Annotated in this window: 75 protein-coding genes and 1 pseudogene (2 of these 76 cut by a window edge); 14 read left to right on the top strand and 62 right to left on the bottom strand. The window is 40.8% G+C overall.

Annotation, left to right across the window (positions count from 1 at the left end):
• The 9 genes from DESACI_RS06600 to DESACI_RS06575 form a co-directional block, all read right to left on the bottom strand.
• On the bottom strand, window positions 1-318 hold the 5' portion of the coding sequence (locus DESACI_RS06600; protein ID WP_014826411.1) for a DnaD domain-containing protein. The gene continues 747 nt to the left of window position 1, outside the view; the window shows 318 of its 1065 coding nt (coding positions 1-318); it begins with the start codon at window positions 316-318; its stop codon lies off the left edge, out of view.
• Window positions 319-544: 226 nt separating this feature from the next.
• Window positions 545-694: a hypothetical protein gene (locus DESACI_RS24960; protein WP_207643915.1), complete on the bottom strand. Its 150-nt coding sequence runs from the start codon at window positions 692-694 to the stop codon at window positions 545-547.
• Window positions 688-1101: a hypothetical protein gene (locus tag DESACI_RS06595; protein WP_014826409.1), complete on the bottom strand. Its 414-nt coding sequence runs from the start codon at window positions 1099-1101 to the stop codon at window positions 688-690. The genes DESACI_RS24960 and DESACI_RS06595 overlap by 7 nt, the downstream gene beginning before the upstream one ends.
• A gap of 61 nt (window positions 1102-1162) precedes the next feature.
• Window positions 1163-1390, bottom strand: a complete 228-nt coding sequence (locus DESACI_RS24150; protein WP_014826408.1) for a hypothetical protein — start codon at window positions 1388-1390, stop codon at window positions 1163-1165.
• A 31-nt stretch (window positions 1391-1421) separates the two neighbouring features.
• Complete coding sequence (locus DESACI_RS06590; RefSeq protein ID WP_014826407.1) at window positions 1422-1751, bottom strand: hypothetical protein; 330 nt, start codon at window positions 1749-1751, stop codon at window positions 1422-1424.
• 327 nt (window positions 1752-2078) lie between these two features.
• Window positions 2079-2732, bottom strand: coding sequence for a 5'-3' exonuclease (locus DESACI_RS06585; protein WP_014826406.1), 654 nt, complete (start codon window positions 2730-2732; stop codon window positions 2079-2081).
• A gap of 22 nt (window positions 2733-2754) precedes the next feature.
• Window positions 2755-3369: an RNA polymerase sigma factor sigma-70 region 4 domain-containing protein gene (locus DESACI_RS06580; protein ID WP_014826405.1), complete on the bottom strand. Its 615-nt coding sequence runs from the start codon at window positions 3367-3369 to the stop codon at window positions 2755-2757.
• Window positions 3370-3714: 345 nt separating this feature from the next.
• Entirely contained in the window at window positions 3715-3867 is a 153-nt protein-coding gene (locus DESACI_RS24450; RefSeq protein WP_014826404.1) for a hypothetical protein, read from the bottom strand.
• A 210-nt stretch (window positions 3868-4077) separates the two neighbouring features.
• Window positions 4078-4266 (bottom strand): helix-turn-helix transcriptional regulator, encoded by a 189-nt coding sequence (locus DESACI_RS06575; RefSeq protein ID WP_014826403.1) that lies wholly within the window; start codon window positions 4264-4266, stop codon window positions 4078-4080.
• 162 nt (window positions 4267-4428) lie between these two features.
• Here DESACI_RS06575 and DESACI_RS06570 point away from each other — a divergent pair, with 162 nt between their 5' ends.
• From DESACI_RS06570 to DESACI_RS06545, 6 genes and pseudogenes are all read left to right on the top strand, one after another.
• Window positions 4429-4803: a helix-turn-helix domain-containing protein gene (locus DESACI_RS06570; protein WP_014826402.1), complete on the top strand. Its 375-nt coding sequence runs from the start codon at window positions 4429-4431 to the stop codon at window positions 4801-4803.
• 39 nt (window positions 4804-4842) lie between these two features.
• Window positions 4843-5379, top strand: a complete 537-nt coding sequence (locus tag DESACI_RS06565) for an ImmA/IrrE family metallo-endopeptidase (protein ID WP_242833137.1) — start codon at window positions 4843-4845, stop codon at window positions 5377-5379.
• A gap of 247 nt (window positions 5380-5626) precedes the next feature.
• Window positions 5627-7171 carry a recombinase family protein gene (locus DESACI_RS06560; RefSeq protein WP_014826400.1) on the top strand — a complete coding sequence of 515 codons (1545 nt, stop codon included), beginning with the start codon at window positions 5627-5629 and terminating at the stop codon, window positions 7169-7171.
• 121 nt (window positions 7172-7292) lie between these two features.
• Window positions 7293-7922 (top strand): annotated as a pseudogene (locus DESACI_RS06555) (Nramp family divalent metal transporter); the annotation flags it as partial.
• Window positions 7923-8004: 82 nt separating this feature from the next.
• Window positions 8005-8937, top strand: coding sequence for a cation diffusion facilitator family transporter (locus DESACI_RS06550; protein WP_014826399.1), 933 nt, complete (start codon window positions 8005-8007; stop codon window positions 8935-8937).
• A 267-nt stretch (window positions 8938-9204) separates the two neighbouring features.
• Complete coding sequence (locus DESACI_RS06545; RefSeq protein WP_014826398.1) at window positions 9205-9945, top strand: potassium channel family protein; 741 nt, start codon at window positions 9205-9207, stop codon at window positions 9943-9945.
• Window positions 9946-10037: 92 nt separating this feature from the next.
• On the opposite strand, the gene DESACI_RS25095 is transcribed toward DESACI_RS06545, so the two are convergent.
• From DESACI_RS25095 to DESACI_RS06535, 3 genes are read right to left on the bottom strand one after another with little or no spacing between them, the layout of a single operon-like run.
• On the bottom strand, window positions 10038-10640 hold the full coding sequence (locus DESACI_RS25095; protein ID WP_014826397.1) for a TIM44-like domain-containing protein: 603 nt from the start codon (window positions 10638-10640) through the stop codon (window positions 10038-10040).
• 60 nt (window positions 10641-10700) lie between these two features.
• Complete coding sequence (locus DESACI_RS25090) at window positions 10701-10994, bottom strand: hypothetical protein (RefSeq protein ID WP_242833136.1); 294 nt, start codon at window positions 10992-10994, stop codon at window positions 10701-10703.
• Window positions 10995-11040: 46 nt separating this feature from the next.
• Window positions 11041-11727, bottom strand: a complete 687-nt coding sequence (locus DESACI_RS06535) for a PspA/IM30 family protein (RefSeq protein ID WP_014826395.1) — start codon at window positions 11725-11727, stop codon at window positions 11041-11043.
• A 317-nt stretch (window positions 11728-12044) separates the two neighbouring features.
• On the opposite strand from DESACI_RS06535, the gene DESACI_RS06530 reads away from it, so the two are divergent.
• From DESACI_RS06530 to DESACI_RS06515, 4 genes are all read left to right on the top strand, one after another.
• Window positions 12045-12701 (top strand): manganese efflux pump, encoded by a 657-nt coding sequence (locus DESACI_RS06530; protein WP_014826394.1) that lies wholly within the window; start codon window positions 12045-12047, stop codon window positions 12699-12701.
• Between the two features lie 368 nt (window positions 12702-13069).
• Window positions 13070-13192 (top strand): hypothetical protein, encoded by a 123-nt coding sequence (locus tag DESACI_RS25395; protein WP_014826392.1) that lies wholly within the window; start codon window positions 13070-13072, stop codon window positions 13190-13192.
• 20 nt (window positions 13193-13212) lie between these two features.
• Entirely contained in the window at window positions 13213-13383 is a 171-nt protein-coding gene (locus DESACI_RS24445) for a hypothetical protein (RefSeq protein ID WP_014826391.1), read from the top strand.
• Window positions 13384-13969: 586 nt separating this feature from the next.
• Entirely contained in the window at window positions 13970-14986 is a 1017-nt protein-coding gene (locus DESACI_RS06515; RefSeq protein ID WP_014826390.1) for a hypothetical protein, read from the top strand.
• Between the two features lie 404 nt (window positions 14987-15390).
• On the opposite strand, the gene DESACI_RS25085 is transcribed toward DESACI_RS06515, so the two are convergent.
• From DESACI_RS25085 to DESACI_RS06465, 10 genes are all read right to left on the bottom strand, one after another.
• A complete protein-coding gene (locus DESACI_RS25085) occupies window positions 15391-15549 on the bottom strand; it encodes a TfoX/Sxy family protein (protein WP_242833135.1) in 159 nt (52 codons plus the stop codon).
• A gap of 627 nt (window positions 15550-16176) precedes the next feature.
• Window positions 16177-16503: a YnfA family protein gene (locus DESACI_RS06505; RefSeq protein ID WP_014826388.1), complete on the bottom strand. Its 327-nt coding sequence runs from the start codon at window positions 16501-16503 to the stop codon at window positions 16177-16179.
• Between the two features lie 2 nt (window positions 16504-16505).
• Window positions 16506-16997: a DinB family protein gene (locus tag DESACI_RS25080; RefSeq protein WP_014826387.1), complete on the bottom strand. Its 492-nt coding sequence runs from the start codon at window positions 16995-16997 to the stop codon at window positions 16506-16508.
• A gap of 181 nt (window positions 16998-17178) precedes the next feature.
• The gene (locus tag DESACI_RS06495) at window positions 17179-17622 is read right to left on the bottom strand and encodes a C-GCAxxG-C-C family protein (RefSeq protein WP_014826385.1); all 444 of its coding nucleotides are present in this window, start codon (window positions 17620-17622) and stop codon (window positions 17179-17181) included.
• A 1088-nt stretch (window positions 17623-18710) separates the two neighbouring features.
• Window positions 18711-18929, bottom strand: a complete 219-nt coding sequence (locus DESACI_RS06490; RefSeq protein WP_041275987.1) for an alpha/beta fold hydrolase — start codon at window positions 18927-18929, stop codon at window positions 18711-18713.
• Between the two features lie 149 nt (window positions 18930-19078).
• The gene (locus DESACI_RS06485; RefSeq protein ID WP_014826383.1) at window positions 19079-19852 is read right to left on the bottom strand and encodes a SurA N-terminal domain-containing protein; all 774 of its coding nucleotides are present in this window, start codon (window positions 19850-19852) and stop codon (window positions 19079-19081) included.
• Between the two features lie 233 nt (window positions 19853-20085).
• Window positions 20086-21447 carry an IS1182 family transposase gene (locus DESACI_RS06480; RefSeq protein ID WP_014826382.1) on the bottom strand — a complete coding sequence of 454 codons (1362 nt, stop codon included), beginning with the start codon at window positions 21445-21447 and terminating at the stop codon, window positions 20086-20088.
• Between the two features lie 132 nt (window positions 21448-21579).
• Entirely contained in the window at window positions 21580-21888 is a 309-nt protein-coding gene (locus tag DESACI_RS06475) for a hypothetical protein (protein WP_014826381.1), read from the bottom strand.
• A gap of 442 nt (window positions 21889-22330) precedes the next feature.
• Window positions 22331-23449, bottom strand: coding sequence for an NAD(P)/FAD-dependent oxidoreductase (locus DESACI_RS06470; RefSeq protein ID WP_427846739.1), 1119 nt, complete (start codon window positions 23447-23449; stop codon window positions 22331-22333).
• A 22-nt stretch (window positions 23450-23471) separates the two neighbouring features.
• Window positions 23472-24053 carry a hypothetical protein gene (locus DESACI_RS06465; protein ID WP_014826379.1) on the bottom strand — a complete coding sequence of 194 codons (582 nt, stop codon included), beginning with the start codon at window positions 24051-24053 and terminating at the stop codon, window positions 23472-23474.
• Between the two features lie 612 nt (window positions 24054-24665).
• On the opposite strand from DESACI_RS06465, the gene DESACI_RS25390 reads away from it, so the two are divergent.
• The 3 genes from DESACI_RS25390 to DESACI_RS06455 all read left to right on the top strand — a co-directional run bounded on the left by DESACI_RS25390 (window position 24666) and on the right by DESACI_RS06455 (window position 26955).
• Window positions 24666-24800: a hypothetical protein gene (locus DESACI_RS25390; RefSeq protein WP_014826378.1), complete on the top strand. Its 135-nt coding sequence runs from the start codon at window positions 24666-24668 to the stop codon at window positions 24798-24800.
• Between the two features lie 226 nt (window positions 24801-25026).
• Window positions 25027-26487 (top strand): FTR1 family iron permease, encoded by a 1461-nt coding sequence (locus DESACI_RS06460; protein ID WP_014826377.1) that lies wholly within the window; start codon window positions 25027-25029, stop codon window positions 26485-26487.
• Between the two features lie 39 nt (window positions 26488-26526).
• Window positions 26527-26955 carry a hypothetical protein gene (locus tag DESACI_RS06455; protein ID WP_014826376.1) on the top strand — a complete coding sequence of 143 codons (429 nt, stop codon included), beginning with the start codon at window positions 26527-26529 and terminating at the stop codon, window positions 26953-26955.
• Between the two features lie 315 nt (window positions 26956-27270).
• On the opposite strand, the gene DESACI_RS23505 is transcribed toward DESACI_RS06455, so the two are convergent.
• The 12 genes from DESACI_RS23505 to DESACI_RS24760 all read right to left on the bottom strand — a co-directional run bounded on the left by DESACI_RS23505 (window position 27271) and on the right by DESACI_RS24760 (window position 35463).
• Complete coding sequence (locus tag DESACI_RS23505; protein ID WP_014826375.1) at window positions 27271-27597, bottom strand: YmaF family protein; 327 nt, start codon at window positions 27595-27597, stop codon at window positions 27271-27273.
• Window positions 27598-27766: 169 nt separating this feature from the next.
• Window positions 27767-29299: a recombinase family protein gene (locus DESACI_RS06445; protein WP_014826374.1), complete on the bottom strand. Its 1533-nt coding sequence runs from the start codon at window positions 29297-29299 to the stop codon at window positions 27767-27769.
• Window positions 29300-29312: 13 nt separating this feature from the next.
• Window positions 29313-30932: a recombinase family protein gene (locus tag DESACI_RS06440; protein WP_014826373.1), complete on the bottom strand. Its 1620-nt coding sequence runs from the start codon at window positions 30930-30932 to the stop codon at window positions 29313-29315.
• 362 nt (window positions 30933-31294) lie between these two features.
• Entirely contained in the window at window positions 31295-31390 is a 96-nt protein-coding gene (locus DESACI_RS25075; RefSeq protein WP_242833173.1) for a CDGSH iron-sulfur domain-containing protein, read from the bottom strand.
• Window positions 31391-31572: 182 nt separating this feature from the next.
• Window positions 31573-31965, bottom strand: a complete 393-nt coding sequence (locus tag DESACI_RS06435; protein ID WP_014826372.1) for a (2Fe-2S)-binding protein — start codon at window positions 31963-31965, stop codon at window positions 31573-31575.
• Between the two features lie 12 nt (window positions 31966-31977).
• Window positions 31978-32415 (bottom strand): DoxX family protein, encoded by a 438-nt coding sequence (locus DESACI_RS06430; RefSeq protein ID WP_014826371.1) that lies wholly within the window; start codon window positions 32413-32415, stop codon window positions 31978-31980.
• 377 nt (window positions 32416-32792) lie between these two features.
• Window positions 32793-33563 carry a 4,5-DOPA-extradiol-dioxygenase gene (gene ygiD, locus DESACI_RS06425; RefSeq protein ID WP_014826369.1) on the bottom strand — a complete coding sequence of 257 codons (771 nt, stop codon included), beginning with the start codon at window positions 33561-33563 and terminating at the stop codon, window positions 32793-32795.
• 15 nt (window positions 33564-33578) lie between these two features.
• Window positions 33579-33797 carry a DUF1858 domain-containing protein gene (locus DESACI_RS06420; protein WP_014826368.1) on the bottom strand — a complete coding sequence of 73 codons (219 nt, stop codon included), beginning with the start codon at window positions 33795-33797 and terminating at the stop codon, window positions 33579-33581.
• A 24-nt stretch (window positions 33798-33821) separates the two neighbouring features.
• A complete protein-coding gene (locus DESACI_RS06415; RefSeq protein ID WP_014826367.1) occupies window positions 33822-34409 on the bottom strand; it encodes an RNA polymerase sigma factor in 588 nt (195 codons plus the stop codon).
• A 360-nt stretch (window positions 34410-34769) separates the two neighbouring features.
• Complete coding sequence (locus DESACI_RS06410) at window positions 34770-35045, bottom strand: hypothetical protein (RefSeq protein WP_014826366.1); 276 nt, start codon at window positions 35043-35045, stop codon at window positions 34770-34772.
• A 36-nt stretch (window positions 35046-35081) separates the two neighbouring features.
• The gene (locus DESACI_RS06405) at window positions 35082-35288 is read right to left on the bottom strand and encodes a hypothetical protein (RefSeq protein WP_242833134.1); all 207 of its coding nucleotides are present in this window, start codon (window positions 35286-35288) and stop codon (window positions 35082-35084) included.
• A gap of 13 nt (window positions 35289-35301) precedes the next feature.
• Window positions 35302-35463, bottom strand: coding sequence for a hypothetical protein (locus DESACI_RS24760; RefSeq protein WP_014826364.1), 162 nt, complete (start codon window positions 35461-35463; stop codon window positions 35302-35304).
• Window positions 35464-35778: 315 nt separating this feature from the next.
• Between DESACI_RS24760 and DESACI_RS06400 the strand changes: the two genes are divergently transcribed.
• The gene (locus tag DESACI_RS06400; protein ID WP_014826363.1) at window positions 35779-36381 is read left to right on the top strand and encodes a hypothetical protein; all 603 of its coding nucleotides are present in this window, start codon (window positions 35779-35781) and stop codon (window positions 36379-36381) included.
• Between the two features lie 285 nt (window positions 36382-36666).
• Here the strand turns inward: DESACI_RS06400 and DESACI_RS06395 are convergent, their stop codons facing one another.
• The 28 genes from DESACI_RS06395 to DESACI_RS06270 form a co-directional block, all read right to left on the bottom strand.
• Window positions 36667-37653 (bottom strand): GGDEF domain-containing response regulator, encoded by a 987-nt coding sequence (locus tag DESACI_RS06395; protein WP_014826362.1) that lies wholly within the window; start codon window positions 37651-37653, stop codon window positions 36667-36669.
• A gap of 445 nt (window positions 37654-38098) precedes the next feature.
• Entirely contained in the window at window positions 38099-38428 is a 330-nt protein-coding gene (locus DESACI_RS06390; protein WP_427846738.1) for a response regulator, read from the bottom strand.
• A 663-nt stretch (window positions 38429-39091) separates the two neighbouring features.
• Window positions 39092-39505 carry a hypothetical protein gene (locus DESACI_RS06385; protein WP_014826360.1) on the bottom strand — a complete coding sequence of 138 codons (414 nt, stop codon included), beginning with the start codon at window positions 39503-39505 and terminating at the stop codon, window positions 39092-39094.
• Between the two features lie 16 nt (window positions 39506-39521).
• The gene (locus DESACI_RS06380; protein WP_014826359.1) at window positions 39522-40295 is read right to left on the bottom strand and encodes a peptidoglycan recognition protein family protein; all 774 of its coding nucleotides are present in this window, start codon (window positions 40293-40295) and stop codon (window positions 39522-39524) included.
• Window positions 40296-40415: 120 nt separating this feature from the next.
• Window positions 40416-40901 carry a hypothetical protein gene (locus DESACI_RS06375; RefSeq protein WP_014826358.1) on the bottom strand — a complete coding sequence of 162 codons (486 nt, stop codon included), beginning with the start codon at window positions 40899-40901 and terminating at the stop codon, window positions 40416-40418.
• Complete coding sequence (locus DESACI_RS06370) at window positions 40879-41199, bottom strand: hypothetical protein (RefSeq protein ID WP_014826357.1); 321 nt, start codon at window positions 41197-41199, stop codon at window positions 40879-40881. Before DESACI_RS06370 ends, DESACI_RS06375 begins: the two co-directional genes overlap by 23 nt.
• 187 nt (window positions 41200-41386) lie before the next feature.
• Window positions 41387-41626, bottom strand: coding sequence for a hypothetical protein (locus DESACI_RS06365; protein WP_014826356.1), 240 nt, complete (start codon window positions 41624-41626; stop codon window positions 41387-41389).
• A 56-nt stretch (window positions 41627-41682) separates the two neighbouring features.
• Window positions 41683-41820: an XkdX family protein gene (locus DESACI_RS23495; RefSeq protein WP_014826355.1), complete on the bottom strand. Its 138-nt coding sequence runs from the start codon at window positions 41818-41820 to the stop codon at window positions 41683-41685.
• Entirely contained in the window at window positions 41821-42159 is a 339-nt protein-coding gene (locus DESACI_RS06360; protein WP_014826354.1) for a hypothetical protein, read from the bottom strand.
• Window positions 42160-42172: 13 nt separating this feature from the next.
• Window positions 42173-43816: an NHL repeat-containing protein gene (locus DESACI_RS06355; protein ID WP_014826353.1), complete on the bottom strand. Its 1644-nt coding sequence runs from the start codon at window positions 43814-43816 to the stop codon at window positions 42173-42175.
• 8 nt (window positions 43817-43824) lie between these two features.
• Complete coding sequence (locus DESACI_RS06350; protein ID WP_014826352.1) at window positions 43825-44160, bottom strand: hypothetical protein; 336 nt, start codon at window positions 44158-44160, stop codon at window positions 43825-43827.
• Window positions 44160-44726 (bottom strand): hypothetical protein, encoded by a 567-nt coding sequence (locus DESACI_RS06345; protein WP_014826351.1) that lies wholly within the window; start codon window positions 44724-44726, stop codon window positions 44160-44162. Before DESACI_RS06345 ends, DESACI_RS06350 begins: the two co-directional genes overlap by 1 nt.
• Complete coding sequence (locus tag DESACI_RS06340) at window positions 44727-45248, bottom strand: putative phage tail protein (protein WP_014826350.1); 522 nt, start codon at window positions 45246-45248, stop codon at window positions 44727-44729.
• Window positions 45241-46314: a baseplate J/gp47 family protein gene (locus DESACI_RS06335; protein ID WP_014826349.1), complete on the bottom strand. Its 1074-nt coding sequence runs from the start codon at window positions 46312-46314 to the stop codon at window positions 45241-45243. Before DESACI_RS06335 ends, DESACI_RS06340 begins: the two co-directional genes overlap by 8 nt.
• A complete protein-coding gene (locus DESACI_RS06330; protein WP_014826348.1) occupies window positions 46307-46738 on the bottom strand; it encodes a DUF2634 domain-containing protein in 432 nt (143 codons plus the stop codon). The genes DESACI_RS06335 and DESACI_RS06330 overlap by 8 nt, the downstream gene beginning before the upstream one ends.
• Window positions 46735-47103, bottom strand: coding sequence for a DUF2577 domain-containing protein (locus DESACI_RS06325; RefSeq protein ID WP_014826347.1), 369 nt, complete (start codon window positions 47101-47103; stop codon window positions 46735-46737). The genes DESACI_RS06330 and DESACI_RS06325 overlap by 4 nt, the downstream gene beginning before the upstream one ends.
• A 9-nt stretch (window positions 47104-47112) precedes the next feature.
• Window positions 47113-48042, bottom strand: a complete 930-nt coding sequence (locus DESACI_RS06320; protein ID WP_207643914.1) for an XkdQ/YqbQ family protein — start codon at window positions 48040-48042, stop codon at window positions 47113-47115.
• Window positions 48043-48101: 59 nt separating this feature from the next.
• The gene (locus tag DESACI_RS06315; protein WP_014826345.1) at window positions 48102-48506 is read right to left on the bottom strand and encodes a phage baseplate protein; all 405 of its coding nucleotides are present in this window, start codon (window positions 48504-48506) and stop codon (window positions 48102-48104) included.
• A gap of 12 nt (window positions 48507-48518) precedes the next feature.
• The gene (locus DESACI_RS06310) at window positions 48519-50702 is read right to left on the bottom strand and encodes a phage tail tape measure protein (RefSeq protein ID WP_041275985.1); all 2184 of its coding nucleotides are present in this window, start codon (window positions 50700-50702) and stop codon (window positions 48519-48521) included.
• A gap of 33 nt (window positions 50703-50735) precedes the next feature.
• On the bottom strand, window positions 50736-50876 hold the full coding sequence (locus DESACI_RS24440) for a hypothetical protein (RefSeq protein ID WP_014826343.1): 141 nt from the start codon (window positions 50874-50876) through the stop codon (window positions 50736-50738).
• Between the two features lie 17 nt (window positions 50877-50893).
• Complete coding sequence (locus tag DESACI_RS06305) at window positions 50894-51295, bottom strand: phage tail assembly chaperone (RefSeq protein ID WP_014826342.1); 402 nt, start codon at window positions 51293-51295, stop codon at window positions 50894-50896.
• 54 nt (window positions 51296-51349) lie between these two features.
• Window positions 51350-51778 carry a phage tail tube protein gene (locus DESACI_RS06300; RefSeq protein ID WP_014826341.1) on the bottom strand — a complete coding sequence of 143 codons (429 nt, stop codon included), beginning with the start codon at window positions 51776-51778 and terminating at the stop codon, window positions 51350-51352.
• Window positions 51779-51789: 11 nt separating this feature from the next.
• On the bottom strand, window positions 51790-52857 hold the full coding sequence (locus DESACI_RS06295) for a phage tail sheath subtilisin-like domain-containing protein (RefSeq protein WP_014826340.1): 1068 nt from the start codon (window positions 52855-52857) through the stop codon (window positions 51790-51792).
• Between the two features lie 3 nt (window positions 52858-52860).
• Window positions 52861-53295, bottom strand: coding sequence for a phage tail terminator family protein (locus DESACI_RS06290; RefSeq protein ID WP_014826339.1), 435 nt, complete (start codon window positions 53293-53295; stop codon window positions 52861-52863).
• Entirely contained in the window at window positions 53295-53708 is a 414-nt protein-coding gene (locus DESACI_RS06285) for an HK97 gp10 family phage protein (protein WP_014826338.1), read from the bottom strand. The genes DESACI_RS06290 and DESACI_RS06285 overlap by 1 nt, the downstream gene beginning before the upstream one ends.
• Window positions 53701-54030, bottom strand: a complete 330-nt coding sequence (locus DESACI_RS06280) for a phage head closure protein (protein WP_014826337.1) — start codon at window positions 54028-54030, stop codon at window positions 53701-53703. Before DESACI_RS06280 ends, DESACI_RS06285 begins: the two co-directional genes overlap by 8 nt.
• A gap of 15 nt (window positions 54031-54045) precedes the next feature.
• On the bottom strand, window positions 54046-54639 hold the full coding sequence (locus DESACI_RS06275) for a head-tail connector protein (protein ID WP_014826336.1): 594 nt from the start codon (window positions 54637-54639) through the stop codon (window positions 54046-54048).
• A gap of 74 nt (window positions 54640-54713) precedes the next feature.
• Window positions 54714-54780 carry the 3' portion of a hypothetical protein gene (locus DESACI_RS06270; protein ID WP_014826335.1) on the bottom strand. The gene runs 410 nt beyond the window's last position, so only the last 67 of its 477 coding nucleotides appear in the window; the start codon falls outside the window, past its right edge; its stop codon occupies window positions 54714-54716.

The following is a 54780-nucleotide window of genomic DNA, read 5'->3' as shown; positions in this document are numbered from 1 at the left end:
GGTTTTGTCATAAGGGTCTTTGTTGTAATTACCTTCGATAATCAGTTTTTTATCAAGAAGACTCTTCACTGTTCTGGCCACTGTCGAAACACTCCAAAAGGTAAAGGCCTTATCTTGCATATCTCTTACACTTTGGTAGGTCCAACGTTTGCCTTCGATATCGTGGTCCGTTATGTGGATCCAATATTCCAGTTGAAGCAGTAGTATGGATTCGTTTAAACCGATCTCGTCCGCTAACGCCGGCGATAATCTGAGGGAAAGTTCATTTAGAGTAAAGATTCTTGTCCGATGCATCTGATTGCTGCTAGAAGTTCCCATGTCCTTCTCCCCCCTCTTATGTAAAAGCTTTATGTATTCGCAGGAATAATTTCAACCAAAGTTAAACGATGAGCTTGTCCTAATTTGACTTCAAAGAACTTACTTTCTCAGTCAAATCGTTGATTTATGATGGCAACTCGCTTAGGTTCAGTATTCCTCTCAGGATAGAGTATCAACTAAGCGACAAGCTCTTTTACCGCGTTATAGGTCGTTATGAAGCTATGACCTAGAGCTGTATTTTACGTACAATTACATGAGAGGCCGAGTTCAATCCACTAACATCCGCCATCACAAGTATTGTCCCTTGTACCTCCTCACGCCTTGCGATCTTTGCCTCCACGCCCGGAATAATCCCTGAACCCGTGGGGATCACCATAACGCCATTTGTTCAAATGCGATCTCTTTCGTCACCCATCTTGAGTTATGAGCCAAACCTTGTGGCACAGCACTCATCAACATTCTGGCAACGCCCTCTGAGGTTTCTCGAAAGATGCACCAGTTACGGGCACTATGGGCACGGCCATTTTCATAAGTAATGACGATAGGGATCACCTTGTTGCCTTTGACAACTTGGGTTGGATACCAGGCCGGGTTATAAAGAAGCGTCTGAAACTCAAATCGGTCCTCTAAAAAAATTATCACGATGTCATTCGTTTGTTTGTTTATCTCTAAAACGGTCTCCGAAATCCGATAGCACCTTGAAAATTGGTCATCAGTCATAAAGGAATCGTAATCACCAACCTGATGGAGGATCCGTTCTATTTCCTTTTGGAAATTCAACATGTTACTCACTCTCCAAGTATGAGTTAAGGCTCTATGAATGGTTGCCGATTGTTCATTTACCTTACATCGCAGGTGTGCTAGCTCTTCGCTGCTCAAATATTAGACATGGTGTTTTACTGGTTCGACCCGTACATTGACCATAATGATAGGCATTGCGAGTACATTCTCGACATTCCGGAGTTAATGTCATGACAATCCTGAGGGCTTCAAGATCCTTTAATTTCGGTGAACCCTTCGAATCTCTGATTTTACTGATGGACTGAATTACGTCTTCCCGTTTTACGTTCACATCGACACAGCCTTTCTTGGATCAATCTAGCTTAATACCAAGTCCTTGGGTCCTTAACGTGCAACCACATTCCATCTTTGAAATCTACTCTCAGATAGTTTCCACTGCCTTCATCCCATGTAGCAGCAACATTCACAGGGCAATGCTCCTCGGGAAATTCCCAGCCTCTGTAAAAGCGGTCCAGAAACGCTGTAAAGAGTTCTTGTTGCTCGGTGGTGAGTTTTTCGAATCCTTCCACCTTTTTGGGTTGAGGCAAACGTTTCCCCTTATGACTCAGCCATTGTTTTTCCGGAATTTCATCACCGGTGAGGCACGTCGGAGAGCCGCAGTCCAGTAGAAAAGAATCACATTCGTTACACATTATGACGCCTCCTTTTCAAACATCTTTTCGTTGGTGTAGTTCGGCGTCTGTTCGATTCAAAGCAACCCGAAATTTATTAAGATATTCCATACCTCATTCAGGTCCCTTTAGCACTTTCGTCTATCTCGTATTGAATTAATGCCGATTCTTGCCTCTCAGGCTATTTTGCTGTCCAGCTTCAAAGCGTGTAAGGTCCTTCGTGACAACAGTGACTGAAAATCAACGGCCGAGGCCTGAGGTTGTTCCAGTGGTACATCGCAATCAATTTTTGCTAATTTCCAACTTAATAAAGCCTGGTCTTTAAACTCCACGAGTTTTCTTGTAGCTTTAATGCCTAAAAAAAATATCCAGATACTGTAAGAGGTCTTTTAAGGACAGCCCTTGTTTTAGAATCGGCCACACTGTTTTTTCTCCAATGCTTGGAACTCCGGGAATATTGTCGGCCCGATCACCCACCAAGGCTTTATAATCAACCCACTGACCGGGATCGATTCCGTAGATTTCTTCGTGACTAAAGTAAGTTAACGTCTGAGGTTGTTTTCTGGGCCTTAGATAATCCACCAGCACGTTCCGACTGATTATCTGAAAGAGATCTCTGTCCCCGAAAACGATCCGTACAAATTCCTTGGATTTTGAGGCCAATGTCCCTATGACATCGTCTGCCTCATAACCGCTGACTTCTAACTGAGTAATACTTAAATTTTCCAGGGCTTTTTTTGCTCGAGGAATTTGTTCAGAGAGTTCCCGTGGTGTTGGCTTTCGAGTAGCCTTATAGGCCGGGTAAAGCTGACAGCGAAAGGTTGGAGCATCATAATCCCAGCAAGCAGCCATCATGGTCGGCTTATACGCATGATGAAATCTAAGCACCCAGTTCACGAGACCGGAAACAGCATGGATAGGCAGACCTTTCGCATCATATAAAGGGTGTCTCCCGTAAAAAGATCGCGCAAGCAGGTTGTTAGCATCAATGAGCAAAAGCATTTTCAATCCTCCTTTCTCGTTGTTAAAACAAGGTCAATTGTGCTTGCTTTTTAGCCATATTTAACTGTAAAGGACTTTTCTTATGGTGATGACTGCGGACGGTCGGTGGAACGTCAAAACCCGAGAGAACCATTTGCGACGAATTAAGATACTTGGCAACCATCTTTGTACGAGCTCTGATTAAATATGTGGATATGTTCCGCGCGCTGCAGCCCATGTACTGAGCCGCCTCGGTCGGACCTAAACCATTGAGCCAGCACATGGTAACTGCCTCATATTCCATAATCGTGAGTCCATCCATAAGTTCCCGAACCATCGCCGATTCATGCCATTCGTCCTTCATCTCGAACGGATCCAAGAACTCTATTTTAGCCTTAACATTAATAAGTTCGGGATCACTAAGAAGGATTTCATCATTAGTATTCTGGTAATGCACGCGTTTTTCTAGATCTGGCTTATATTCTGGATGATGTTTACGGAGAATATATAAATCAATAAGCCATTCTTTTATAAGCTGCGCTCTTTGCAGATCGTACGGCTGCCTTTTCAAGTCGCTTTGGCATTGCCGCAAGTAGTTAATCGCGATTTCCAATTCATCAAGCCCAGATGCATGTTGAGATAAAATTTCGGGTTGCATCTCTCCTTCCCCCTTTCCATATGTAGAGTGTTACTCTTTAAGTAAATAGCTAGAAAAGAATCTTCCATTCTACCCAAGCCTTGATGTAAAATATCTTTAAAGCAGATAAACTAATAGAAAATGTAGCCATGATATGATAGTAATTAGCATGCATTCTTGAAAATAATTTCTTTTTCAAATGATTAATTTAAGTCTGAGAAATTGGGGAAAATGACCTTTTTCTAGAGAAGTGCGATTTTGTAGAATTGATAATAAAGATTAATGAATCTCGATATCGACTTATACATGACAAACCTTTGAATTACAGATAGAAGGAATCTTCCGAGATAAAATAGTGTTATAATTCTAATTACTTGCGGCTATCTTTTCTTTTGAATAATTATTACAACCAGTAAGCATAGCTTTAGCCAAAATACGAGCATACAAAGTTTTAAGGGATGATTGCTGTTCCCGATTAAGTTGGTTCCAATTACTTGTTATTGTGACAACCGCCGCCATAGTAATCACCTCAGGTTAATTTTCTATGGGTTAAAAACCTTATAAACACGTACCAGTTATTCCGGTACATACATTTAATTCCGAAATTACCCATTCTTTCAAACAAGCCCTCAAATAGACTAATTTCTTTATTTAAATTGTTTCTAAGAAAGGCATCACACTTCCCTTGTGATACCTCAGAGAATCCCATTTACTTCACATTATGTGAAATCAATTAGAAAAAAAAACTTCCTCAAGTGATAACCCGTATTCTTTGCAAATCTTAATTGCTAAGGACTTTGAAATGTCTCTTTTACCATTTACAAGCATTGAGTAGTAGCTGCTGCCAATTTCGAGCCTTTTCATTATTGACTCTTTAGATAAATCATTATCCATTCGAATTTGTTCTAAGATATGCATTTAAACACCTCCCCTAAGAATATTAACAATTTCACGATGTGTTAAATTGAGTATATTTCACACTTCGTTAAATGTCAATACATTCTTGTCATTTTGTGAACTTCGGTTTCCATTTCACAAATTGTGATATAATAGTTTAAACAAGTAATTGGAGGGGTTGCAATGTTTGGGCAGAGGCTTGAGCTATTATTAACTGAAAAGGGTATTCAGCAATCAGTTTTAGCTGAGCATCTGAATATGGCTGATTCTACTATTAGTCAATGGAAAACTGGTAAGCGTTCTCCTGATATTGAATCCCTTAAGAATATTGCTAAATTTTTTAATTGCACCATCGACTATCTCGTTGGGTTCTCCGATCAACGAAAGTCAGTAGAGCAGACGAAAAGCGAAGATGAGGACGAATTTGATTTTATTCTTGCTGCAAATAAAGAAGGTGAGTATGGACGAGAACCTTCACTTGAACTTAGATCGATAATTAAAAACGTCCTCAAAGAAGAGCTACAAAAGATGCGAAAAAATGAAACTACCAACCGATAAGGGAAGGTAGTTTCAATATTTATCGAGATATACGACATTATGAGACATATTTCGAGCGAGGAAAACTGCATGGAAAGACTTTGGAACATTATAGAAAAAGAAAATATTAAAGTGCGATATGAAGATCTTTCCCGCGCACCTGAACGAATACACGGTCTTTATCTTTATGATAATAGAATAGGCCCCTTAATTATTCTCGACCAACACCTTCATTCCTTACATCGGTTACATAGATGCGTATTAGCAGAAGAGATAGGTCACTTTTATACTGCTGCTCGAACGAATCTCCTAATAGCACACACTTCTGCTAATCTTAAAACTATGGAGTCACAAGATGAACTGAAAGCAGCACGTTGGGCTACGGACTTTCTGATCCCCGATAATGAATTTGTAAAGGCGCTTGAAGACGGCAACCATAATTGCTTTGATTTAGCCGATTATTTTAGCGTGACCGAATGGTTTATGTATCGAAAACTCGAATTCTTCAAAATACGTTTTGGAGACACAGAGTTAAAATTCAAAGGTAGGGATTTATTCAAGACCGCTATGGTACATAGTAATATAAAAATCAGTTAAAATCTGCTTTTAGATACGAACAAAAATTAAGTCGTCTTTTTTAGTCCTCTTTCCTTATTAATTTTGTCCCAAAGAGATTTGATCAATATCTGAGAGTATATACGGCATAGATATTCCTGGTGCTCTTTAGTGAGTTGATCCCAGTTACTTTTAATGGTGATGTTTGCTTTAGCCATAGTCTCACCCCCATAAATCCTATGCGTGGGGGCTTATTTACAAGGCCTATCCAAAATTAGGAGTGATTGGTTTGATTGTTGCTATATATGTTCGCGTGTCAACTGATCAGCAAGCAGAAAAAGGATATAGCATCGAAACTCAACTTACCGAATGTCGAAAGAAAGCTCATGAAATTCCCAACGTCTTAAGTGTTGAAGAATTTATTGAAGATGGCTATTCTGGTGCTTATTTAGAGCGTCCAGCATTAGATGAGCTCCGAAATGCTTTACGAGAAAAACGTTTCGGAGCTGTTATCGTCTATGATCCAGATCGGCTGGCTCGTAATCTCACCCACCAACTTTTAATTACAGATGAAATAGAAAGTAGTGGTGCCCAGCTTCATTTTGTTAATTTCGAATGGCAAAATACTCCGGAAGGAAAACTATTTTATAGTATCCAAGGAGCTGTCAGCGCTTATGAACGCGAAAAAATTAGAGAGAGAATGCAACGTGGCAAGAGAGGAAAGGCTCTATCAGGCAAAGTAATTAAAAACAATCATCCTTATGGATATAACTGGGATGCCGAAAGGTCCGTTTATACGATTAACGACGATGAGGCAAAAATGATCCGGCAGATATTTTCCTGGGTAGTAGAGGATCATCTAGGCATTAGAGCTATTGCAACACGTCTAGCTCAGTTACAGTATCCAACCAGGACTGATATAAACAGTTGGAATATTGGGACAGTTCATGACATTATCACACGTGAAACATATGCGGGTATACATTGGGTTAATAAAGAATATAAAACAAAGATTGGTCAAAACAAGTTTAAGAGAGGCACTCGAAAACCCTCAGAGTGGATTGCAGTGCCCATTCCTCCAATTATAACCCGTGAGATCTGGGAAGCCGCACAAAGACAATTGCAACTTAATAAACGCATTACCAAGCAACCTTTTGATTATCAATACTTATGCCGAAATCTTATCGTTTGTCCGCTCTGTGGGCAGCATATGCGATCCGTACACAGTGGATCAAGAAGAAAACAATATTACGCTTGTAAGACAGGCAGAGCAATGAGTGGTAAAAGCCATCTTGGCGAAACAAATAAATGCCCAGCCCGTCAAATCCCTGCTAAAGACCTAGATGAAAGCATATGGCAATATATATCGAACATGCTTAAGAATCCTTCCATAATGTCCGAAGAATTAAGCAAAACTAATAAATCAAATGACACGATTGGGCTTCAAGAGGCTGGAATAAGGCTTAAAAATAAGGAAGATAAACTTCTTCAGGAACGCGACAAAGTTACACTTCTTTTCCGGCAAGATCTTATAGATCTGAACATGGCCGAGAAACAGTTGACAGAAATTAAGAACTCTTTAGCCGAAATAAAAGTTCAACGGTTGCAACTTGAAAAAGAATTAGAAAATAATCTTCTACCGTCAGCATCTGAAAACTTTTTAAATAAGCTAAATGAGCTTGCACTCTTAGCGGACACAGAAGATCCTAAATTACGACGTCACGTTATTACAAGTGTTGTTAAAGAAATTCAAGCCCAAAGAATGGATACACGGAATGTTGGGGCCACTTTTGGCGCCGAAATAAGAACACATATTACATTCGGAGTCAATTGAATTAGTTTGCCAGTCATAAGACCTCATGAGAATAATTCATCAAAAAAAATCTCTGTAGAGTTGGATTTGCGGTTAGCTATATTAGATTTAATTATCAGTTCTAGTTATACGTATTTTTGTAGGAGCTATTGTTATGCCCCATGTGATCTATTTGCATTCAGACTTAACAAGGGCGAGACGCACATCGGATGATTTGGAAGAAGCCAAAAAACACTTTCGAATGGAGCGTTTTGATATCGTTTTCGCAATGAACATCGCCTTTCTGGTCAATGCAGCCATGGTGGTGGTAGCAGCAGCCGTTTTTTTTAACCAAGGACCCGTTGACTCGATCGAACAGGCGCATAAATCTTTGGCTCCTTTGCTTGGGAATTTATCCAGTGGAGCGTTTGGGATGGCGTTGCTCGCCTCGGGACTTTCGTCTTCCACTGTTGGCGCAATGGCTGGGGAGTGTATGTTAAAAGGATTCATTGGCCTCGATATACCCATTAATATTCGACGGGCCATTACCATGATTCCAGCAATTGTACTCTTGTGGCTAGGCTTCAACCCCATGAAAATCTTGATTATGAGCCAAGTTACCTTAAGTTTCGCTCTTCCCGCAGCGATTATTCCCCTGCTTCTTATCACGAAACGACGAGATATTATGGGCATAATGGCTAATCGAAGATTAACAAACATGGTCGGTGTTGTTATTGTAAGTCTAATCATTTCACTCAATGCGATTCTTCTTTACTTAACGTTTACCGGCTAATAACAGCAGGAAATAAAGCGGCAACACAAAGCCGGGGTTACTCCCGGTTTTGTTGAACCAAAAATTGATGGGAGGTATAACAATGTCAGACCTAAGTATTTACCAAAGTCAAAAGAAGATCTTCATTTCTATTTTCCTTGTTGGACTTATACTGACAGCGAAATTAACTCTAGCCTATGTTACCAAAAGTCTCGCGCTTCTTAGTGATTCATGGCACCTTATTACTGATTTTGCAGCTTTAATCATTAGTTGGTGGGGACTAAAAATTGCAGCCAAAAAAGCAGACTGCAAAAATACCTACGGCTACTATCGCTATGGTGTGCTCTCGGCGTTAGTCAATAATATATCTCTTATAACCATTTCAGTATTTATATTTTATAAGGCGGTCGATCGTTTTCTTAACCCTGTCGCAGTTGAACCCAAAGGGATGATCTTCGTGGCTATTGTCGGGATGATCGTTAATCTTCTGATCGTACTTAATCTAAGGCAAAATACTCAAAACTTAAATGTAAAAAGTGCCTTCCTTCATTTTGCCGGGGATGCCCTCGCGGATTTAGGAGTATTAATTGGCGGGGTAATCATTTATTTCACGGACTGGTCAAGGATCGATACGTTATTAAGTGCTATCCTCGGAGGCCTCATCTTAAGGAGCGCCGTTAAAATGACAAAAGAATGTATACATATCTTTTTGGAATCCGTTCCCAAACATATCTCCATTGATGAGCTCCGAAAAACGATGTTAAATATTGATGGCATCCGAGGTATCACTGATATTCACGTTTGGGCGATTTCTCAAGAAGTCATTGCCATGACAGCTCATGTTTGGGTTAAGGATTTAAGCAAAGAGCAAATGGCCAATCTATTACACAATATTCAACATACGAGTTATGAACAATTTGGAATAGAACATACAACGATTCAATTTGAAGATTGTCCGTGTAGCAGCTGTTTCCACAGTAAGCATGACCATCAACATCAATGTTCCTTGTGCATTGATTTGTGTCCAACTGGGTAGCTATTTTAAGCCTTACTCAGAAATTTTGTAACAAAAAGTCCAACCATCCTGAAGGTTAAAAGGGTTAGGAAGTAAATAAGACAAGAATTACCGTCATTGCTAACGGATATAGAAATTCGGAAATATTATAGCCCAAACTTAAAACTTTTATATTTCAAAGTTAGTTCGATAATAGATACAAATATCTAAGCAAGTGGTCCTTTTTTGTCTTCCATAAACACACAATTGATTCTATGGAATAATATGGGAGTAAAAGGAGGTGCACGAATGGGTCAGCGGGAAAATTTGAAGGGTCAAAACCCTCCGCATATTTGGTATCCGCCACATCGGCGCCCAGTAATTTCACCTCTTGCCGAGGAGGGGAAGGGAACTATCAATTCTACTAAACCTTTCCTAAAACCTGACCAAGAGTCTGAAAGACCTACGGAACGAGATATTGCGGCCGCTGATATTTGGCCTTTATTGCCAGCCGCAGTTGGGGCTGGAGCAGCGATCCTGTTGCTGCTTATGGGAAACCACAAGCAATGGAAGGATGAGAACGATAATGGGAGTTCTAATGAAGAGAGTTCTGATAAAGGAAGTTCTTCTGAAGGATACCCTGAACGCCAGGATACTCCGGTCGGGTCAGCTGTAGTTGTTCTTTATTCAATAATCGCAACTGCGGGTGTATCATACTACGTGTATCGGGTGTTGACAGCCACAGATGGGCATATTCTTACATCATTTGTTCCGGTTGGTTCGGCCATCGGTCTTTTATTGATTTATTTTGCAGCTGCTTATGACCTTGAATATCACATGGTTCCTGGAAGTTTTACAGGGGATCATTTCGGGAATGATATCGTCTCAGAATTATTTACGTTTGTCTATTTTAGTATAACAACCTTTGCTACCGCAAGCATGGGAGACTTCTCGCCAATCAGTAATGCCTCAAGAATTCTAGTAACTCTCGAAGTTCTTTTCTTTATATATATCTTTACAATGGGGATTGTCTTTTTTGCTGATCCCTAAATAATTAATCGCTAATACAAAGAGCCTGTTTCCTAAACAATCAGAAAACAGACTCTTTAATTATTTTAGCTTTGCCTAAACTGTAAACATTGCTAATCTTCTATTCCGCGAGCAATTTTAGCTATTTCTAATGCGTCTTCCTGATAAATACTTGCCAATAACCACTTCTCATCCCGCCAGACAAACTTCCAAAATTCTGTAAAGTAAAGTCTGTGATTATCGTTTCCGGATATCAGTTTTCCTGAGTTATCTACTGTATAATCAATTAAACTCGCAGAAACCATGGCAATAAAATACTGTGATTCTTCATCTAAATGACTATGGATAAACTCAATATCCCAGGTGTTTAAAATAGGTTCCTTGATTATATTCCGCTCTCCGCGAACTTTCATGGCTTGAAGATCTGCCTGGTATTTATCGTTCAGAGTATTTATTAGATACTCTTCCGCAGGCATGAGATCCTGTCGACTCCAGCCATCTTGCAGCCAAAAGAAAATCTGACGAACCCTTCCGATAAGAAAATCCCGATCCCAACGAGGAAATGTTTCTGCTAAATAGTTCATATTCTCGCGTGTATAGTTTATCGCTTTACCAAAGCGCTGAAGACTTCCCGAATTTGAAATCGGCCGACCATTTAAATCTAAAGGTGTCTCCCTTGAGGAGCCATCGTTATTCATAGATCTGAATCTTGTCATCGATGGGAAACGATCATTACGACCCCACCTTCCTCTATCTTGACTTGCATTGTAGAATCGCTACGCCATATACAGAATAACGAGAAAAAATATTCCCCCCGATCCTCCATAGCCACCGAAGAAGAAAGGAATCGGAAAGAACCCGCCGAGTCCTCCGCCTCCCAAATAGCCGCTCCCAGAAAAAGACCCGCCACTAAAACTTCCTCCCATGCTATCACCTAAGCTTCCGCCCAGACCGCCGCCGCCACGGGCTAAGACCAGTGAAACTTGACTTCCCAAGATAACGAGAGTAGTCGTTAGAATGACCAATATACGTTTGACCAAGAATTCATGCAAATCACCAATCCTAAGCATCTCTTTAGAAAACTTGTTATGATTATCTATTGTAGTTTTAATAGACCTAATTCTTATTTAACTCAATTTTATTTCCTGCTTTAAGTTGAGCCAACTCATCCTCAATCTCAGAATTAACTTTGCTCGTTTCTAATTCCGCAAATTGGTCTTCAATTGTATATGAGTTAACCATTGTTCCGGACACCTTGGCCTCCGCCTCTATGCGTTCAACCCGACCTTTCATCCGGTCAAAATCTCCCAACGGGTCACGGGTAGACAGTCCGGATACAGCTTCATTTGCCCTTTTCATAGTTTCTGCCCGTCTTTGACGCATAACCAAGTTATTACGCTCTATCTTTGCCTTTTCCAGTTTCTCCGTAAGCACATGGAGATTATCCTGAAGATCTTCAACTGATTTAGCCTGTTCGGCAAGTTGAGACTCATAATCTCTCTTGTTGGACTCAGCATGGTTTTTATACGTTAGAGCAGTCCTAGCCAGATCATCCTTACCCTGCTGGACAGCAAGTGCAGCTTGTTCGCTACGCACTTTAATTTCCTTATTCAAGCCTTCAATGCGCTCCTCAAGTTGAATCTTATTCGCTAGAGCACGGTTAACTTGAATTTGAAAATTGTGAACTTCCTCTGTCGCACGTTCGACATAAAGATTTAACATTTTTTCTGGATCTTCGGCCTTAGATATAAGATCCATTGTATTTGCTTGAAATAGATCCTTTAGCTTACTAAACAACCCCATTAGCTTCCAATCTCCTTTCAATCATTAAAAACCAAAAAATCTCTCGTTCAAACTCTAAATTCAACTCTAACTTCATCGTAAGCATTATAGCACTGTTCATTGTGTAAATCTTGAACAATCTATGAAATCTTCATGAAGTTTAAATTACATGGTGGATGACAAAAACATTTAAATTCTACTCTATTCCGGAAATAATACTACATTTACCAATTACGAAACTGGAATTGTTTACCACGATTGCGTAAAGGCTATAGTACTTGCGCAACTCCTCAAAGACATTAATAAGATGAAGCATATTAAATTGAGGAGTGGTTCAAGTGGCATTAAATAACTTGTTACTTATCTGTGCAATCGGAATCGCATCCAATATTGATAACGCCGGAGTAGGTATTGCTTATGGTGTAAGGAAAGTTGGAATTCCATTGACCTCCAATACGATTATCGCGTTAATGGGCTTCGTATTGGCTCTAGGAGGGGGCCTCTTTGGACATTTGATTTCACACTGGCTTACCCCGTTTACATGTCAATTAATTAGTATGCTAGTTCTTATTAGTCTTGGGATTTATGTTTTAGCCCAACAGTTTTTTACGAAAGCTCCCGAAGCTGTATATGTATTTAGTCAGCAACACCAAACTGATCAAACGATCGATCAATTTTCAGATAATCATTTGCTTCGCGTGTTACGCAACCCTGAGGAAGCCGATCTGGATAATTCAAAGTCGATAAGTCTTTCAGAATCAATAATTCTGGGGATAGCTTTATCCCTTAACAATTTAGCAGGCGGGTTTAGCGCTGGTATAACAAAACTTAACATTTTGACGATGGCAACTGTGTCCGGATTGTTCTCCTTCTTATGCACTGGTCTCTGTGCAATACTTGGACTTAAATTTGCTTCTGAAAGATTTGGCGAAAGAGCGACTACAATTTCAGCAATTCTACTTATATTGGTAGGCATCCATCAAATAATGAACTGACGATTATTCTGTTTCATTCCGGAAGAAAGCAGGAGTGGAACTATCCCTCCTGCTTGACATTAAATATTCTTCAAAATCTTTTTGTTTAGTCCAAGGAGCGATTACTTATGTATAAGAGGGTTGAAGATTCAACTATAGAGAGTACTCAATTTATTAGCCTAGTAAATTCATTACTTCCTAGACTAGAAGGGTTAATCCTTATGGGAGTGGGATTATATGTTTTATTAAAACATTGATTCAAAATTTATGTTTCTTATAGTATTAGAAATACAGGTATTAATCTGTATTGCATTTCCGCACCCATATTGTTCCATATATTCCAATCCGAACATATTATGTGCTATCTCTAAATAAAGGAGGAAAAGTCAATGGCATTTGGCGGAGTTGGCGTCGATGGCGCTGCTTGTGGAACAGGTGTTGGATTTGGCGCGGGAATCGGTGTAGTTGTTGTAATTATTCTTCTGCTTATTGCAATGGGTATCGTATTTTAATTAAGGAAGGAGGAAAATTGATGTACGGAATGGCCTATGGTATGGGTTATAGTGGTGCAGCAGGTTACGGATTGGGTGGAGCATGTTGTCCTCGTCCCGTAGCTCCTGTGACTGGTGTTGGGGCTGGGGTCGGCGTAGGAATTATCGCTATTGCTATTTTGATTCTTATCGCTTTAGGCGTGATTTTCTAAGTTCAACGGCTGCCATCCTTCCTATAACCAGATTTATTCGAATGTGATATTCTATTAAGCCGCCCTTGCTGTGGGGCGGCTTTTCAATTATTTGTAGGAATTTTGAAAGGCTCTTAGGCATAGGGGTTAATTGGCGAACCTTTTACCTTCTTTTAACTCTCATCAACAATGGTGGGAGTATTTGTTTGTTATTAAAAAAGCGGCCTCAGTACTTTATAAGCTGAAGCCAATTAATATATTTGCAGCAATAACCATTCTTCTGTGATCTTTGCCATTTTGTTCTCAGCAAATTTTAAGCTAAGAATAATATAATCTTTTCAGCACAGTAAAAATCTCATATTATTTGGCCTTATATTCTCATAATCGACTACGAGTGTCTGAAACGGCTCAATATACAGATGCATTATGAAAGCTTGGGATATGCTGGCCTGATTATTTACCCTTCGGTTTACGTGTTTTGGCTTGCTGATTTTCTCCAGTCATCTGTTATGACTCTAGCCATGAAAAAAACAACATCTTCATTTTTTCATGCACAACATTAATGATATGGATACAGAAACTCATTCTTCTTGAAAAGGAGTAAAGCATGATCAGTGTAGTTAATAGTATATTGAAATTCATTCAAATCATAGCAACTTCCATAGTGCTTATCACCTCATCCATATTTCATGGTAACCTTCCTTCTCTAAGCTCCCTTGAAACGCTCTGGAAAGGAACTCAGTCAGCTCCGATCACAACCCAAAATAACCAACAGAGCAATAACTCAGCCTATAATTCCACCTCACGAAACAGAAATCGTCTTATAATTAGACATCGACAGATAGAGCGTATCGCAAAAAAGATACAGAATTTACCTTCTACTAAAAATGTGACAAGTCAAATTGTCGCATCAAACATCTACATTAGTGCCGGTGATACGGGAGTGTCAACTTCACGTCTAACTATGGCAAATCAAATTATTAAAACTATTTCTTTACCAACACTCAATACTGTTGTTGGTTTATCCCCAGCTAAAAACATTCAAATTGCCTTATTTTCATCACCTAGGACCTATGCTAACTCCCTAAGAAAAGCCGGGGTTGATTCGAGCTCCATACAATCCATCGTTGAAGATACCGGAGGATTAACTGTCGATACCTCAATTTGGATTCCATTATATAATCTACAGGACAAGAGTGACCTAGCGAATGTCCTCAGTCACGAGCTTTTCCATGCATGTGCGGCAAGTCAAGGTTATGGTAATGAGCTGCCAACTTGGATCAACGAAGGGACTGCTTGGCGTATTGGGCTCATGGCTATGCAAAAAGTTAACTCCCAAAAAACATCTTTAGAAATGGCCTATTATGAAACCGATGTAAGAAACGCTGCAAAAAATGGATCTCTTCTGCCTTTGTCTGCTTCGGAAAATGATATTCTCAATGCCCAATACAATGTTGAATATGAAGATTTCATGGCCGTCGAACAACTTGTAAAAAATTATGGTACATCCACTTATAAAGCCTTTATACAAAATCTTAAGACCAAAAATGTGAACACAGACTTTTCAAACACTTTTAAGAGTTCAATTAATAATTTCCAGAATAGCTTTATAAAATCCCTTTGATATGTTCCAGCTATTTGGATGGAGCTCGACCTATTCATTTATCGTTTTATGAAATAAAAATAGGACATAAGTCCCATGTCATTCTCAGGAATCTCCCAGCTTGACTTGTTAAGCTATCAATGTGAAAGATTAACTCAATTACATTCTTAATTCCAACATGTTAAGGAAAAGGGAGGGATGGCGTAGGATAGGCTGACTATTTTAGCCAATAATCAGAGCCTTTCCCCTTTTGCGCTTCTTAGGCTTAGTGGGATTATTTCTAGATACCAATAAAGCTTTCACGGCCCATTCCGCTAACTGTTCTCTGTTTTCCAAATATCAACGGGAACCTCATAATATGGCATTACCATGGGTTTGTCATCAAATGGTTTGAATGGTTTCATTCCTGCCATTTGATAATCTGACTAATCAACTTTAAAATATAGAATGTCATCGACTAGTATTCCAAAAATCAAACCATCATAATAAATGCCAGCACCGCCAAACATCTTTTTGACCGTAACATAACCTAATTTTCCAAGTTGGTCTACTACATATTCTTTGTAACCTTCGCTAACTGCCATGATGTTCCTCCAGTATTGGGGTTTATCAGGCTCTCGTTTCCACGCGAATTTAATGCATCCCACCCAGCACATCCTTCAATTCACCTCGGTACCACTTTACCAAGAAAAGTGACGCCCTTCCCGAATCTGGGGATGGGCGGGCTAACATTAACCTATGAACACCAAAGGGACATGCTGAATAGTATACATCAAGAAGCTTCTAATTCTTATGGGGACTCTAAATGAGGAGGAGGTGAACGGGAATGCCTATTTTTTGGATTTATGGGCTATTAGGATTCTTAGGATTCTTAGGCTTTTTGGTCGCATTATTGAGATTGGTCGCAGCCTCTGCAGCAGCTTAATGGTTTTTGCCTAGGTAAATGCCTAGGCTTTTTACATTGGATCCGATATTCCTTTGTTCTTTGCATAATCATGTAGCTTAAAACCATACATGATCCGAAAAGATTTGTATATTAAATAGTCGTATCCGACTTGTCTCCGCATTAATAGTCACAGTTATAGTCGCCTGTTGAGTTGCAGTTGCCAGACTATCTGCCCATCTTGTGACTATGTATTCCAATTCGTTGCTCCTTCATATCTAATACCTACCTGAATTTGTACGCGCAATTAAGCTGAGTCAAATTATATTTAATGACGTGGTGCCCAAAGCATAATTGATACACCAACTAAACAAATTACTGTTCCTATCCAATCCCACTGATCAGGTAATTTCTTATCAATGCCCCAACCCCATAATACTGCTAAAAATATAAAGATCCCTCCATAGGCAGCATAAACTCTACCGAAATTTGGGAACTTTTGCAATGTAGGTATGATGCCATAAATGACTAAAATTATTCCTCCCAAAAGTCCATACCACAATGGTTTTGCTTCCCTAAGCCAAAGCCATATTAAGTATCCTCCCCCAATTTCGGCAAAACCTGCAAGAACAAATAGCAATATTGCGTTGGCCACAATTATTTCTCCTTCACATCTGATACTGTTGGATAAAACACATAATGATATTTGAAACAACAACTAATCCAATAATAATATTCGTCGCCCAAAGTACTCTTATTATGCTCGACTGGTACTTCTTTGCCAAATATATTAGTAACACAGAGAAAGGCAACTCCGCCGAATTTATAATAATGTAAAGCATTATGGCTGAGGAAATAACCTGGTATCAAATTGCCTTCTACCGCCCCCATGCGATTAATAAGATGGAGCATTTGCTTCCACAATTCTAAAGAATATGGTATTCCTTTTAGATACTTATAACCTATTTCTTTTACTAACTCATCTTCAGTAAGAGAATCTAAAAAATAATTAATCAGTTTCCCAAAATCCCCCAATCGTTTGACGAGTGAATCATTATTAGGAAAATCGTCTGAGTTTAATAAGGTTCGGCCTTGTTCCCTCATCCACCGTGACAGCCAGAGTTCTTCCGCACCTAAAATATGTACCATTGTATCTCTAATTGAGTTAAAGCTACTTGATTAGTCTTGAATAAACTCCTCATTGTTTAGCTGACTTATAATATCCAACAACTTAAAGTTTGCCCATTCGTCATATTTGTAAAGTTCAATTAATTGTCTCTTGCTAATCATGGATTGCCTCCTTAAAACTCGGTAACTACCATTACCAACATTAATCTGGTATCTCTAATAATTCTTCGATTATTTCAGACGAATTCTTAACAAATTTGGGACAAAGTATATCGAAAAGCTGCTTTTCTTTTACTACATTAAGATCCTCCGGAATAGAAAGGTCAAAGCCTAGTAACTCTTTACACTTTACTCCACCATTAATAGATGTAAATCTTCTCGTAAACTCTTGGACTAGATCATAAGTTTTAGCTTTTGCCTCATTATCTTCTACATTGACTTTTCCAAATTTCAACCCAATCAGCATAAAGGCTCCGGTTACAGCACCGCATGTTTCTCCAATATATCCCATACCGGCCCCAAAGCTACTGGCAATCTTTTTTGCCATTTCCGTTGTTAATCCTAAGTCATCAGAGTATGTAGAAAATACAGCTTGAGCGCAATTAAATCCCGATAAAAAGCAATCGACTGCTTTATCTGATCTCATTAAATGACTCCTTTCAACTCTTCTGTTTAAACAATACCTAAATCTACCAGAGTACAGTTCTTCATTTGTGATTAGACTTCCTTCTTTAATTACAAAAAAGACGCCTATTTCAGCGTCAACTAACTAATGATCCAGTTTACTTCGTGCTTATCGAAAAATGCCCTAGAATGTTTCTAGAGCATCATGTGTCAAACGTTAGTCACCATGTTAATTATTGTTACTTTTGGTATTTCTTTTCGGCCCTTGTTCGACGATCTGTAGTTACCCTTTTCCTTTTGCTTTTCCTTTTCGTGGTCCAGCCCCTTTACTTTGTCCTTTTCCCGGACCATTTCCAGTGTCTTGATCATTATTGTTACCCATAATTTGGAGCCCTCCTTATCCTTAGATAAAATGATAACCTCTAAATAGGGTAACCTAAAATAAAAAAAGGATGCACATAGAAAATACCCAAATAAGTTAATATAAAACAATTGGATATCGAAATACCCTTATTAAAAGTAATTCCACCATTATCCAGTATTTCCTGCATAAATAATTCAAAAATTTCAAAACCGGAAACGCAAAGCGCTCCGGTAAATAAATAAATCTCATCTTAGTCAACCTCTATCAATTAACCCAACCATTCTAAATAGACCTTGAAAACTACCGTCTTTTTAAGGCTCCCATGTGCCGCATCCCTCAGCCACCAGGTTCATTATATGTTTCAAGTGATTTTTTTAAGGAAGCTTCAAATGGAATAAGAGTATTATACAGTATTATACAGTTCCAATAACTCCGGGATATCTTCTACTTTCAGTTTTTCTATAACTATAACATTAAAAACCTTCGTTTAAATTTTAATTAGTAATGCCCTTTATTCATACTTTTCCACCAACCATCAACCCACACATCAAGTCAACCAATATCCCTTTCACCCTCAACCCGCCCAACCAACCTTCGAAAGTGGCCTTCTTTGAGAAAGTGGGTGGGGAATTGACTCGCTACTTAACTGCTGGCTAGGCTTTCTTCTTGAACTTAGCAAAGCGCAACGAGCGTGGGGATTTAGTATCGATGTATTAGTCGGAGATTAAGGCGGAAGATTGTTCATATCAATATTCAATGGGGCATGCTACATTAAAGTTATCCAAAAACTCTATTACGCTATCGGTGAATTTTTTACTTTCTAACATAAAAAAATAATGACCACCCTTAAATAGAGATATTTTCGAGCCTGTTATTCCCGTGTGCATCTCTTCTGCAAGAGCTAGAGGAGCAATCTTATCTTTTTCTCCATGCAAAATTAACGTCGGTACTTTTATTTGATTCAATCGGTCACAACAGTCATAACTTTGGTAAGGACATCCATCCTGCGGGATTGAAGGAGTTCGGTGGGTTGACTCTGCTGGCTAGGCTTTATTAGTGGCGGCTATTTCTTCTTGAGGTTAGCGGGGCGCAAGGCGGCGTAATATAACTTTCTCTATTTTCCTTGGGCGGCTTTCTCCTCTAATTGTTGGTAACCCTTTATATCAACAGGGATAAATATTTTGTAATTGCCTTGATTAATCAGCTTATCCGTATAATCTTGCCATGCCTTATAAGCCTCATTCTGCCCGGCTGGAATCGAGTGTAAAACTAAGTTTCTAAGTTTCACTCTTCCTAAAAGAATTTGCGTAAATTTTATCGTTTCGGGAGAATCGATGTAATCCGTGGAAGTACTAAAACCATTGTCATTTATTGTTTTTGTATACGCTTCTTTCGCAGGGTCGCTTTCTGGTAGTGAATCCATAGATTTTTTCTGTTGTTCCAAATACGATCTAGCCTCGTCTGGAGTTACCTGCAATCCTTGGCGCATTACCTCAGTATCAATTAACGCATTTTTTACAAGAAGACCCAATGCTATTTTTTCGTAGAAAGATTCATCCTGTGGCATTTTGATATTGTTAACAAAGGCATTCTGCTTAATTGCTACTCCCCTCGTTAGCTGCAAACCCGTTATTTTTGTGTCCCCCACCTCAGCAACTATATCTGGATACTTTGTATTTTTTATATTCTTAAGGTCGGGAATTGCTATGTTCGTAGTAATTCCGACAGTGGCCTGAACTATTTGGGTATGGTTATTACTCTGTGATTTCATGCTTTGTACCGATTTAAGTATGTTTGTTGGGGCTTGTTGTTCAACTTTTTGACCACAACCGATTAAAATTTGACTAAACAGAAGTGAAAGTACAATAGATAATAAAATTCTCTTCATCAACTAAATCCCTCTTTTCTATCAAAACATTCACTCCTTACGAACCCCAAACCCAAATGCCTTCCAGCTAGAAGACCCACCTCAGCCCTACCCCCAGCTTACATTTATACCAGGCGGCTTCTTGAACTTGGGGAAGGGGCGGTGGTAATTAGTTATTAATTGAGTCAATTTCATAATGTTTAATTGTTAAAGCTCAGACCTTCAGAATTTCGTTAGTAACATTTTTTGAAGATTTATGCTGCAGCTATACGTTTGAACTTGTTCAATCGGTCTACGGCTAATTTGCAGAGGGTATAGGTCAGGATAGAAAACTCGAAATCGACTTTGGCTACGTTTCCTCGATGTCGAATGTTGTTTAACTGAAAGTACTCTTTGAGATAAGCATTAACACGTTCTACGGCTGTTCTCTGTTTATAGAGTTCAAAGTAGCGCCCACTTCCTCTGGCTGGAACGGTGTATTTTCTGGGGTCTGAGGAAACCTTAACCTTGAATACCTTTTGACACTGGTTGTTTTCTTTCAGAGGACACTCTTTGCACTCCTTGGGTTGAGTATATTTCAACGTGTCGTATCGGGAATCATAGCTATCATATCGGTAGGAATGACCTTCTTGACACTTAGGGCAAAAGTATTTGTCCTTGTCTTCAGGTAGTTGTTCATTGCGTGGATTGTAATCAATCAGGGCCCTTGACCCCATGGCTTTTGCTTGTTGGTAAATTGAGCTGTAATCGTAACCAGCATCCAAAAGCGAATAGGAAGGCTTCAGCTGGGGGTGAAGTTCATGAAGAGCCTTGAGTAGAGGAATCGCCATTTTGCCATCATTGACATTTCCCGAGGAAAGTAAGGACTTTAAAATGTATTGGCTTTTACAGTCCACGAGAAGATGACCTTTGAACCCGAACCAAAAGACGTTTTTGCCCTCGGAGTTTTTCTTAATTCCCCAGTGAGGATCTTGCGGGATTTGCTGTTCGATCGTCTTGAAATCAAGAGGAAGTTGAGCTTCAATTTTCTTCTCAAAGAGGGGTCGATTCTCTTCCAGTTCCTGTTGTTCTTTGAGCCATTTCTCCCGTTCCGATTTGGGTTTTCGTCCGCGTTTTTTGGAGGTTTGCTTGACCGGAATCTCTTCGTCTTTCTTTTTCTCAGGTTTACGGTCTCTCGCTTCAATATGAGTAGCATCGATGGCTATAACATCCCCATCGATGAAGCCTTCTTGAAACGCCTGAGAGACTAGTTCATTTTGAATTTTTTCCAAAGCAGAAGAACCCTTGATTTTTTGAATCATTCGAGTATAAGAGGACTCGCTAGGAACTGCATCAGCCATCGTAAAGCCGCAGTCGAAACGGAATTCCAAGCTGTTTTTTAATCGTTTTCGTAAATCTTTGATCGTAGGAATTCGTTCGATCACTCGAATGAATAAAGAATAGATCATGGCTGAATAGTTAAGCGTGGTTGGAGCTCCCAAAAATGCCCTTTTTGAAACCACTCTCAACAAAGGAGTAATATTCAGCGGTTCCAATAGAAGCGGATACGATTCTTTCGGTGACATTTCTAAGATTTCTTCCAAGGAAAATAGACGTTCTTGGCGAATACTAAACATTGGGAGTTCTCCTTTCAACCTCTCGGTGTTTGTTTGGTCACTTACACTTTCGAGATTTTGGGGAGGTACTCCTTTTTTTACGGGTAAAAAGCCCGCTTATATCAAGGGGTATGAATTATGAAACTAACTCAATTAGTTTTTTTTGAGATTATTAAAATAATAATAAATTCCCTGTGAGTTAAGGTCCATATCCAACCCAAAAAATTTTAACAATGACTGTCGACGATCTTTAACCCTGGAATTAGCCAATTCACCCTTGAATAGTTCCAACAAAGATTCCTTAAGTTCTTTAGTAGTACCACCTGAAGCCAAAACTCGTTGACCGATAGATTCATATGCCTCTAGCAATTCAATGTTAAGGGCAAGAATTTCAGATGCCCCTTTTGCTTTCCCAAAGTGGGCGAAATAAATATTCTCAAGGTTTAGTCCTTTTATAATCAACCGTTCCCCTACGCTCCTGGTTAGTGAATTGGTATCAATGTAGGGTTACTCCCATTATTAACACCTTCTCTGTACTCATACTGATTTAATTATATTGAATCTCCTAATAATACATTTTGCCATAGTAGGTTCCGGATTGATAATATATATTTTCCACATTCTCCCTTTATCTCCTTTAAAATCGTCAAATTAATACATTAAGAGCAAAAAGCCAGACCATCCATAAAATATGGAACAATCTGGCTATTCTAAGCTCTAACTGTTTTCAAAATCAATAACAGTCTCAAGGGGAGCTTAGTTTGGTTACTATACAATTTAAACCCCTATTTTAGAAGCCGCCTGTGGAGCGGCCTTCAGAGTGTCTGTTTTCTCAAACTAGTCACGGTCTCGACGTGCCTCGGGTGTGCGATTTGTCGGTTTAGAAAACACATATTGCCTTTACCTATTTCTTTTGGAGGTTATTTCGAGCACCCGTGATTAAATAAGGTCGTAACAAAAACCCTAACATCTTAAGAAGATTAATTCTCGAGCTGTCGATTAATTTGTTTGCTACCTCTGAATTGATTACTTTAACCAAAGTGTCCAGCTTATGGTTATCAAAGCTTTCCAAAACCCGACGAATTGCTAGAGAATTCTTATAGCTCTGTCTTAAAGGTTTTACAAGTTCTTCGTAATGACCAAGTCCACACAAATCCTTAGCCACATAAATTCCAGAGAGTATTGCAGGAAGTTGTCCAAATCCAAATGCAGGCATCATGGCTCCAAAACAATTACCAGCAAAAAAAGTATTACCGATCCGGGGATTATGACAAATCCCCATAATATATCGAGTCACTTCAAACTTATCAGTTACTCTGAATTCCTGTTTATAATCTTTACATACTCTTACAAAAAATTGGGACCAAAGGGAATCTATATCCAAACTTTGATTATGAGTATAATCAGGATATCCTAAAGTAATAGTGGCTTCCTTCTCGGAAAAAGGGAGTAAATAACCGTACCCTTGAGGGGCCAAAGAATAATTGAGCCAAATTCCTACATGGCGATTATCAAATTTCCCTTCGACCGTAACCCCTCTTAGAGTGACTGTTAATTCTTGTTGAAAATCCTGAATTTTCGCGGTGTAAGCCGCATCACCAGTGACTACAACAATATGTGTGTAATCTTGTAGTAAGTTTTCGTATGTATATTCCGAGTTAAATATTATTTCCGACTTAACTTGCCTAGATAATTGACATTCTAAGGAGTCATAATCTCTTCCCCGTACATTTAAAAAGCCTAAATGACCATGCAAGGAAGCTTGGTTATTTTCGGAAAATAGACTAATCTTTTTTATATTGCTTAATGGTTGTAAGTATATGCCATGTTCTTCTGCTAAAAAAGCATAACAATCATTGATGGGTCTATTCAAAGCAGGTAAAAATGCTTCACCGTTAACAAATCGATCTCCGACCTGACTTCTTTTCTCGAAAATGGTCGGATATATTCCGTTTTTTTCTAATGTTATCGCACAAGCCAATCCAGATAGACCAGCTCCCATTATAGCAACTTTCAATGTCATATCCTCCAAATTTCTCTTTCGTTTAATTTTGCAAATTAACCATATAAGTCTTAGTTGGGTCATCCGATGGCTGATACTGAAGCAATTTTATGTCATCTCTATTTTGGGATGTATTGATGGTAATATTTACTGATTGTTTTTTATCATGAAACATAGTTGGGTCCGCAAGACTCACCATGGTCTTAGCTGAAACCAAACCGTAAATAACATTGTTAAAAGCTGCAGAATAATGAGTCTTCGTAAAACGAAGCTTTTTAAATAGGCCAATCTTTTGTCCACCCGTATAAAGAAGCCCCCATGTCAACATGGAAGTGACCAAACCTTTGGACAAATAATGATCCTTACCAGTCTTTTTAAGCATATACATTGTAGGCAATCCGAAAACAGACCCAACCGAAAAATGTAATAGTTCACCTAAAACATAATTTTTTCGTTGATTTGTCCTTAATGGGCTTACAAAAAATTGACCTGCTAAATGGCCATAAAGTTTCTCGGTCCCCCCCGCCTTGTAGATCACTGCATTTGTTATATCCATAAAAAGAGTCCCTACAAGCCCTCCAAGAAGCCCAGTAACGACTGAATCTTTTGTTTTGAAGAACGTCATCTCTTAACCTCCCTATAATATTTCTAATTAGCATTTCCTTCGGTTAATATTTTATTTTGGTACTATATGCCACAATCAAAAGAAATTATATACTTCATACTCCTACATAATAAGACAAACTCTAATTATAATGTTACGTGTGACTTCAAAATTCTTTGCAAGAACAGAGCTACACCTATAACCTAGGAGGCCTAGAGTTAATCTTTAATACTAGTCTTTTCCTCAAAAATCAAACGGCCAAGAGGTTCAAATCCCTTAGCCGTTTTCTTCTTAGATTACCTTACTCATACGCTTTCACCCAGGTATATTTGATGAGGCCGATTTTGCATCAAGTATTTAATGTTGCCATTTCAATTAAAATGCTTTCTATCTCGTTGTCAGTCATAGGTTTATAGAAATAGTAGCCTTGGACTAAGTCACACTTTAAATGGCGATTACACAAAGCAAGGTCATTATTAAGGAAAATCCTTTCATCTAAAAACCAATATGGTACCACAGGAACATTTTCTCTTACTGCCAAAGGCATTGAGTAAAAAAAATTGCTAACGATGACTATCTTTTCCCTCTCTGCTCCGTCAAATAGATGAAGTCGTAGTGAGGGGGGGATTTTAAATGTTTGATGCTGCTAAAAAGGAAAAGGCTCTTGCGGCTCTTATCGAACTTTGTCACCATTGCGGAGATAACCATTTTGATGAATGTCCGTTGGCAAAAGCTATGGTTGCCGTAAAAGCAATTCCCACTGAATAATTGGTCCTTTCAATTAAAATGACTCACCAACCGAAATATCTCGGGGTGAGTCATTTCAATTGAAGGTATTCCCTCAAAATTTGCTTAGTTTCATTACATAATATTTATATGAGCAGAACTTCAATGCAGTTATTTCCAACTAAAACCATTGACATAATTAGAATTAAAGTGTTATCTTTTTAATTGAGAACAGTTATCATATTCAATTATATAAAGGGGGTACATAATGACTCGGGCAATTAAAATTTCACTATTGATTGTAGCGATTCTGGTAACAACGTTTCGTCCTATCACATTATTGGCATCAACTCAAACACCAAACAACATGACTCAAGCCGAAATCTTTATAGATCAAGCAATGTCTGAGGCAGATCAAGGATACTTATCAGAAGCAAAACAAAGCTATCAGAAGTTCCATGACATGTGGGGTCAAATCGAAGATGGAGTAAAACGGGAATCCGGAGGGGCGTATAAAGAGATTGAATCTAATATGGGTCAAGTGGATTACGCTTTTATGCAAAAGAAACAAGAAGGCATAACCCTGGCTTTACAAGGCCTCAAAACTGTAAATCTTAAATTTATCCATGGTGATTTTCCCAAAGGGCAACAGTTTAAACAAGAAAATATCTCACTAAGTGATTTCATAGTTCTCTTACAACAAACGAAGCTTAAAGCTCAAAACCAGCAGCAGCAAACAGCGCTCAAAGCAATTTCAAAAGTAAGAGATTCCTGGCTTAGTGTGGAAGGCGTTGTAGTTGCTCAATCCGCAGCCGTTTATAGCGATTCCGAAAGAGACATGGTCACTGTCAATGCGATGCTTTCGGCAAATCCACCAAATTATCAACGTGCAATTCAATTACTGGATCAGATGATCAATTACCTAAGTCCACTAGCAAGCAAATCGGGATATACCTTTTGGGATGCCGCTATGATTCTAATACGCGAAGGCCTTGAAGCTCTCTTGGTGATTGCTGCTTTACTGGCATTTGTCAAGAAGTCGGGGCAATCCAAGGGGAACATATGGATTTGGCTTGGCGTTTTAGGGGGGCTGCTTCTCAGCATCGTGGTCGCGATCATCGTAAAGTTTGTATTCTCCTCAGGCGCATTTGGTAATAACAATGCCCTGATCAATGGCTGGACTGGTATTTTTGCGGCTGTTATGCTCCTATACATGAGTTATTGGCTGCATAGTCAATCCAAAGCCTCCGATTGGCAAAAATACATTCGCCAAAAAAGCACATCTGCTTTAGATACTGGACGAATGGTTTCCCTGGGGCTTCTCGCTTTTTTAGCGGTCTTTCGAGAAGGAACAGAAACAGTCTTATTCTTTATAGGTATGGTCAATCAGATTAGCATGAGAGAACTTGTGCTTGGTTTAGTCCTTGGATTTGGATTTCTAAGTGCTCTGGCTTATTTAATGATTCGCTTAGGCTTAAAGCTGCCGATCCGCCCCTTTTTCATGGTATCCAGTGTCATCGTTTTTTACCTGTGTATTAAATTCACTGGAATGGGGATCCATGGATTACAACTTGCTGGTACAATACCCTCGACTACGTCTTCAAGTATACCCAGTCTAGACTTTATAGCTCTTTATCCATCATGGCAGAGTGCTATTCCTCAGTTGGCTTTGGTTATCATTGCTCTTTTCGTGATTCTTTGGAAACGGTTAAAGCCCTTAGGAGATTAGTTCATACAATAAATACATGAAATTTTGGAGGAATAATCAATGAAATCAACTCGTCTAATATTGGCATCAACTCTAATTATTGGTTTAACTGTCATTGCCGGGTGCGCAAATAGCTCATCGTCTTCAACGCAAAATCCTATCTCTCAAACATCGTCAAATCAAACAGCAACACCAACGGTAATTCATTCAGGAGTAACAAAGATGCTCAGTATTACAGATACTTTAAAGTCAGCTATTAATTCTGGTGATGAAGTAACTGTCAAGAAAACTGGACCGCAGTTAGAAGATGCTTGGAGCCCATTTGAAGACAATGTAAAACAGAAATATCCTGATCTCTATAAAAAGATCGAAGACTATCTCGATCCAACGATAGCAGGCTCTAAGGCAAGCCCGATGGATAAACAAACCCTCGGAACATTGAATGGAGAATTGACTAAAGCCTTGAAAGAATTATCCACTAAGGAATAGAGACAAAGAATATTAACGTGTAAAACCAATTACACAAAGCACCTTACACTCTCAAAGAATCCCGTTTAGCTTTTCTGAGCGGGGTTCTTTAATCTAAAAATTTGGAGTAACCTATTTCGCGTAACATGTTCCGATCTACATTCCCACCCAGGAGATGGTTAATACATATCCAATGATCTGCACATTTTTACCACTTCCCCCACTTATACGCTAGAACTTGCTTCTGCAATTCCCGCAGAACACCTTTCCGGAAAAAGCTCAAAATTAATTAATGGTCTAACGTTCATAAGTATTACCGGCATTAAGCCGGGCTTTTTATTTATAGGCTTTATTAAATAGATGTGGAAAGTCTGCATTTGAAGTTTGCCCACTATAAGCATGGGCATGAGCAAAATCATGAGTGGTACATCCGCTGTAAGCATGGGTGTGGCCACCACCAGGTAAATAAATTTCCGGGCCAGTCGCTCCCCTATAGTAATGCACGTGGCCGTCATCAAAAGTGGTTACACCGCAGTAGTAATGAACATGGGATGAACTGTAGGGTATACCATTTCCGGTTATGCCATCCATGCAGTGAATATGCCCATTAGTTAACGAAGTGCGAGAATTATAAGAGTGTACATGATAGTCTGAAGTATACAAGAAGCCCCCCCTTTGTTTCATAATATGTTCCAAACAGGACGGGGGTGACGAGTAACTTATATTTCGATTTTTTGATCTTGGTAATGAGTAACTGGTACATATTGGCTTATTATATAAAAACACCTCCAAAAGTTACCCAATATATAGTTTAGTTAGAAAGTCGATCATTTTAGCTCAAAACCTCTCTCAACTCCATCACCGTCCTAAACACAAAATCCACCTCCACCATCGACACTACCCTAACCTTCTCAACCAACTTCCTAAACAAATCCCCATCAAACTTATCCAGTGGCTTGCCGTCCCTAGCATCTAGATAAGATTTGAAATCTTCTACCAATCGGCCCTTCCACGCCCTCTCGGCCTCATCGTTCTTCCTCCTCTGCTTATGCGCTTGCAACCTTTCAATTTCAGCAGTTGAATATTCCTGGTTATTCCGCACCGCATCAATCAACTCTTGCTGAAGTTCATCTATCTTGGAATCAATAGCCTCAAAGTCAAACTGCGGGCCAGTAGTTTCTTCTGTTAAATAGGCCTCTTTATTGGCTATAATTCTATTCATTGCCCGCACAAATGCCTGCTCCAACGCCTTCTCCTTAACAGGCTTCATATCACAATCGCCGCCTGTTTGATGGTTAATACATATCCAGACAATCTGTAGATTCTTACCGCTTCCCCATTTGCTGCGACGGAATTTTGAACCGCAATTCCCGCAGAACAACTTCCCGGAAAAAGCATAATCACTTGTGAACTTACTCTTACCAGTCTTGGAATACCCCCGCATATTTGCCCGCCTCTCAAACTCCGCCTGCACCGCAGCAAACTCTTCCTTACTAATAATGGCCTCATGGCTATCCTCGACATAATACTGGGCAGCATGTCCAGTATTTTTTACTCGCTTTTTCGTTAGAAAATCTACCGTGTAAGTTTTCTGGAGCAGTGCATCGCCCATATATTTCACATTCTTGAGTATTCCAATGACCGTACTGTCATACCACTTTGTACCGCCTGCCCCAGTGATTAACCCATCCTTTTGAAGATTGCTGGCAATTTTATATGGACTTTTGCCATCCAAGAACTCCCGATAAATCCGCCGCACTACCTCGGCTTCTTCTGGAACAATAACTAACTGGCCCTGTTCATCCTTGGTGTACCCAAGGAATTTATTGTGGTTAACTAAAACCTTACCCTCTTGGAACCTGTAACTAATTCCCATCTTCGTAATCTGAGACAAATTGGAACTCTCTTCTTGTGCCAGGCTTCCGAGCAAAGTTATTAGAAATTCTCCCTTGGAATCTAACGTATTAACGACCTCTTTTTCAAAGAAAATAGCGACTCCCTTTTCTTTTAACTGACGTACATACTTCAATGTATCCAGAGTGTTCCGAGCAAATCTGCTAATTGACTTGGTAATGACCATGTCAATCTTACCTGCCATACACTCATCAATCATGCGGTTGAAGCCCTCACGTTTCTTAGTGTTCGTGCCGCTAATTCCTTCATCCGAGAAAATCTCAACAAATTCCCAAGCTGGATTGTTCTGAATATATGAGGTGTAATGCTCAACCTGCGCCTGATAACTGGATAATTGCTCTTCATTATCCGTGGAAACCCGTGCGTAAGCGCAAACTCTTAGTTTTGCTGTAGCCTCTAAACCTTTCAATTCTTGCATCGGTTTTGCTGGAATGACTGTTACTGTTGCCATTAATAAAACCTCCTTAGAAAATATCGTGACCTCGCTTCAAGGCGTAAGTTTCCTCGAAAGCAAGGCCATTTTTTAAGTGAAATATTAATTTAGTTCGTTCCTTGACTACTATTTTTTCAACCATATTCCGGTACAAATCGTCGCTGAATTCTGTGAGGTTTCCTCCCTGTGCCTCAAGCACAGCTTCAAGTTCTAGAGTTCTTGCCATTCGATTATCTCGCTTATTAATTTCAGCTATCCTATCCGATCGTTCAGTTTGAATTTGGGTTAAGGTTTTGACCAATTCCTCGTGTTCACTTTTCACCAGATTGTGGTCAGCATAACCCTTGGCTTCTATTAAAAAGAGCGCTCGTTCCTGTTTGATGAGTTTCTCAATTTCCTCATCCAACTTGGCGATGCGCTCATTATCTAACTCAGTTAACTTTTCTCGTTCCAATTTTGCCTTATAATCTCCTAACAATTTGGCTCGATCAGTACAAAGCCGATTAAACACTCTGACAAACAAACCTTTGATGGTCTCTTCTTTAATCCTCCCTACTCCACAAGAATTTTTCCTCCCTATTATATAGGTGTTGCAAATCCAGCAAACCGACTCAGCTACCGTACCACAATTGTCTATATGCCTTTTAAATGTGTTACCACAATGGCCGCAAACAATAGTTCCAGTTAAAGTATATCGATTTGTGTATTTCTCTCGGTTACCCTGAATATTGCCCTTCGATTTAGCCCTCTCCGTCATTAATTCCTGAACCTTTTCAAAATCCTCTCGGCTAATAATGACCGGATGACTATCCTTCACATAGTACATTGGGGCTTCACCAGAATTTCTCTTCCTATTATATAGGCCCGTTGTAATGGTTTTTTGAAGGTGGGCATCCCCACAATACTTTTCGTTCTTAAGAATGTCTCGAATGCTTGATTCGGCCCATTTAATCTTTCCGGAGATATTTTTAACTCTATCTGCTTCAAGACCTTTCGCTATTCGAGAAACTCCAAGGCCCGAAAGATAGTCCTTGAAAATTCGTCTCACTATGGCAGCTTGTTCATCGTTTATAACAAGATTTCCATCATGGTTTTTATCGTAGCCAAGAAAACGTTTTGTGTTAACTGAGAACTTGCCTTTCTTAAATCGCCGTTGGTTGCTCCAATGCATGTTCTGAGAAATTGAGGCCAATTCCTCCTCGGCTACTGAGCTCAAAATGCTAAGCATAAGTTCGCTTTCAGCGGTTAGAGTATTTATTTGTTCTTTCTCAAATTGGACTGCAATCCCAAGAAGTTTAAGCTTTCGGACGGTTTCCAAGCAATCAGCTGTATTCCTTGCGAAGCGGCTGATTGATTTAGTAACAATCATGTCAAACTTCCTATTCTCAGCATCCTGTACCATCCGCATAAACTCTGGTCGTTTTGCTGCATTCTTACCGGATATACCCTGGTCACTATAAATGCCTGAAAAGATCCATTCAGGATTGCTATTTATATAGGAAGTATAATGCTGGACTTGGGCCGAAAAACTTTCTTGCTGCTCGGTTTGGTTAGTTGATACCCTTACGTAGGCGCAAACTCTGAGTTTATTAAGAGGTTTGTTGAAGACTGGCGCTTTATCAATGGTACGTATCTTTTTTATGCTGCTCAACTCCCTTCACTAGCAAGGTTTGTGGGAACATATTGGTAGTAAAAAATATCCTACAACCATTGGTTGTAGGACATGATAGCTCTTGTACGGGGTGGATTGCAAGTTAATTGTTTTAGTAACAGAGACCTGATTTAAGTCCTCTATGTGTCTGGAGCTACTTAACGGTATAAGAATTAACATAATTTCGTATTTGCGAAACTTCGTCCTCACACAAAAACACGCGGTGTTTCTCAAAGAATCACCGCGTGTTTTTAAAGCGGAAAGTCTGGGATAGAGCAATAAAATTTGATCTCATTCCCAGAAGATATTTCTAGAATAGGAGGGTATAGGTGTTTCTAAGGGGATTAAATTACTACCAAAGCTTAAAGATTTTTATGTGTCCTATCACAATAAGGAGGATTTTTGGTTAGCTTGCAAGCACAGAGATAAGCATTTTCATCTTTCTCTACTCCGTAAATGCCAATAGTGTAAAAGAAGTATCTTGATGTTCTCCGTCGCAGATCGATTGGGTAGAACTTTTCCGCAAGTACACCAATAATAAGTTTCGCTCTTTTTCAGATCTAAAGAGATGGGGATTTTTGAGCGATTCCCTGTTTATCCATCATTCAAGCTTCTTTTTAAATTTTCCTATGATCTTTAATCATTTTAATAGTAATGCTACCAATGCTTTATTGCTTTCAACGCAATTTCCGCAACCGGTTCCGACCTTTGTTACGGTTTGAACCTCTTCAAAGGATTTGGCGCCATTCTTGACTGCATTTACGATATCTTTGGCAGTGACTTTCTTACAGCCGCATACAATTTGGTTTTCAGCGATTTTCTTTTTCAACAATAACTCATTGACTAAAACTTTATTACCCTCAACACAGTTTCCGCAACCGGTTCCGACTTTCGTTACGGCTTGAACCTCTTCAAAGGAACTCGCCCCATTCTTGATCGCCTTCTTAATGTCCAGATCAGAGACTTTCATACAGCCACATACTACTTGGCTTTGTTCTTTAGAAAATACTTTTGAAATGAGTGATTTTAACATTTTCATCCTCCGTTATTTTAGTTTCTTTGAAATGGCATTATCAATTGATAGTAATCCTGCACCCTTAATTAGCAAGAAGAGGGAAATCATGAACAGCGCAAAAACGTATTCAATACCGGAATTAGTGGGGCCATTTAAGAAGAACCCATTAGCCCCGTGGACTTTTGCTATGGCTACCAAATTGACAATGGCAAGCCCAAGTGCAGCCGGACGAGTTAAAAAGCCAAGAATAATTGCGATCCCGCCAAAGAACTCGGTTAATATGGCTAAACCGCCTAATGCAGCGGGAATACCCAATGAAGAAAAGAAACCGATAGTGCCTGTCCACCCGTAACCGCCAAACCAACCCAGGAGTTTTTGAGCTCCATGAGCGAAAAAGATAATTCCCAATGCAAGACGCAAAATTAAGAAACTATTGGACTCAACTGTAGCGAATATTTTATTTTTCATTTTTAAGCTCCTTCTAAAACTAACGTTTTTTAAATAATAGGTGGCGCCAACCTACTTTCATATATTAAGACGGAAAGATTTTTAAAAGGATAGGGGAGTTATAAAAAAAGTATTTGTTAAATTTTTATAGCTAGGCGACGCAGGCTACTTTGAGAATCCAGTTGTTAAGGGAGTAAGAAAACGTAATCTTTTCGGAGATAATTGGAATTTGGTTGTCGAAATGTTTTTTGACCCCTAATTTTGGACTGGAATAACGAAAGTTAGGTTAGTCTTCTCGCTCAGTCATGATACTTGTATCATTAACGGATAAAACAAACCTCCTGCTACAGAAATTAATTCTTTAGCAAGAGGTGATTGATTCATAGTCGTTAATCTATTCATTCCTTAAGCAGATAACTTGTCATAGATAGTGAACCCACGGTACAGGAATCATTGTATATAGAGAGCTGATCATGTTCATCCGCAGCACCCAATATATAAAACAGCGGATCAAGATGCTCTGATGTGGGTACCGATAGTTTGGCGGACACCCCCGCCAGCCGGTAATCGATGACACTTCTATATTTCTTTTCGGATATTGTTTCTTTGATAAAATCATCAAATTCAACGGCCCAGTCATAACCGCCTTTCATATCCCATTTAATATGTGCAAGGTTATGAACTACATTGCCACTAGCGAAAATCAATATCCCTTTGTCTCGTAGGGGTTTTAGCTCGTTACCCAAATTAAAGTGATAGTCGGGATTCTCATTCCTGCTGACGCTCATGTGATAAACAGGGATATCCGCTTCGGGATACATGATTTTCAAGATGGACCATATTCCATGATCAATGCCCCAGCTATTATCAGTTTGCACATTTCCCAAAATCAAATCTTTTGTAAAATGGGCTAATTCCGGCGCCCCTTTTGGCCGGTAATCAACCTCATACAGTTCTCTAGGGAAACCGTACATGTCATGAACTATTTCCGGATGGGGATCATCATTGATGCGAGTTCCATCCGTCACCCAATGGCCGGATATCGCTAAAATTGCTTCGGGTTTTGGAATCTGCTTGGAAATCTCAACCCAATTCCGTGTAAACTGGTTATCCTCAATCGCGTTCATCGGGGAACCGTGCCCAACAAACACAACAGGCATCTTATTCATAGTCAACACCTCGTTTTAAACTTTTCTTACCAAACCATAATCCTGTTCAACCACTTTATTGAGATCCTCGAGCAGCTTTGCTACATCAATACCATGAGCCCTTGCACCTTGCTCAAGATTCTCGAACCGGGCAGCCATGCATCCGAAACAATGCAGGCCATGTTTTAAAAAGACTTCGACGGACTGCGGATACTTTTCTACGATTTCTGTAATTTTCATTTGACCTGTAATCATTGGATTTTCCTCCTAATGGATAATTTATTCTATTCCAACCGTAGTTAATTTAAACGAACCCATATTCTCATAACCATTTCCTTGAGTTAAAGACTTGCGAAGGAGCATCCGGGCTCTGTGCAGCCGCCACTTCGCCAATTCAACTGAAATGTTAAGGATTTCTGCCACCTCTTTAGTAGAGCATCCATTGATTTCCTTTAAAGTGTACACCTCACGTTGTTCATTTGGTAGCTGTGAAATCGCCTTAAACAGCATCTTTCTCATCGCTGTTTTTTGACACTTTTGATCCGGGTCTTGAGTTTCGTCTAGTTTTGTTTCAAGTTCTTCAGCCGGATTTTCTTTACGACCAGATCGCTTGCGTTGGTAGTCAATTGTTGTATTAACGGCTATACGGTATAGCCATGTCGAGATTTTAGACTGGCCTTTGAACAATTGCCTTGACTGGAATGCCTTTATAAATGTTTCCTGGGCCAAGTCCTGGGCGATATGATAATCCCCGGTCATTCCGTATATTAAGTTTATAATTTTAGGTTCATTATCCTTAATAACCGTTTCAAGAGAGGCTTCATTGTCTAGATCATTTAGTCCATATAAGTTTTCACGGATAATCATTGTCGGTCTCTCCTTTAATATTCTTGACAATCATTCTTTGATATCATCTCCTTTTTTAATGATCGTCATTAATGCCACATTTCTTCCTTTAAAAGTTGATATCATGAATTAAGACGAAATCGATTTGAAATAGATAGTGAAAATAATATAAGATAAAAATAATAATAATACCAAAGTTACCATAATCCTACTGTTGGTAGACAATTGAAGCCTTGTTTCGATACTAAAATAACAAATCCTTTTTATAACAACTTTTGACTTTAATATTAGTACTATACAAGTTATCTAAACATACACTGCATAAAGGAACAACCAAATCAGATCAAAATGGCTTGATTTGATGGTTTAAATAATGATATTTTAAGAAGTCATCCTTCTAAGCAGATCCACATCATATTCGAACTGCAGCACTTGAACTTTCCGTCTACTCCGCAATCTTCTAGCCTTTTTCCTTCTAGTCATCAAATAATAATAAGCCGATCCGATCACTATTAACCAGATTGTTAAAACGAAATAGACGGTTGCAAGCAATACATCAGTTGTAAAAGCGTTAGAATTAAGGACTGATATTCTTGACGATCCCATTCCATAGAATAACAAGGATAACAGATAGCAAACGACTGTTTGTTTTGGCATTATTACACCCCCATTTAAATCTTATACAAAAACCACTTACAACTCATACTTAAGCTGAAATTGCCTCATCAGTCCATGAATTTCGCTTTGACACTCATAAATCCTCATCCGATTACCGGCAATTTTCTCTTCAGATATTCTTTTAATCATCTCAACCTTAACCACATTACCATCATGCCTAAAGCGGATGGGACGCGGAGTTCCTGGAATGTCAAACCAGGCTATCATTTCTATCGGACTCATGACTATTTTCATGTCAACCACACTTCGCCCAGTCACCCGTAACACACTCGGTACAGCCTCCGATATGCAAAAGTTTATTCCGGCAAACTGGGCATTGATCATGGGCAATTAGCCATTCTTCACAAGGTTCCATGCAATAGGATTCCCTATTACACTCAGCACAGACATCTCTCATTCCATTCGCCTCTCAGTACATATATTTGGTTTATTATCGTACTTATGTTCTCATTTTATCAGTTCTCTTTTTTTATATCAATATTTCTTACATAAAACTATATCCACCCTCATCGACAAAAAATTGATGAGGGTGGATTTGTTATCTTATAAATCTTATTTAATTGAACAAGAGAGTTATACCTATCAAAAAATATCCTATGCCCCGTATGGAAGTATTTACATCCTTTAATATCGATTAAATGAGAGCAATATAAGTATGATATGGCAAGATATGAATTGTAAAATATCTTATTAAGTAAAGGGGGATTACTAAGTGCCAAATTTTTTAATGTTCTTATTTAATAGGATAAAAGAATTGAAGAAATTACAAGATTCAATTTCAATTGGTTTATTGAGCGGTTTGATAGGAACTATTTTCATGGATAGTTCAAATTTACTTATATTTAAAGCAGGCAAATCCGAGACCTTATATGGATACATAGCAGGCGCTTTGTTTGTTCCTCCCTATCGAACAAAACAAAAGAAGAATTTTATTTTAGGTGAATTGGCTCATTTTGGAATTGGATCAATTTGGGGAATTCCTTTATTTTATATTCTTAAAAAAACCGGAAAAGATCATCATTTAGTTAAGGGCATTTTCATATCAATGCTTTCTCTTGGCACTCTAATAGGTGGAATTAAATTTGGTATCCTAAAAAAATTCAGATTTACAAAGACATATTATTCGGCATTATGGAACCATTTAGTATATGGTTTAGTTTCCTCACAAGTTATGGTTTTGCTGGCGGATCCGTTAGTTTTTAATAACTCGAATTTTAAGACTGATCATTCCAGACAAGTAAAAGATGATTATAATTCTCCATCATTTATGGAGTCTATACCTGATCTCGAAGAATCTCAACATTTAATACATTAATCATGCTGTAAATGGAAACATAAGAGAGCATGACTGACATAAAACCGGACCCCTGGCGGCTATTGTCGCCGGGGGGGTAATCCGTGTCTAAGAATTACCCACACTTTGACCAATCACCTGTAATGCACTCAATGCACGCGCCCACATGAATGAGCTTATTCCAAGACAAGACATTTCTTGGTTTCAATCATCCAGGCTTCTAGGGGTACATATTGGTTACTCTCTGCACAAATATCCTTCTAATTTATTTTGTGACCTCCGATGACGTATTAGATGTTGCTTGTATTAGTGGTCGATTTGTTCCATGCTAACCCGATTGCGGCCCTCGTGTTTCGAACGGTATAGAGCACGGTCAGCCGCCAAAATCATAGCATCCGGTGTATCAGCTTGTCCCGGGAATCTTGTTACAACCCCAAGGCTGACTGTGATATGATTCGCACAAAGAGAATTTATATTTGGAATACTAGCCATCTCAATACTTACCCTTATTTCTTCAGCTATAGTGGCAGCTCCTACGCCTTCAGTACTTGGCAAAATAACGGCAAACTCCTCCCCTCCATAACGTGCCGGAAAATCCCCAGGTCTTTTTACAGTCTTTTTAAGAATAGATGCAACAGTTTTGAGGCAGTCATCACCTTGAAGGTGTCCGTATGTATCATTAAAAGCTTTGAAATAATCAATATCTAGTAAAATCAATGATAGTGAAGTATTTTCCCTCTGGGCTCGCCTACACTCTTGAAACAGTTCTTGATCAAAATGCCGACGGTTAGCAATTCCTGTCAAGCCATCTAAATAGGATAGATTTTGCAACATTTCATTAGCTGCTTTCAATTGGCGAGTAACCTCTAATAATTCCACTTCTCGGGCTTTTCGTCGATAGATCTCATGTTTTAATCTCAATGCTGAACGCACACGGGCTATTAGCTCCACCTTATCGAGGGGTTTCTTAATAAAGTCCATAGCGCCAGCAGAAAAGGCCTTCTGCAAATCATCTTTTTCCGTTGTAGCTGTCACCATTATTATAGGTACATCTACTAGCCATTCTCGATTCTTAATGTTCCGGGAGGCCTCGATCCCATCAACCTCTGGCATTACGACATCCATAAGAATTAAATCGATTTCGATGATACCTAGTTCCGAATAACCATCGACTAGGCTATAAAGTTCCCTGGCCGATTTGACTGTGATTATATCTGAATAACCCGCAGACACGAGTAAGGCTTTAGTTACTTCTAGGCTAAAAGTCGTATCATCCACAATAACTATGGCCATTTGGCGTTGACCCTCCATGTATTTACATTTCTGCGTAGTTTGATGCGTCAATTGCTTCTATCCAGTGACGATTTCCACAGCGCAATAGAGTCATCCGATAGTTAAAACAGCTAAATAACTTTCTTTAGGATTCAACATATTTCCATATATTCCTTCTGATTTTGCGAAAAACTTCGACACATAAGAAAAGCTGGCCCAGCTATAGAAATATTGAGCAATCTGAGATTCATTTTTCTAAACGTGGAATTTGCTATATAGTTCATGGAGAGAATAGAAAGTGAGGCATTAAGTTATTTAATGGGGACTTCAACCGAGTTTTATCGTTTCGGTTAACAAAGATAGTAAACGGGGTAAAAATATGCTCATCCTTACCCTTGGCAGAATGTATCGAGATGCTCAGGTTGCTCTCCAACTGACCCTATCCTTCCTTACATTTATCCTTCTCTTAAGAAGGTGGCCATATAATAAAACCTATAGCACCTTCTATCATTGCCTCTTGTACTTTCCGCTCATGAGAAGAAGAGGAAATAATAATAATTCTGGCTTCTTTATCTACTTTTTTGATTTTTTTAAGCGTTTGTATCCCATCTAATTCTGGCATTGCAATATCCATTATTACAATGTCTGGCTTTAGCTCGTCGTAAAGCTTTATAGCAGTCAGTCCATTATCCGCTTCGCCCACGACTCGAAAGCCACTATTCTCAAGAAGCTTCTTAATAGATTTTCTTATCAACTCTGAGTTATTGACACACAATGCTGTCTTCAAGTATTGCACCTCAAATCGTCTAATGAACACAATATATTTGCTTAAAGTTATTTTAACAATTTATTAAACAAGTAATTAGTACACAAGGTCATTATTTTATATGCCAAAATCACCTTTTCAATTTTTATTATGCATTTTGCATGATAATCGCTTCCGAAACCTGTTGGTTAATTTTGCATAGAAATTAACCAACAGGTTTTCTGATCTAATGGACCCGCAAGTCTCATGTATTAATCCCACACATTTTTCTTAATTACTAGATTTCCTAGTGAATCTTTTCATGTATTTTAAAGATTTTTTCAGTAAGTCTCTGGAGTGTGGAAAGTCAGTGAAGCATTTGATGACTAAATAACAAAGAGCAGAGCATAAGAAGAGTTGTACGGTTTTAAGCCGGGCAACCCTTCTTTGTGGCATCTGCCAAGCAATTTTCCTGACCTAGTTATCTATAAATCGCTTCTCAACAAAGCAAATGGAGAAACAAGTCGCCGTGAGGGTTCAATCCATCTATCTTATCCGCACTTACTCCAATCACCGGTGATACACTCAGTACACCCGTCCACATGAATGAGGTTATTTCCACACACTGGAAATTTTTTATTTTCAATCAACCATGATTTGCACGGATACATACAATAGGATTGTCTATTACACTCAGTACATACATCTTTCATATTACTGCGCATCTCCAGCAGTACCATTATCCGTCGTTTGGACTGCATTTTGTACGGGAACTGTTTCCTGTTTGCTATCTGATTTAGCCACAGTCAACGGACTCTGAATTTGCAATCCATTAAACAGCTGCCCCGCTTTGGTTACAATATCCGCTAGAAATTTCGCTGAAATCGTTGCGGCAATCGTGAAAAACAGCGTCCCTAGCTCAGTGTTTACATTAGAAAAGAGAGCCAACACAAGAAGACCACCAATATAAGGAACCAAGCTCGTTTCAACGAATTGGGGCAGTTTACTGAAACTAAAATTACTGTTTCTAAGAGAAAGCAACACTCCAAAAATGAAATCCGCTAATATTAAACCCAGAACTGTCTCCAGGGTAACGAGAACTTTTGAAGCCAGAATAAAGTTTAACACTAAAATACCCCCTTTTTTATTGTCCCAAATACTTAGCAACCGCAGCAGCGGTCGCATATTTGTCCTTGCCAGATAACAGGACTTCGTTCGGATGCCCGGCGCTTGGCCCACCAACAACAATTAATTGCTTGGCACTCTGGGCCTCAGCCGGAACGGACTGGTTGGCTGCTCTTATAAATAGTGCACAGTTTCCATTTTTAGCAGCAACATCATTCCCACTCCAAAAATCGTCCTTCGTGAATAGTAATACTGCAACGTTTAACACTCTATCTTCCTCCTCCAGCAAGTTATATTGAGCCGTTACATCAGCGACCAAATCAGCCCATGTTTTTCCGTGGCTTGTTAGATATTCGATCGGATCTTGATGGTCCGTCTCATGCCACTTGGCTGAAACTTGAGCATGGGACATCAGAGTAACCCCATCCACGACAGGAAGCTTCCTATTATATAGGAGCTTTGCAAGCAACCAAACGTATTTCTCATAAGCTGCTTTGAACTTAACTGGATCTGTTGTTTGGCACAACTCCACTTGAACATAACCCAAATGGTTTGCAGTGTGGCCAGCTCCATAGCAGAGATAGTTGGTATCGGCAACTTGAAGGATTTTCTGGTCGTCCACGAAGAAATGAACGAACGCGTTTTGCCAAGTAGTCGATTCGAAATTGCGCTCTCCATCGGCGGAGTCGCCGTTATTGGCCGTCGAGTGTGCAACTACTCCGACATAATGCCCGTTGTCATAGGGTTCTTTAGGTAGTCCGGCAATAAAGTTTTGTTTGATTGAATAGCTCATTTGACCTCCTATAGCCAGCTATCAGTATATATTTCTGACAAATTACTTTCTTTAGCATACAAAAAAGCCACCCTAATTCGGGAGACTAAATAATGATATTCCCTTTAGAAGTCTAACGATTTATAAATCCGTGATCTTCTTAATCACGTTCTCTACAGACTCACCGTCTTGTGGAACAGGATCTTCTCCTTGCTTTGCCAATTTCTGAATCAGCCATACTGGTAAGGTTATTTCATGAATTCCGTTGGCGGCACCATCTTTAGAACCACCCGTATGGTGTTCCTGACAGAGTACCAACATATTTCGAACATCATCGACGGTTGTTATGGGCAGGTTTCTAAGAAGCCGCCCATAACCATAGGGGTCCCATTCTTCACAAAACACCTTGAGCTTTTCAAAATCCGTCACGTTTTCTAAGCTCCACTCAGCTCCAAAATGGTGGACCTGGAGATTTTCTGTGGTTCCACATATCCAACATTTATAATGTCCATCGGCTTTCAATCGTTCCTTACTTCGCCGAAATTCTGCCGATTCTTTCCTCTCTGCGTGTGAAGGATCAATGACAATTTCCGTGAGCGTCCGCTTAATCACATGGACTTCTAACATCTCGTCGTTCCCCTTTTTCAAGCTGGTCAATACGCTTGTGAGCTAACTTAGTTCCTTCCTCAACCCGTGCAAGACGTTCGGACAAAGTATGAAAGTTCTTGTTGGTCTCCTTCTGCTCCATTAACAAATCGTCAGTCCTTCTCAAGATATACTTAATGTCTGACTCGATACTTCCCTTATCTTGACCATCCAGCATGGATTCTTTCTTAACCCCTCTCGCATAGCCCAAATAACCAAAGATCACGGCACTGATCGCCTCTGCAGCAACAACTATGGGTATCGTCGACGATAGATCCAATCAAGACCCCTCCTCTTTGAAATTTTTCAACCAACTTTCCTGAGATGTTTGAAGAGCTCAGATGGACCATCATAGGACATCCTTATTTAAGCTTCTCAGTACAATCGATCGAGAGCTATATCCTTCGACTGTACCAAGGATCATCGTTTAATTTAGAATATGCAGACAAACCTTCTTCGGTGATTTCTTAACGGGTCACCAAATAAACAATTAGTCCTGTAACAATCGTCATGAGTCCTGAAATCGCCAGAGCCACAATCCACGTTGGTCGTCCACGGGAAGCCTGTAAAACTTGATCCAGCTTAGCCTCAAGGCGGTCGAACTTTTTTCCCACGTCGATCTCTAGAGAATTGAGCCTAGCTTCCTGAGCTAGGTTTTTGGTTTCGAGGACAGCAACTCGCGTATTTAGATCATCCTGTTCGCCCAATGGTCATCTCCCCCTTCTTTTATTAGAAAAGAGGAGCTTTTATGCCCCTCCCAAATTTAAGCTACATAGTCAATGCCTGTGATTGTCTTATAATCGGCCCCAGTGATCTTACCTTTAACTACAAATACTTTTAGTGAAGTATTGTCATAATATCCTGCTTGGTAATAACTTGTACAAATCGATACCCAATCCATTTACATCAAACCTCCTTGTACTAGGGCTAAGAGCATTTGAGCGTTTTGGGCCTGTAAATCTGCTAGTTGTTGTTCAGGAGTTTTAGGGGTTTGTGCGTAGTCGAATGATACGTCCTTCGTAGTTGGATCTACATAGGTTGCGGAGACATAATATCCATTGGGCGGGGCTGGCTGCGGTATTGAATCAATAAGAATACCGATCGCGTTTAATTCGTCCTGGGTCATTAGATTTCCGTTTGTATCCTTCATCCCGTGGTCCGTGTCTAAAGGCATATAATGAATGAAATTGACCAACGATTTGTTGGGATTTATGATAGTTAAGTTACCTAAAAATATCATTTAAAGTTTCCCCCTAGCCGTTAATTAGATATTGGGTAGCACCATAAAATACAGTACCTCCTGCGTATGGGATAGTTGCACATGCGTAGCTGCCGCTATGATTTGCGTTAATCGCGTATGGGGTCATGTTTGATGCCGTGTAGGTCCATAGAATGGTACCGCTTGAATTGATTTTCATATATCTATGGCCTGTTTGGTATTCAACAATATAAATGTTGGTTGAGTTATCAATGGCTATATTTCCTTTTAAGGTGTAGGTATCATTTATAGGCACAGACCATACTTGGCCCCCACTACTGTTTAGTTTCACAACCTGAGTGCCATTTCTGGCGTACACGTAACCATCCGAACCCATAACCGCTCCGGAACAGTTAGACATTGCTGAAGCAGAAGCAGTTAAATTCCATTGTAACGAATCATTTGAATCTACCACTCTGATTGCCATGCTAGTTCCACTCACGTATCCTGAAATAACCGTCACTTCGGTACTGAAATTTGTGTCTGAAAACCAAGAGTTACTACCAATTGTTGTATCCGTCCAGATTACATTGCCGGAACCGTCATGCTTTCTTGTGGGGTGGGTACTTGTGCCACCGTCGTAGGTGTAAATATACCCAGAATTACAAATGGTGATATTATATGCTTGTTGCACCCCTACCGCGTTATTCCAGACCGTATTACCTGAACCGTCCATCTTATGGAGGTTAGAATTGTTGTGGTTAACGTAGATATAATCGTACTGGTCTACGAAAACGCCAAAATAGGAGAAGTCATTCTTTGACCACACAAGTGATCCCGCTGCGTTGTATTTATACAGTATACTTCCAGCGCATAGATACATATTACCTTGCGAATCGACAGCGATACCATACGAGGAGCCACTACTGTTGGGGTTGGCTGAATACGCTATCTGCTCGACCGTGACGTTCGATACCATGCTTCCTACAGGATATGCTTTCTTTACTATCCCGCCTGAATAATACCCTGCAGGAATTGAAGTGTCGCCGGAAGTAGACGGCGTGAATGTCGGCACTCCCTGGTTCGGCATAGTTCCCGCCGTTCCCGCGATCGTTGTGCCGGTCAAAACATTCCCTGCCGGGACCGACACCGCCGAAACTGTTCCCGATCCGTTGTGATACCCCGCTGGGATTGCCTGTGCGGTGCTTCCTGGTGTGATTGTCACAGCTCCCCGGTTCGGCATGGTTCCCGCTGTTCCTGCGATCGTCGTGCCGGTTAGGACGTTAGCTACCGGTACAACAACTGCCGGGACGGTTCCAGATCCGTTATGATACCCCACCGGGATAGCCTGGGCTGCATTGCTCGGTGTTATAGTAACAGCTCCCTCGTTAGGCATGGTCCCTGCTGTCCCTGCGATTGTCGTGCCGGTTAGGACATTAGCTGCAGGTACAACAACTGCCGAGGCTTTTCCAGTCCCGTCGTGGTATCCTTTCGGGATAGGAACGTCAGAAGGCCCCGGCGTAAGCGTCACGGAGCCTTCATTTGGCATGGTTCCTGTTATTTGTCCAACGTCGGTTGTAACCTCTTTTCCACTAAGAACCTCTGAGGCGTTGGCATTGCCGCCCGTTCCCAAACCAAGGAGTAACCCTTGAACCTGGGCCTTTATACCTTGAACAGCCCCAAATAATCGAATACCCATCTCATCACCTACGCTATCTGTTCAACAATGCCGCTGACCGTCATCGTGACATCAGTTCCTGAGTCTTGATTGGCTCCAAACGTTTGTACCCCGGTGGCTACAAGTTTCAAGTCAATAATGGTTGACGTGTTAGCCGGGAGTGTGATAGAGTTGGCGATCTGATTGTTTGCAGTCAACCCATTTTTATAAAGAGTTACAACTCGTTGAGAGGAACCAGTATTGACTAAGCAAACCTCTAAGATCTGGGTTCGATAACTTGACCCTGCGTTGGTGAAGTAGTTCGTTGCCGTGGCACTTAATGCTGACTGGGCCAGTTCCGTTGGCGTTCTGTCGCCTACTGCCATTAATAAAGACCTCCCATTGATGTAATACGTTTATAGTTGATGGAATCCGACTTAACCCCTGCTACCGAAGAATCTGTATAAGACCCAGCTGCCGTTTGGGCTGTGGCAGCCTTGGCCTGTGCTCCTGATGGAGTTTCAGCCCCAATATCTGAAGGTAATAACACGTCAGCGCCGCCTATCGCATGCCTGGATTTATGAGCACTCAAAGCCGCTAGATTTATGTCTGGAGGATCATACCAGTTTGTCGTTCCAGATATCGCCTTGACCCTCCCCATCAACCAACCAAAGAGTTGAGTCATCGTTCCGGTGCTCGAAGGGGAAGCCAGCGTTGGGTCCCCAGTTCGATTTCCAATCACCGCATCGGTGGCAGCACCATTGCTCAATTCAGAAGCTTGAACAGGAAACTTGGAGTCTGTGTAGCTCTGAGCTGCTGCCTGTGCAGCCGGGATGGCTGAGTCAATCTTGTCAAAGTTGTCATTGAGCATGGTCTGAATGTTGAAGGTCAGCGATCCGTCTGAGGCAGGATCAACTTCATAAAGATCCAAGTTCGGCGTTGTCTTAGCCATCTAAACACCTCCGGCAAATTCGTTGAGTGGGGTTGAGTCTAACTGGTTGATGGTCATTACCTGATGAATTTCGTTAATCAACAGATAGGAAAACAAATAGACCAGCTCCAAATAGGCTGGCTTAATCTGAGAGACTGCTGCTTTTAAATCATTGAGATTGGGTGGTATACCCAGAATACTATTGAACTTGACCTTAATGGTTCCATCAAACGTCACCTCCGTATTTCCATTCGTAAAGGCATCACAGACGGTTTTAATCAAGGTGGAGTTAAGCTTCCCGCCGCCTCGCCACTTGGACTTTATAACACTGGCCCTATAGGACAGAGGTTTTGTGTTATCAGTGGGTATTCCTAGTTCTTTTTCATAATAATCCAAGCCCCATGTTGCCGTATCAACGTTAAATTGAGCTTCTAAATCGGATAGATCAGCGCCCAGGCCATCCAGTTCTTGCCCTTCAGATTGGAATAACTCAGTAAATAACTGAGTGCTCGTTATGAAATAAGGAAGAGAATCGCTAAGCAATCGTCACCACCCCCAGAACCGGCGTTTCAGTCAGTGCCGAGGTATAGCTGAGAGGAACATTAGAAATTCCTCCATTGACCGTTAGGTTGGTATAATCCAAGATCCCTTGGCTCGATAAAATTGCCGACCCAATCTTGGCATAACTAACAGTACTATCAACGAAGGCAATCGCCTGGAGATAAGCTGTTAAATTCGCTTGGACATTGGCGAGCCGTTGTTCATCGGTATAATCCGAATCTTTAACCGCTGTAAAATTAATGGTTATTGTACTAGCGAATGCACCTTCCACTGTGGTAAAAGCTCCGAACGGAGCAGCACCCAGCCCGAGTCCTTGGGCACCTGGGTCCATATAAGCCTGAGCTGCTGCGACTAAATCACTGCTGGGAGGCAGTTTATTCACGTCAATTATGACCAGTTTTACAGTGTTGTTTCCGTTCCAAGTTGGATAGAATTTTACATCACCGACTCCCGTGAAGTCTTTCATGAGGTTGATAAACTGAGCAATATTTCCTCCCGTTGCCGGAGTTTGAATATAATCATAGTACCTTTGTAAAAGGGCTGAGTCGCTTTCTGCGTCAAAGCCGTCCTGCGTCGGATTAGAATTTGTGACGCTCACAAGACCAGCGATGGCAACCGGAAACTGAGTGATCTGGTTGGCTGGAACCATGCCTGTTGACCCAGCGATGAGGGCTTCAACATGAACACTTGCCGATCCGCTGATGGTTTGTTGCTGAGTTGATTTAAACTGAACTCCGCCAGGTGTTTGAACCAAATCACCAGTATTAATCATTCCATTACCTGTTATGGTTACGTCTGCCGTGGCATAAGTTGCTGGGTTTCGGGAAATGCCTGTCCGTTGGTAGATTCTCATGGCCAACTCGTCGCCGCTTAAGGTTGTAATATCAAACTTCTTGGCTACTTGGTCGAGATTGGCCTCTTGCTGAGCAATCTCAATGGCCACCGGAGAGGTTGCATCATAAATAAAAGAACCCTCGGATTTGTCAACATCTGAGGATACATTGGAAAGCATGCGACTTAAAATCACATTACTGGTTTCGCTATACACTCATGGTCACCTCACCATAGATCGTCTCTGCCGTAAAATCTACGCTGGTTTTACTACCATCAATAGACAGTGTAATGTTAGAGATTCCGGTAATATAGGGATTAACTAAGAGCGCTTCTTTTAAATACCGTTCGACTTCTGAAGACATGGCTGCGTTTGATAGGCTCTGATTCATCAGCGATTCCAGTTCGTTTCCAAAGTTTAGACTGTAGGCTTTATAGACACCCTTTGGAGTCTGTAATGCTTTCCAAGCCCAAATCTTAACGGCATCTCTTCCGGTTACCAACACACTCTTGCCGTCAATTAGAAGAAACGTGTTATTAGTAAAGTCCCAACCATACTCTTTCGCCAGAGGTAACTCAGAAGAACCCAGACCGTTGGATGTGATGAGGGCCTGTTCGAAGTTTTGCGGAAAAATGCTCATACACTCACAACCCTTGCCAAAATAACAAAGGTAGAACTATCGACCTGAACTACGGCTAAAGTGTCACCTACATTGAGTCCATCTGTGAAATTTAGCGTGGCATTTGGTATGCTGAGACTTGTTATTGTGCCATCTGAAGTTGTACCACTGACTGTTGGGCTTGGAAGGTTAATCTGTCGGGAATAACTGGTTAGCAGAAAATCGGCCACTAATAGATTATCCCCGGCTAATTGAAGTTCTCCAGCCGTAATCGTAAGCGGAGATGTAGCGATCACCGTCGCCAATTGAACCGAAAAGGGGTTGTATTTCGCTCCCTGGTCCTGCATGATTTTAATCATTTCGCTGTATGGATTTTTAGACCTCATGTTGCCTCCCTATTCCCCATCGACCTTACCTTCCTTCATGTCCATTAAATTATGGCTCTTGAGATTAAGCTTCATGGTGTATTTATTCGTGCCGATTTCCCACGTGTGAACGTCGGTATCGACATACCAAGTGGCGTTTTGGAGAACACTGACATAAAAAATATTGGTTTTCACGGCGGTGCCGGTGATGACGTTTACATTACCGAGTGCCGTGGCTTCGACCTCCTGCTCCATCCCTTTAAGGAGGATCGACGCTTCAATCAAGGTGTTTTTAGACTTATTAATTGTATACGTGTCCTGGAGGATTCCGTAGTGACTTTCCCAGTCTTTGTTCTCTAGGATTTGCCCGGTAAACTCCTTTTTGGAGTTATAAATTTTCACCTTATTAATCATCTGTTCGATCGAGTCATCATAGACAGCATTGATTAAATTGACCTTAGGGTCGAGCGTAAAATTTATGAGGTTTTGACCCTTTTCAATACAGTTCAGACTGGTTCCATTCATCAGGAGAAAATATTGCTTTCCTGTGGAGTACGACGCGAAGCTGTAAGCCTGCATGATGATATCATATAGGGTTTTGTTCGAGGCTATGAGGCTGATGTTCACACCGGTTGGCTCTAAACTTCCAACACTCACCCCAACTTCCTGACAAACTTTCGCCGTTATTGCCTCTGCTGTAATGTTTTTGAAGTTATAGGTGGCCTTGGACTTCAGAAAATAGATCAAAAGGTCGTAAGCCGTGAATTGTAGTTCCTGGTTGGAATTGAGCGAGCGAACAAAAACAATACCTCGAAAAATCTCACCTTCCACATCATCGACAAGCCATACCATGGTGCCGGGCGAAATTTGGGTATTGGGCTGGGTCTTGTCAAAAATGGCATAGGCTAAAGTTACGTCAATTTTCCGGGCCACTTGCGACTTGTCGCCGGACCACTGCACGGTCTTGCAAAACATCGTAATGTCGGTCGATCCCCCAAAGTAATTACTGTAAATTTTGATCACGAAGGGATCACCTTGTATTCCTTAAGTGTCAGTGTAAAATAAACATCCCCCGTCCCATCCTGCTCACCATACTCAAAACTTTCAATGGAGCAAAGTGTATTAATACTTGTCCCAGTTACAAGGTAACGGATCGGCTTACCGCTGGCCATCCATTTCTCGATAAGGTCGGTACATTCTTTGGGCGTTGGAAAGGTATGATACTGACAAAAGCTATAATCCTTTTTCGGAAAGAACGAACTTATGGGCGGGATTTCAGCGAGTTTCGGCTTGCCAATAAAACTAATTTCGCCGATGCTTTCAACAATCACAGAAGTATTATTCAGAGTTTTCTTGACCGTATAACTTGGAGGGGGAACCGGAAGCTGGAGGGTTTCCTTATCCTGCATAAGCCAAAATTCCATGGATGTCACCCCCTAAGCCGTGTTAATAGCGACCGAGTGAAGCTTAAGCACCAATGCCGTGGCAATCTTATCAATGTCGGCTTCTTCCCGGACAACGATGGTGTCGGCGAGCTTGGCGATCGAAATATTCTTCCCTGTTGATCTTTTTGACGTTTGATGATCCATGACTTGAGAACCTTTAGGGAGTGTGAGTATTTCTGGCCCATTCTCCCCTACCCAAGTGGAGCCGCCTCCAAAATAACTGGTTCCAAGCGCATTGTGGGCCGTAGTCGCAGCGGACGTTGCCACGTTGGTGGTAACATTGAGGCTCTTATCCTGAGGCTGAGTTCCATTCCATTTCGTCAGCCAGTTCCATGCTTTTTCAACCCAAGTACAGATATCTTTCCAATGCTGGACAACCTCATAGATAGCCACCCCTAAAGCCGCAAGGGCTAAAATGACAACACCAATCGGGTTCGCATTCATGGCGGCATTAAAAAGCCATTGGGCGGCTGTGATAATATTCGTTGCTTCGGCGGCACTGATAATTCCAAGTCTCTGAGCAATGAACAAAGTTGTCTGAATACCAATAACAGCAACAGTTTTCCAGACTTGAAGGGCAAAAGATATGAGAGAAACGATTAGTTTTCCTGTAAAAACGGCTCCGGTTGCAGCGGCTTCAATTCCTGAGGTTACTAAGGAAGCAATAAACCCAGCGGTGATTTGACCGCCCGTGATGAGTGCTTGAACACCCAACCCCACCAGCGCCGGTCCAAAAATAACGCCAAGGGCTATCGCTACATTTCGGATGGCTGTTTCATTATTTTTCAAAACCGTCTTAAAGTCATTCAAGGACTTTGTTACCTGTGCCCAGTGGGTTACAAGTAATAGTCCAGCGATTGTTAAAGTTCCAATAATGGCAATCACCATGCCGCCTGGAGTTTGAAGGTACTCTAAAATCCCGCCTGCATTAGAGATGGAACGAGATAATTTTGTAAATGTTTTTACCGCATCACCCATCCCATAAACTAGCTTACCAACCGTAAAAATAACCGGCCCTGCTGCGGCAGCCATAAGCGCAAACTTGAGAATCATTTCCTGTTGCTGAGGTGACATATCCGCAATTCTTTTAGCAAACTTCGCGATGGTATCGCCCACATTTTTGATACTCGGAAGTAGCTTATCTAAAGAATCTAATAGGCTGGTAGCCACCGGCTCAAACGCCACGGCGAGTTGATTTTTTACTTTCGCCATTTTATCCGCAAAGGTCATGGTATCGGCAGTGGCTTGGTCGATCGTTTCCGGGCTGTTCTTAATGGTTCGCAGGAGATTGTCTAAGTCCAGGTGTCCTTCCCGAATAGCGGCTGCCATATCCGGCCCGGCTTTAGCTCCGAACATCGACAAGGCCATGGCGTTTGCCTTTCCAGCTGTGCCAGCGTCCTTAATCTTGGTAATCATTTCTTGCAACGCCTTTGAAGGATCAGCGATCCCTTTCTTAGCCATCTTACCGAGAGCAATCCGAAGGGACCCGACAACCAACTCAGTGTTAACACCTTCTTTTTCAAACTTTCCAAGCATGACAGCACTCGTTTGCCAGCTAAAGCCCATTTGTCTTAAAGGACCACCGAACTGAGTCATCAGCTCCTGAAGTTTTGACACAGAAATACCGGTATTTTGGCTGACTTTGAAGGTATAGTCGAGTGCCTTCGAATAATCCGCCTGCTTAAGCCCGGCATCCTGAAACATCCGCGTGGTCGCTGGAATCAAAGTATTCAAGTCTTCTTTCGTGATCTTTGAGAGGTTAAGCATTTGAACGGACAAGGCTTGCAGGGGCTTACCGGATAAGCCGGTTCTTGTATTTAAATCAGCAATCACTTTGCTGGTGTCAGCCATGCTATTACTCACCTGACTGTAAGTCGCCTTAAAATCACTCGTTAAGTTTTGAAGATCTTTTCCGGTTGCACCCGTGCCAACTCGTATGGTGTTTTCGGCATCTTGGAAGTCCTGTCCCAGCTTTAATAGTGCTCCACCCGCCGCAACAATAGGAACAGTCAGTGTTTTGGTAAACGTCTTACCCACACTCTGTAAGTCCTTACCGACCGACATCATGTTTCTTCCGGCATAGCTGGCCTGTCGTTGAAAGACTGAGAGATTAGCGTTGACATTCCGAAGAGTTCCACTGAATTGGTCACGAAGCTGAATCACAGCATCAATCACTCGCGCTATGGTTTTTACCTCCTTCCCGCCTTATTAAGAGCTGTTCTCCCGATTTCGTTCTGCTAACTCGTAAAATAAAAACGCCCGGAGAATTTTCTTCTCACCGGGTTTCTTATCGTAGAACTCTTTGGGACTCATGTTTTTGTACTTAAAAAGGAGATAAGCTGTTTGCACAGTTTTATCTCCCTGAATCAGTTTTTTATGGTTTCTTCGTCCTCTGCATCCTTCTCATAACCAGAAAGCTCATTGATCCCGTTATACAGATCATCGATCTCTCCGCTGAGTAAGAGGGTTTTGACCAACTCTTTAGGGGTCGGTGCTCCGAAATGTTCCATAATCTCTTTGCTTTTAAATACCTCGGGACAGCCTTCAATCACAATGAGCGTCTTTAAGGAATACATATTGATTTTCTTAACATCACCTTTACGGATCTCCACCGCCCCTTCCTGGATCTCGGCATACTTCTCCGGATCCACGGCTTTACAGGGAAAATCGAGGGGCTCTTTCAGCTTTTTCGATGGGATGGTTATTACCTTCGAAGGGGTTTCAAGGAGTCCAGCATCCATTTTTAAGAGTTGCTCTACTAAGTTCACCAATAAGACCTCCAAATCAATAGTTTAATGCCCTATATAATGGGAAGAGATTTTTTAGATTAAGTCTAAGAGATCCCAATCCATAAAGGTAAACGGGATACTTTCTTCCCCATTCTTCTTGGCTTCCCAATCCACAAGAGTCAATTCATCAAACATAACGCCTTTAAGGACAATTCGTTCAGCGCCCAAGGCCTGCGGATCATCCAGATTGGAGATGATGGTAAACTCCGGCGTTTTACCCGCCTTCATATTGTCGGAGTTGGCTTTAATCATCGCCGAACTCACTTTGTTCATTTTAAGGGTCCCTTTGAGTTCCATTCCCGTGACCTTTTGCCCCGCCACTAAGGTTCCGCACATCTCCACGGCAGTTTTGGTCAAGGTCACTTTGGCCTGCAGGGCGATGGTTTCAGCCATGAAATCTCCGTTCAGCCACATCTCTCCCCAAGTGCCATTTAGGACCTGATCTGCAGTATAGTTATTCATGCTTCACCTCCCTAGTTTAAATAGAGATTTAAGGTTAGATCTTCCATAGCATCCAGCGGGCGATCGGTACCGGTTAGAAAAACTAAAGAGCCCGTGTTGGCTTTCTTGATGTCTAACTGACTCATGGTGCTGGTGTCGATGCCTTTACTCTGTAAATATAAGGTTTGGGCCTCCACGTCCAGGCTCACTTTATTTTTACCGGGATCAAGCAGCATTTGGTTTTCCAACCCTTCCAAGTAAGCATTGATGGCCGTGATGAGTAAGCACTTATGGTCATAATCGTTGGGGACTTTGCCGACATAGTTATCGTTAAAGGTTTGTATAATGTCATTGTGCTGAAGATCCATAATATCGACGATCTTGCACTTCTGCCAATCCGCCGTTTTCGTTGGTGTCAGCGTGACTAAACTGTTGATGGCTCGCGCTATTTTTACCTTTTCACCATCGTTCATGAAGACTAGCTGGCCTTCATTAATCAGGGTGTCAAATTGTGTTTTGCTGTTATGCGGTACATCGATCACTTCCGGGAGCACCTGAAATGTAGCACTCATGGTAAGAGGAGTTCCGGCCAATATTCCAGCGATCCGGCTGCAGTAATCGGTGGCATTCACCGTTCCCGAAGATAAGACAATCCCATCGGTCGCAAAGTTAATAATTCCTTCATGGTCGGCTGCCGTGTTGGGAAGAACCATTTTGGCTTTAATATCTTTGGTATCTCGAAGGGCTTTTAACCATGTTGCCACCGTCTGGGCATCCGTGGAGCTGATTCCCGGAACCGCACCATAATCCCACTTTACGGTTTCCAAATAGTTCATGGCGGCGGTATAGTCCGCAGCATCACTCGGTTCTACATAAACGATCAGACTGGTTGGGGTTTGCACGCCCCCTTGAAAGGCCAAGTTGATTTGGTTGAGGTTGTAGGCCGAATAGTCCTTCGGGATGTTGGTTGGATCGGTATAAATATTCGATCCATTATGAACGGAGTCTTTTAAGACTAAGGCAACAATCCCTTGCGCTCCTCTAGTAATGGCACTGACGGCTAGGGATTTAAAAATGACCTCGATATCGGGAAGTCCCATTCTTTATTGACCTCCTAACTGAATCGTTAATGTCTCCATAGGATCGGGTTCTGGTGTGGTATCCACAATTTCATCATAAAAGTTCAGGTCGAATTTCACAGAATAAATATGGTCTAGCTCATCAATGACTTCAGCCCGAAAATTCTGGACGAGTAGGTTTCTGGTCCCTATGACTAGAATAGGCGTAAGAAGTCCTTGAAGGGTGTCATACATTTGGAGATTTTCCAAATCGGTTTTACTCTCTGAAAAATAAACCATCTCCACCATCAACGAGTTTTCTCGGGTGTCTTTCTTAAGGATTTCACTCTTTACCGGAACAAGGTTCACAAAAAAACAAGGTCTGGAGAAGCCCTCTTTGACCTCATTTCCGTAAATCTTAAGACCAATAGGCGCCAGCACTTGATTCATGGCCCGCTTGACGGCTAATAAAGTAACCATTACACACTGCCTAAGATACTGTCCAACCATGCCCCAAGTGTATCCGGTAAGGTTTGTTCCAGTTCGATCATCGACGTTTCAACCATGTGCAGCCCTTGGGCAAAGCCATGTTCCTGCCCGTTTTTACCGACAATCTGGTGGCCTTTTTCTATCAGATGAAAATGGGAACTTGTGTTGGTCATAGTAATAAAGGAACCATCTCGGTTGTACTGAACCTTAGAAAGTTTATATTGATTTCTTAGATGTTTTTTGTGCTTTCCTAAAGGAGTTTTATCCTTAGAACTGGCCTTTAAGGTGGCTCCCAATGTCAGCAGCATTTCCTCTTCCTTGTAGGGATAACGTGCTCTCACTTCCTTCAGCCGAGTCATTAACGGGTCAAGACCCTGAAAGGTTATTTCGAAATCATCAGCCATTCTTAATCACCCTCTCTATGGCCATAATCTCTATAGTCTCATTAATTTCTAAAGGATTAAGGATATCCTGAATGAGAAAAATTCGCCCTTTAAACTCAATTTGCATGTCCGGCGTTACCCCTGAAGTGTAACGAAGGATAAATTTATAGGTCAGTTCAGCTTGGAGCTTTTTCGCTTCAAGATAATCTTTACCTGAGACCGGAGAGACGCTGGCCCACACAGTTTTATATACCGATGGAATGAGAATGGTATCTCCTGCTTCATTGGTTCCTTCCGTTGTGGTCAGGATATTAATCTTATGCCGCAGTATGCCTGGATTCATTTTTAGCCACCAACCTTATGCCACCACGATTCTGTCTTGCCATAATAAAGCAGATACTGTAAACGCGATCTCTGCCGGAGCTTGCTTTAACTCTGTGAGAGGAGTCCTATTCTCGTACCAATGATTGACCAACAATTTCATGGCCTGCTTCACTTTTTCCGGCACACTCTCCTCCGTATCACCATATCCGCAGACAAACTCAATCACAACGGCATCCAAGGGAAATGGGATAAAAGGCGGCCAGGGCTGAGCGTAAGGCGGTGATATTCGGCCTAAAACTCCGCGTGTACTGACAACATATTGGAGAGTTTCTGTCAGGGTTGTTACAACGCCCGATGAATTTTTATAAGAAACAGAAGTTATTCTCTGCAGATTTCCACGCGGAATATTGATGGCATAACTGGGCCAGTAATCAAAGCTCATCTGCCAAGTCTGCGTAATATAGGCGCGGTTTTGGAAGCTTTCACAGTACTCCCGGGCGGCAGTGATTAAGGCGCCTAGGTATTGATCTTCTGAGGTATCGGTATCATCATCGACTCGGAGATAATCCTTCACTTCCTGAAGACTCAAAGGTTCAACGGCTGGAGGTACTGTTTGGACTAAGTTCACAGCATCCATCCTTTCCGTATTGATTATTTAAATAGGAAGGCAAGGCTGCCTCCCTATCTAATCAGTTACAAGAATTAGTCCGTGATATCTGTAGGTGGAGTTGAACCACCAAAGCGCAGATCGCTGAGGATATACTGGGCG

Origin of the sequence: Desulfosporosinus acidiphilus SJ4, from assembly GCF_000255115.2 — a bacterium.
Taxonomy (GTDB): Bacteria; Bacillota; Desulfitobacteriia; order Desulfitobacteriales; family Desulfitobacteriaceae; genus Desulfosporosinus; species Desulfosporosinus acidiphilus.
This window is presented reverse-complemented; position numbering and strand designations above follow the sequence as displayed.

Excerpts from the sequence above, each read along its gene's own strand:
- DESACI_RS06375 (WP_014826358.1), bottom strand. The coding sequence starts at position 40,901 with ATGTTAGAAGTCCATGTGATTAAGCGGACGCTCACGGAAATTGTCATT.
- DESACI_RS06290 (WP_014826339.1), bottom strand. The coding sequence starts at position 53,295 with ATGGTTACTTTATTAGCCGTCAAGCGGGCCATGAATCAAGTGCTGGCG.
- DESACI_RS06515 (WP_014826390.1), top strand. The coding sequence starts at position 13,970 with ATGATCAGTGTAGTTAATAGTATATTGAAATTCATTCAAATCATAGCA.
- DESACI_RS06295 (WP_014826340.1), bottom strand. The coding sequence starts at position 52,857 with ATGGGACTTCCCGATATCGAGGTCATTTTTAAATCCCTAGCCGTCAGT.
- DESACI_RS06445 (WP_014826374.1), bottom strand. The coding sequence starts at position 29,299 with ATGGCAACAGTAACAGTCATTCCAGCAAAACCGATGCAAGAATTGAAA.
- DESACI_RS24450 (WP_014826404.1), bottom strand. The coding sequence starts at position 3,867 with ATGGCGGCGGTTGTCACAATAACAAGTAATTGGAACCAACTTAATCGG.
- DESACI_RS06360 (WP_014826354.1), bottom strand. The coding sequence starts at position 42,159 with ATGATATTTTTAGGTAACTTAACTATCATAAATCCCAACAAATCGTTG.
- DESACI_RS06460 (WP_014826377.1), top strand. The coding sequence starts at position 25,027 with ATGACTCGGGCAATTAAAATTTCACTATTGATTGTAGCGATTCTGGTA.
- DESACI_RS25080 (WP_014826387.1), bottom strand. The coding sequence starts at position 16,997 with ATGGTACATATTTTAGGTGCGGAAGAACTCTGGCTGTCACGGTGGATG.
- DESACI_RS06405 (WP_242833134.1), bottom strand. The coding sequence starts at position 35,288 with ATGAGTCCGATAGAAATGATAGCCTGGTTTGACATTCCAGGAACTCCG.
- DESACI_RS06565 (WP_242833137.1), top strand. The coding sequence starts at position 4,843 with ATGAGACATATTTCGAGCGAGGAAAACTGCATGGAAAGACTTTGGAAC.
- DESACI_RS06410 (WP_014826366.1), bottom strand. The coding sequence starts at position 35,045 with ATGCCAAAACAAACAGTCGTTTGCTATCTGTTATCCTTGTTATTCTAT.
- DESACI_RS06480 (WP_014826382.1), bottom strand. The coding sequence starts at position 21,447 with ATGTTTAGTATTCGCCAAGAACGTCTATTTTCCTTGGAAGAAATCTTA.
- DESACI_RS25395 (WP_014826392.1), top strand. The coding sequence starts at position 13,070 with ATGGCATTTGGCGGAGTTGGCGTCGATGGCGCTGCTTGTGGAACAGGT.
- DESACI_RS06395 (WP_014826362.1), bottom strand. The coding sequence starts at position 37,653 with ATGGCCATAGTTATTGTGGATGATACGACTTTTAGCCTAGAAGTAACT.
- DESACI_RS06485 (WP_014826383.1), bottom strand. The coding sequence starts at position 19,852 with ATGAAGAGAATTTTATTATCTATTGTACTTTCACTTCTGTTTAGTCAA.
- DESACI_RS25090 (WP_242833136.1), bottom strand. The coding sequence starts at position 10,994 with ATGCTTAGGATTGGTGATTTGCATGAATTCTTGGTCAAACGTATATTG.
- DESACI_RS06580 (WP_014826405.1), bottom strand. The coding sequence starts at position 3,369 with ATGCAACCCGAAATTTTATCTCAACATGCATCTGGGCTTGATGAATTG.
- DESACI_RS25095 (WP_014826397.1), bottom strand. The coding sequence starts at position 10,640 with ATGACAAGATTCAGATCTATGAATAACGATGGCTCCTCAAGGGAGACA.
- DESACI_RS06285 (WP_014826338.1), bottom strand. The coding sequence starts at position 53,708 with ATGGCTGATGATTTCGAAATAACCTTTCAGGGTCTTGACCCGTTAATG.
- DESACI_RS06280 (WP_014826337.1), bottom strand. The coding sequence starts at position 54,030 with ATGAATCCAGGCATACTGCGGCATAAGATTAATATCCTGACCACAACG.
- DESACI_RS06330 (WP_014826348.1), bottom strand. The coding sequence starts at position 46,738 with ATGAGCATTTTTCCGCAAAACTTCGAACAGGCCCTCATCACATCCAAC.
- DESACI_RS06570 (WP_014826402.1), top strand. The coding sequence starts at position 4,429 with ATGTTTGGGCAGAGGCTTGAGCTATTATTAACTGAAAAGGGTATTCAG.
- DESACI_RS23495 (WP_014826355.1), bottom strand. The coding sequence starts at position 41,820 with ATGGATTGGGTATCGATTTGTACAAGTTATTACCAAGCAGGATATTAT.
- DESACI_RS06455 (WP_014826376.1), top strand. The coding sequence starts at position 26,527 with ATGAAATCAACTCGTCTAATATTGGCATCAACTCTAATTATTGGTTTA.
- DESACI_RS06345 (WP_014826351.1), bottom strand. The coding sequence starts at position 44,726 with ATGGCTAAGACAACGCCGAACTTGGATCTTTATGAAGTTGATCCTGCC.
- DESACI_RS06435 (WP_014826372.1), bottom strand. The coding sequence starts at position 31,965 with ATGTTAAAATCACTCATTTCAAAAGTATTTTCTAAAGAACAAAGCCAA.
- DESACI_RS06545 (WP_014826398.1), top strand. The coding sequence starts at position 9,205 with ATGGGTCAGCGGGAAAATTTGAAGGGTCAAAACCCTCCGCATATTTGG.
- DESACI_RS06590 (WP_014826407.1), bottom strand. The coding sequence starts at position 1,751 with ATGTGTAACGAATGTGATTCTTTTCTACTGGACTGCGGCTCTCCGACG.
- DESACI_RS06300 (WP_014826341.1), bottom strand. The coding sequence starts at position 51,778 with ATGAATAACTATACTGCAGATCAGGTCCTAAATGGCACTTGGGGAGAG.
- DESACI_RS06495 (WP_014826385.1), bottom strand. The coding sequence starts at position 17,622 with ATGAGATCAGATAAAGCAGTCGATTGCTTTTTATCGGGATTTAATTGC.
- DESACI_RS06550 (WP_014826399.1), top strand. The coding sequence starts at position 8,005 with ATGTCAGACCTAAGTATTTACCAAAGTCAAAAGAAGATCTTCATTTCT.
- DESACI_RS24760 (WP_014826364.1), bottom strand. The coding sequence starts at position 35,463 with ATGAGAGATGTCTGTGCTGAGTGTAATAGGGAATCCTATTGCATGGAA.
- DESACI_RS25085 (WP_242833135.1), bottom strand. The coding sequence starts at position 15,549 with ATGGCAGTTAGCGAAGGTTACAAAGAATATGTAGTAGACCAACTTGGA.
- DESACI_RS06465 (WP_014826379.1), bottom strand. The coding sequence starts at position 24,053 with ATGACGTTCTTCAAAACAAAAGATTCAGTCGTTACTGGGCTTCTTGGA.
- DESACI_RS24445 (WP_014826391.1), top strand. The coding sequence starts at position 13,213 with ATGTACGGAATGGCCTATGGTATGGGTTATAGTGGTGCAGCAGGTTAC.
- DESACI_RS06430 (WP_014826371.1), bottom strand. The coding sequence starts at position 32,415 with ATGAAAAATAAAATATTCGCTACAGTTGAGTCCAATAGTTTCTTAATT.
- DESACI_RS06350 (WP_014826352.1), bottom strand. The coding sequence starts at position 44,160 with ATGGCAGTAGGCGACAGAACGCCAACGGAACTGGCCCAGTCAGCATTA.
- DESACI_RS06315 (WP_014826345.1), bottom strand. The coding sequence starts at position 48,506 with ATGGAATTTTGGCTTATGCAGGATAAGGAAACCCTCCAGCTTCCGGTT.
- DESACI_RS06420 (WP_014826368.1), bottom strand. The coding sequence starts at position 33,797 with ATGATTACAGGTCAAATGAAAATTACAGAAATCGTAGAAAAGTATCCG.
- DESACI_RS06595 (WP_014826409.1), bottom strand. The coding sequence starts at position 1,101 with ATGTTGAATTTCCAAAAGGAAATAGAACGGATCCTCCATCAGGTTGGT.
- DESACI_RS06470 (WP_427846739.1), bottom strand. The coding sequence starts at position 23,449 with ATGACATTGAAAGTTGCTATAATGGGAGCTGGTCTATCTGGATTGGCT.
- ygiD (WP_014826369.1), bottom strand. The coding sequence starts at position 33,563 with ATGAATAAGATGCCTGTTGTGTTTGTTGGGCACGGTTCCCCGATGAAC.
- DESACI_RS25390 (WP_014826378.1), top strand. The coding sequence starts at position 24,666 with ATGTTTGATGCTGCTAAAAAGGAAAAGGCTCTTGCGGCTCTTATCGAA.
- DESACI_RS06415 (WP_014826367.1), bottom strand. The coding sequence starts at position 34,409 with ATGATTATCCGTGAAAACTTATATGGACTAAATGATCTAGACAATGAA.
- DESACI_RS06355 (WP_014826353.1), bottom strand. The coding sequence starts at position 43,816 with ATGGGTATTCGATTATTTGGGGCTGTTCAAGGTATAAAGGCCCAGGTT.
- DESACI_RS24960 (WP_207643915.1), bottom strand. The coding sequence starts at position 694 with ATGGTGATCCCCACGGGTTCAGGGATTATTCCGGGCGTGGAGGCAAAG.
- DESACI_RS06575 (WP_014826403.1), bottom strand. The coding sequence starts at position 4,266 with ATGCATATCTTAGAACAAATTCGAATGGATAATGATTTATCTAAAGAG.
- DESACI_RS06325 (WP_014826347.1), bottom strand. The coding sequence starts at position 47,103 with ATGAGGTCTAAAAATCCATACAGCGAAATGATTAAAATCATGCAGGAC.
- DESACI_RS06585 (WP_014826406.1), bottom strand. The coding sequence starts at position 2,732 with ATGCTTTTGCTCATTGATGCTAACAACCTGCTTGCGCGATCTTTTTAC.
- DESACI_RS06535 (WP_014826395.1), bottom strand. The coding sequence starts at position 11,727 with ATGGGGTTGTTTAGTAAGCTAAAGGATCTATTTCAAGCAAATACAATG.
- DESACI_RS06380 (WP_014826359.1), bottom strand. The coding sequence starts at position 40,295 with ATGAGCTATTCAATCAAACAAAACTTTATTGCCGGACTACCTAAAGAA.